General features: G+C 33.5%; 57 protein-coding genes, 5 tRNA genes and 1 pseudogene. 32 read left to right on the forward strand and 31 right to left on the reverse strand.

What is annotated here, in order from left to right:
* From ACW9W3_RS10340 to ACW9W3_RS10365, 6 genes and pseudogenes are all read right to left on the reverse strand, one after another.
* Nucleotides 1-230 (reverse strand): CxxC-x17-CxxC domain-containing protein (locus ACW9W3_RS10340; RefSeq protein WP_457766060.1); only part of this gene is annotated, 230 nt, incomplete at its 3' end.
* A gap of 75 nt (nucleotides 231-305) precedes the next feature.
* Nucleotides 306-635, reverse strand: coding sequence for a hypothetical protein (locus tag ACW9W3_RS10345; RefSeq protein WP_457766061.1), 330 nt, complete (start codon nucleotides 633-635; stop codon nucleotides 306-308).
* 52 nt (nucleotides 636-687) lie between these two features.
* Nucleotides 688-1,164: a phosphopantetheine adenylyltransferase gene (locus tag ACW9W3_RS10350; RefSeq protein ID WP_457766062.1), complete on the reverse strand. Its 477-nt coding sequence runs from the start codon at nucleotides 1,162-1,164 to the stop codon at nucleotides 688-690.
* A 75-nt stretch (nucleotides 1,165-1,239) separates the two neighbouring features.
* Nucleotides 1,240-1,515, reverse strand: a pseudogene (locus ACW9W3_RS10355) (hypothetical protein); the annotation flags it as partial.
* Between the two features lie 483 nt (nucleotides 1,516-1,998).
* On the reverse strand, nucleotides 1,999-3,066 hold the full coding sequence (locus ACW9W3_RS10360; RefSeq protein WP_457766063.1) for a hypothetical protein: 1,068 nt from the start codon (nucleotides 3,064-3,066) through the stop codon (nucleotides 1,999-2,001).
* 308 nt (nucleotides 3,067-3,374) lie between these two features.
* Nucleotides 3,375-3,448, reverse strand: a tRNA-Ala gene (locus ACW9W3_RS10365).
* A gap of 79 nt (nucleotides 3,449-3,527) precedes the next feature.
* Here ACW9W3_RS10365 and ACW9W3_RS10370 point away from each other — a divergent pair.
* Both ACW9W3_RS10370 and ACW9W3_RS10375 read left to right on the forward strand, forming a co-directional pair.
* Complete coding sequence (locus tag ACW9W3_RS10370; RefSeq protein WP_457766064.1) at nucleotides 3,528-4,082, forward strand: thioredoxin family protein; 555 nt, start codon at nucleotides 3,528-3,530, stop codon at nucleotides 4,080-4,082.
* Nucleotides 4,083-4,115: 33 nt separating this feature from the next.
* Nucleotides 4,116-4,190 (forward strand) — tRNA-Ile (locus ACW9W3_RS10375).
* Nucleotides 4,191-4,197: 7 nt separating this feature from the next.
* Here ACW9W3_RS10375 and ACW9W3_RS10380 read toward each other — a convergent pair.
* On the reverse strand, nucleotides 4,198-5,091 hold the full coding sequence (locus ACW9W3_RS10380) for a B12-binding domain-containing protein (RefSeq protein ID WP_457766065.1): 894 nt from the start codon (nucleotides 5,089-5,091) through the stop codon (nucleotides 4,198-4,200).
* A 148-nt stretch (nucleotides 5,092-5,239) separates the two neighbouring features.
* On the opposite strand from ACW9W3_RS10380, the gene ACW9W3_RS10385 reads away from it, so the two are divergent.
* A complete protein-coding gene (locus ACW9W3_RS10385; RefSeq protein ID WP_457766066.1) occupies nucleotides 5,240-5,692 on the forward strand; it encodes a response regulator in 453 nt (150 codons plus the stop codon).
* Between the two features lie 114 nt (nucleotides 5,693-5,806).
* Nucleotides 5,807-6,193, forward strand: a complete 387-nt coding sequence (locus ACW9W3_RS10390) for a hypothetical protein (RefSeq protein ID WP_048115112.1) — start codon at nucleotides 5,807-5,809, stop codon at nucleotides 6,191-6,193.
* A 5-nt stretch (nucleotides 6,194-6,198) separates the two neighbouring features.
* Here ACW9W3_RS10390 and ACW9W3_RS10395 read toward each other — a convergent pair.
* Nucleotides 6,199-6,320: transfer RNA gene (locus ACW9W3_RS10395), tRNA-Leu, on the reverse strand.
* 91 nt (nucleotides 6,321-6,411) lie between these two features.
* Between ACW9W3_RS10395 and ACW9W3_RS10400 the strand changes: the two genes are divergently transcribed.
* A tRNA-Thr gene (locus tag ACW9W3_RS10400) sits at nucleotides 6,412-6,485 on the forward strand.
* Nucleotides 6,486-6,652: 167 nt separating this feature from the next.
* Nucleotides 6,653-7,516: a DNA adenine methylase gene (locus tag ACW9W3_RS10405; protein ID WP_457766067.1), complete on the forward strand. Its 864-nt coding sequence runs from the start codon at nucleotides 6,653-6,655 to the stop codon at nucleotides 7,514-7,516.
* 90 nt (nucleotides 7,517-7,606) lie between these two features.
* Here ACW9W3_RS10405 and ACW9W3_RS10410 read toward each other — a convergent pair whose 3' ends face one another.
* The 3 genes from ACW9W3_RS10410 to ACW9W3_RS10420 all read right to left on the reverse strand — a co-directional run bounded on the left by ACW9W3_RS10410 (nucleotide 7,607) and on the right by ACW9W3_RS10420 (nucleotide 9,558).
* Complete coding sequence (locus ACW9W3_RS10410; protein ID WP_457766068.1) at nucleotides 7,607-8,257, reverse strand: ammonia monooxygenase; 651 nt, start codon at nucleotides 8,255-8,257, stop codon at nucleotides 7,607-7,609.
* A gap of 148 nt (nucleotides 8,258-8,405) precedes the next feature.
* Nucleotides 8,406-8,768, reverse strand: coding sequence for a hypothetical protein (locus tag ACW9W3_RS10415; protein WP_457766069.1), 363 nt, complete (start codon nucleotides 8,766-8,768; stop codon nucleotides 8,406-8,408).
* A gap of 115 nt (nucleotides 8,769-8,883) precedes the next feature.
* Nucleotides 8,884-9,558, reverse strand: coding sequence for a methane monooxygenase/ammonia monooxygenase subunit C (locus ACW9W3_RS10420; RefSeq protein ID WP_457766107.1), 675 nt, complete (start codon nucleotides 9,556-9,558; stop codon nucleotides 8,884-8,886).
* A 143-nt stretch (nucleotides 9,559-9,701) separates the two neighbouring features.
* On the opposite strand from ACW9W3_RS10420, the gene ACW9W3_RS10425 reads away from it, so the two are divergent.
* From ACW9W3_RS10425 to ACW9W3_RS10435, 3 genes are all read left to right on the forward strand, one after another.
* A complete protein-coding gene (locus ACW9W3_RS10425; protein ID WP_457766070.1) occupies nucleotides 9,702-10,271 on the forward strand; it encodes a methane monooxygenase/ammonia monooxygenase subunit B in 570 nt (189 codons plus the stop codon).
* A 96-nt stretch (nucleotides 10,272-10,367) separates the two neighbouring features.
* A complete protein-coding gene (locus tag ACW9W3_RS10430; RefSeq protein WP_457766071.1) occupies nucleotides 10,368-10,682 on the forward strand; it encodes a hypothetical protein in 315 nt (104 codons plus the stop codon).
* Between the two features lie 38 nt (nucleotides 10,683-10,720).
* Nucleotides 10,721-11,245, forward strand: a complete 525-nt coding sequence (locus ACW9W3_RS10435; RefSeq protein WP_457766072.1) for a hypothetical protein — start codon at nucleotides 10,721-10,723, stop codon at nucleotides 11,243-11,245.
* An 84-nt stretch (nucleotides 11,246-11,329) separates the two neighbouring features.
* On the opposite strand, the gene ACW9W3_RS10440 is transcribed toward ACW9W3_RS10435, so the two are convergent.
* Both ACW9W3_RS10440 and ACW9W3_RS10445 read right to left on the reverse strand, forming a co-directional pair.
* Nucleotides 11,330-11,599, reverse strand: a complete 270-nt coding sequence (locus ACW9W3_RS10440; RefSeq protein WP_012215889.1) for a hypothetical protein — start codon at nucleotides 11,597-11,599, stop codon at nucleotides 11,330-11,332.
* Between the two features lie 110 nt (nucleotides 11,600-11,709).
* Nucleotides 11,710-12,042 (reverse strand): hypothetical protein, encoded by a 333-nt coding sequence (locus ACW9W3_RS10445; RefSeq protein WP_457766073.1) that lies wholly within the window; start codon nucleotides 12,040-12,042, stop codon nucleotides 11,710-11,712.
* A 124-nt stretch (nucleotides 12,043-12,166) separates the two neighbouring features.
* Here ACW9W3_RS10445 and ACW9W3_RS10450 point away from each other — a divergent pair, with 124 nt between their 5' ends.
* The 14 genes from ACW9W3_RS10450 (at nucleotide 12,167) to ACW9W3_RS10515 (ending at nucleotide 24,283) form a co-directional block, all read left to right on the forward strand.
* The gene (locus tag ACW9W3_RS10450; protein ID WP_048115090.1) at nucleotides 12,167-12,616 is read left to right on the forward strand and encodes a 30S ribosomal protein S15; all 450 of its coding nucleotides are present in this window, start codon (nucleotides 12,167-12,169) and stop codon (nucleotides 12,614-12,616) included.
* Entirely contained in the window at nucleotides 12,616-14,037 is a 1,422-nt protein-coding gene (locus tag ACW9W3_RS10455; protein ID WP_457766074.1) for a DHHA1 domain-containing protein, read from the forward strand. Before ACW9W3_RS10450 ends, ACW9W3_RS10455 begins: the two co-directional genes overlap by 1 nt.
* Nucleotides 14,000-14,242: a KEOPS complex subunit Pcc1 gene (locus ACW9W3_RS10460; RefSeq protein WP_457766075.1), complete on the forward strand. Its 243-nt coding sequence runs from the start codon at nucleotides 14,000-14,002 to the stop codon at nucleotides 14,240-14,242. The genes ACW9W3_RS10455 and ACW9W3_RS10460 overlap by 38 nt, the downstream gene beginning before the upstream one ends.
* Complete coding sequence (gene serS, locus ACW9W3_RS10465; RefSeq protein WP_457766076.1) at nucleotides 14,242-15,507, forward strand: serine--tRNA ligase; 1,266 nt, start codon at nucleotides 14,242-14,244, stop codon at nucleotides 15,505-15,507. The genes ACW9W3_RS10460 and serS overlap by 1 nt, the downstream gene beginning before the upstream one ends.
* Nucleotides 15,508-15,547: 40 nt before the next feature.
* A complete protein-coding gene (locus tag ACW9W3_RS10470) occupies nucleotides 15,548-16,159 on the forward strand; it encodes a 30S ribosomal protein S3ae (RefSeq protein ID WP_457766077.1) in 612 nt (203 codons plus the stop codon).
* Nucleotides 16,160-16,185: 26 nt separating this feature from the next.
* Entirely contained in the window at nucleotides 16,186-16,614 is a 429-nt protein-coding gene (locus ACW9W3_RS10475; protein WP_457766078.1) for an RNA-binding domain-containing protein, read from the forward strand.
* Between the two features lie 186 nt (nucleotides 16,615-16,800).
* Nucleotides 16,801-18,258, forward strand: a complete 1,458-nt coding sequence (locus tag ACW9W3_RS10480) for an NAD(P)/FAD-dependent oxidoreductase (protein ID WP_457766079.1) — start codon at nucleotides 16,801-16,803, stop codon at nucleotides 18,256-18,258.
* Nucleotides 18,259-18,298: 40 nt separating this feature from the next.
* The gene (locus ACW9W3_RS10485; RefSeq protein WP_457766080.1) at nucleotides 18,299-19,093 is read left to right on the forward strand and encodes an AAA family ATPase; all 795 of its coding nucleotides are present in this window, start codon (nucleotides 18,299-18,301) and stop codon (nucleotides 19,091-19,093) included.
* On the forward strand, nucleotides 19,094-20,656 hold the full coding sequence (locus ACW9W3_RS10490) for a VWA domain-containing protein (RefSeq protein WP_457766081.1): 1,563 nt from the start codon (nucleotides 19,094-19,096) through the stop codon (nucleotides 20,654-20,656). It begins immediately after the preceding gene.
* Between the two features lie 87 nt (nucleotides 20,657-20,743).
* Entirely contained in the window at nucleotides 20,744-22,294 is a 1,551-nt protein-coding gene (locus ACW9W3_RS10495; RefSeq protein ID WP_457766082.1) for a pyridoxal-phosphate dependent enzyme, read from the forward strand.
* Between the two features lie 3 nt (nucleotides 22,295-22,297).
* Nucleotides 22,298-22,753, forward strand: coding sequence for an ASCH domain-containing protein (locus ACW9W3_RS10500; RefSeq protein ID WP_457766083.1), 456 nt, complete (start codon nucleotides 22,298-22,300; stop codon nucleotides 22,751-22,753).
* Nucleotides 22,754-22,817: 64 nt separating this feature from the next.
* Entirely contained in the window at nucleotides 22,818-23,381 is a 564-nt protein-coding gene (locus tag ACW9W3_RS10505; RefSeq protein ID WP_048115071.1) for a TATA-box-binding protein, read from the forward strand.
* A gap of 37 nt (nucleotides 23,382-23,418) precedes the next feature.
* The gene (locus ACW9W3_RS10510) at nucleotides 23,419-23,640 is read left to right on the forward strand and encodes a hypothetical protein (protein WP_457766084.1); all 222 of its coding nucleotides are present in this window, start codon (nucleotides 23,419-23,421) and stop codon (nucleotides 23,638-23,640) included.
* A gap of 61 nt (nucleotides 23,641-23,701) precedes the next feature.
* Entirely contained in the window at nucleotides 23,702-24,283 is a 582-nt protein-coding gene (locus ACW9W3_RS10515; RefSeq protein ID WP_457766085.1) for a hypothetical protein, read from the forward strand.
* Here ACW9W3_RS10515 and ACW9W3_RS10520 read toward each other — a convergent pair.
* Nucleotides 24,280-24,978: a hypothetical protein gene (locus tag ACW9W3_RS10520; protein ID WP_457766086.1), complete on the reverse strand. Its 699-nt coding sequence runs from the start codon at nucleotides 24,976-24,978 to the stop codon at nucleotides 24,280-24,282. The two genes, ACW9W3_RS10515 and ACW9W3_RS10520, sit on opposite strands and share 4 nt — an antisense overlap.
* 104 nt (nucleotides 24,979-25,082) lie before the next feature.
* On the reverse strand, nucleotides 25,083-25,259 hold the full coding sequence (locus tag ACW9W3_RS10525; RefSeq protein ID WP_457766087.1) for a hypothetical protein: 177 nt from the start codon (nucleotides 25,257-25,259) through the stop codon (nucleotides 25,083-25,085).
* 126 nt (nucleotides 25,260-25,385) lie between these two features.
* On the opposite strand from ACW9W3_RS10525, the gene ACW9W3_RS10530 reads away from it, so the two are divergent.
* Nucleotides 25,386-25,727: a P-II family nitrogen regulator gene (locus tag ACW9W3_RS10530; RefSeq protein WP_457766088.1), complete on the forward strand. Its 342-nt coding sequence runs from the start codon at nucleotides 25,386-25,388 to the stop codon at nucleotides 25,725-25,727.
* A 144-nt stretch (nucleotides 25,728-25,871) separates the two neighbouring features.
* Here the strand turns inward: ACW9W3_RS10530 and ACW9W3_RS10535 are convergent, their stop codons facing one another.
* The 5 genes from ACW9W3_RS10535 to ACW9W3_RS10555 all read right to left on the reverse strand — a co-directional run bounded on the left by ACW9W3_RS10535 (nucleotide 25,872) and on the right by ACW9W3_RS10555 (nucleotide 34,087).
* Nucleotides 25,872-26,111: an Lrp/AsnC family transcriptional regulator gene (locus ACW9W3_RS10535; protein ID WP_048071573.1), complete on the reverse strand. Its 240-nt coding sequence runs from the start codon at nucleotides 26,109-26,111 to the stop codon at nucleotides 25,872-25,874.
* A gap of 140 nt (nucleotides 26,112-26,251) precedes the next feature.
* The gene (dusB, locus tag ACW9W3_RS10540) at nucleotides 26,252-27,214 is read right to left on the reverse strand and encodes a tRNA dihydrouridine synthase DusB (RefSeq protein ID WP_457766089.1); all 963 of its coding nucleotides are present in this window, start codon (nucleotides 27,212-27,214) and stop codon (nucleotides 26,252-26,254) included.
* A 54-nt stretch (nucleotides 27,215-27,268) separates the two neighbouring features.
* Nucleotides 27,269-29,440, reverse strand: a complete 2,172-nt coding sequence (locus ACW9W3_RS10545) for a thrombospondin type 3 repeat-containing protein (RefSeq protein WP_457766090.1) — start codon at nucleotides 29,438-29,440, stop codon at nucleotides 27,269-27,271.
* A gap of 84 nt (nucleotides 29,441-29,524) precedes the next feature.
* Nucleotides 29,525-31,696, reverse strand: coding sequence for a thrombospondin type 3 repeat-containing protein (locus ACW9W3_RS10550; RefSeq protein ID WP_457766091.1), 2,172 nt, complete (start codon nucleotides 31,694-31,696; stop codon nucleotides 29,525-29,527).
* Between the two features lie 12 nt (nucleotides 31,697-31,708).
* Nucleotides 31,709-34,087 carry a thrombospondin type 3 repeat-containing protein gene (locus ACW9W3_RS10555; protein WP_457766108.1) on the reverse strand — a complete coding sequence of 793 codons (2,379 nt, stop codon included), beginning with the start codon at nucleotides 34,085-34,087 and terminating at the stop codon, nucleotides 31,709-31,711.
* 194 nt (nucleotides 34,088-34,281) lie between these two features.
* Here ACW9W3_RS10555 and twy1 point away from each other — a divergent pair, with 194 nt between their 5' ends.
* On the forward strand, nucleotides 34,282-35,310 hold the full coding sequence (twy1, locus tag ACW9W3_RS10560) for a 4-demethylwyosine synthase TYW1 (protein WP_457766092.1): 1,029 nt from the start codon (nucleotides 34,282-34,284) through the stop codon (nucleotides 35,308-35,310).
* Here the strand turns inward: twy1 and rdgB are convergent.
* The gene (gene rdgB / locus ACW9W3_RS10565; RefSeq protein WP_457766093.1) at nucleotides 35,288-35,836 is read right to left on the reverse strand and encodes an RdgB/HAM1 family non-canonical purine NTP pyrophosphatase; all 549 of its coding nucleotides are present in this window, start codon (nucleotides 35,834-35,836) and stop codon (nucleotides 35,288-35,290) included. The genes twy1 and rdgB overlap by 23 nt on opposite strands.
* Nucleotides 35,820-36,440, reverse strand: a complete 621-nt coding sequence (locus ACW9W3_RS10570) for a KEOPS complex kinase/ATPase Bud32 (protein WP_457766094.1) — start codon at nucleotides 36,438-36,440, stop codon at nucleotides 35,820-35,822. The genes rdgB and ACW9W3_RS10570 overlap by 17 nt, the downstream gene beginning before the upstream one ends.
* A gap of 37 nt (nucleotides 36,441-36,477) precedes the next feature.
* On the opposite strand from ACW9W3_RS10570, the gene ACW9W3_RS10575 reads away from it, so the two are divergent.
* Nucleotides 36,478-36,804, forward strand: coding sequence for a hypothetical protein (locus ACW9W3_RS10575; RefSeq protein ID WP_457766095.1), 327 nt, complete (start codon nucleotides 36,478-36,480; stop codon nucleotides 36,802-36,804).
* Here ACW9W3_RS10575 and kae1 read toward each other — a convergent pair.
* Entirely contained in the window at nucleotides 36,798-37,781 is a 984-nt protein-coding gene (gene kae1, locus ACW9W3_RS10580; RefSeq protein WP_457766096.1) for a KEOPS complex N(6)-L-threonylcarbamoyladenine synthase Kae1, read from the reverse strand. The genes ACW9W3_RS10575 and kae1 overlap by 7 nt on opposite strands.
* Before the next feature lies 1 nt (nucleotide 37,782).
* Nucleotides 37,783-38,970, reverse strand: a complete 1,188-nt coding sequence (locus ACW9W3_RS10585) for a redox-regulated ATPase YchF (protein ID WP_457766109.1) — start codon at nucleotides 38,968-38,970, stop codon at nucleotides 37,783-37,785.
* A 73-nt stretch (nucleotides 38,971-39,043) separates the two neighbouring features.
* Between ACW9W3_RS10585 and ACW9W3_RS10590 the strand changes: the two genes are divergently transcribed.
* Together ACW9W3_RS10590 and tgtA are read left to right on the forward strand one after the other, a co-directional pair.
* The gene (locus ACW9W3_RS10590; RefSeq protein WP_457766097.1) at nucleotides 39,044-39,592 is read left to right on the forward strand and encodes an adenylate kinase family protein; all 549 of its coding nucleotides are present in this window, start codon (nucleotides 39,044-39,046) and stop codon (nucleotides 39,590-39,592) included.
* Nucleotides 39,593-39,623: 31 nt separating this feature from the next.
* On the forward strand, nucleotides 39,624-41,135 hold the full coding sequence (gene tgtA, locus ACW9W3_RS10595; RefSeq protein ID WP_457766098.1) for a tRNA guanosine(15) transglycosylase TgtA: 1,512 nt from the start codon (nucleotides 39,624-39,626) through the stop codon (nucleotides 41,133-41,135).
* 38 nt (nucleotides 41,136-41,173) lie between these two features.
* On the opposite strand, the gene ACW9W3_RS10600 is transcribed toward tgtA, so the two are convergent.
* On the reverse strand, nucleotides 41,174-41,476 hold the full coding sequence (locus ACW9W3_RS10600) for an ATP-binding protein (protein WP_007403030.1): 303 nt from the start codon (nucleotides 41,474-41,476) through the stop codon (nucleotides 41,174-41,176).
* Between the two features lie 141 nt (nucleotides 41,477-41,617).
* On the reverse strand, nucleotides 41,618-41,830 hold the full coding sequence (locus ACW9W3_RS10605; protein ID WP_457760314.1) for a hypothetical protein: 213 nt from the start codon (nucleotides 41,828-41,830) through the stop codon (nucleotides 41,618-41,620).
* A 113-nt stretch (nucleotides 41,831-41,943) separates the two neighbouring features.
* On the opposite strand from ACW9W3_RS10605, the gene ACW9W3_RS10610 reads away from it, so the two are divergent.
* From ACW9W3_RS10610 to ACW9W3_RS10625, 4 genes are all read left to right on the forward strand, one after another.
* Nucleotides 41,944-43,209: an MBL fold metallo-hydrolase gene (locus ACW9W3_RS10610; RefSeq protein WP_457766099.1), complete on the forward strand. Its 1,266-nt coding sequence runs from the start codon at nucleotides 41,944-41,946 to the stop codon at nucleotides 43,207-43,209.
* Between the two features lies 1 nt (nucleotide 43,210).
* Nucleotides 43,211-44,053 (forward strand): DNA-3-methyladenine glycosylase 2, encoded by an 843-nt coding sequence (locus ACW9W3_RS10615; RefSeq protein ID WP_457766100.1) that lies wholly within the window; start codon nucleotides 43,211-43,213, stop codon nucleotides 44,051-44,053.
* A 33-nt stretch (nucleotides 44,054-44,086) separates the two neighbouring features.
* Nucleotides 44,087-44,161: transfer RNA gene (locus ACW9W3_RS10620), tRNA-Arg, on the forward strand.
* 40 nt (nucleotides 44,162-44,201) lie between these two features.
* On the forward strand, nucleotides 44,202-44,552 hold the full coding sequence (locus ACW9W3_RS10625; RefSeq protein WP_457766101.1) for a hypothetical protein: 351 nt from the start codon (nucleotides 44,202-44,204) through the stop codon (nucleotides 44,550-44,552).
* Here ACW9W3_RS10625 and ACW9W3_RS10630 read toward each other — a convergent pair.
* Genes ACW9W3_RS10630 through ACW9W3_RS10650 form a run of 5 tightly spaced genes read right to left on the reverse strand, consistent with a single transcriptional unit; the run spans nucleotide 44,549 to nucleotide 52,094 of the window.
* A complete protein-coding gene (locus tag ACW9W3_RS10630) occupies nucleotides 44,549-45,010 on the reverse strand; it encodes a cupredoxin domain-containing protein (RefSeq protein WP_457766102.1) in 462 nt (153 codons plus the stop codon). The two genes, ACW9W3_RS10625 and ACW9W3_RS10630, sit on opposite strands and share 4 nt — an antisense overlap.
* Before the next feature lie 52 nt (nucleotides 45,011-45,062).
* Nucleotides 45,063-46,649, reverse strand: a complete 1,587-nt coding sequence (locus ACW9W3_RS10635; RefSeq protein WP_457766103.1) for a cytochrome b — start codon at nucleotides 46,647-46,649, stop codon at nucleotides 45,063-45,065.
* Nucleotides 46,633-47,238, reverse strand: coding sequence for a Rieske 2Fe-2S domain-containing protein (locus ACW9W3_RS10640; RefSeq protein WP_457766104.1), 606 nt, complete (start codon nucleotides 47,236-47,238; stop codon nucleotides 46,633-46,635). The genes ACW9W3_RS10635 and ACW9W3_RS10640 overlap by 17 nt, the downstream gene beginning before the upstream one ends.
* 43 nt (nucleotides 47,239-47,281) lie before the next feature.
* Entirely contained in the window at nucleotides 47,282-51,091 is a 3,810-nt protein-coding gene (locus tag ACW9W3_RS10645; protein ID WP_457766105.1) for a S8 family serine peptidase, read from the reverse strand.
* A gap of 31 nt (nucleotides 51,092-51,122) precedes the next feature.
* Entirely contained in the window at nucleotides 51,123-52,094 is a 972-nt protein-coding gene (locus ACW9W3_RS10650) for a methyl-accepting chemotaxis protein (protein WP_457766106.1), read from the reverse strand.
* Nucleotides 52,095-52,244: the final 150 nt, after the last annotated feature.

A 52,244-nucleotide genomic window follows, 5' to 3' on the forward strand; every position in this document is an offset into this window, starting at 1 on the left:
CAGTAAACAGGTTTGTTAGTTCTGGGAACAAATGGAACTGTACATTCAGTGCCGCAATCAGAACAAGTTACAGTTGTAGATTCATCTCTACTGTCATTTCGTGAACCTCTATCATCTCGTGAATATCTATCTCGACTAGAATTTCTAAAAGAACGGGAAGGACCATTATCTCTATTGGAAGTTCTTTGCGAATTTTTTTTGTCAGAATACTTTGATTTGTAGAGTTCCATTGTATTTGGAGTTAAGATATTTGATTATAGATACTTACAGATTAAATTTGTGCCTAAAGTGAAAAAAATCGGATATTATACTAATGATTTATCCATTTCAGTAGACATTATTTCTTGGACTTTAAGAAAATATAGTTTTGTAGAATATGGCATTTCATCTAAATTATTGTCTACTGCTATCATGAAATATCTAACTGCACGTTTTGAAATATCTAAATTAAATTTCATTGAAAGTATAGGATCTTGATGGACTTTGATTTTATCCTGAAGCCAAGGGGGAGCCATCTCAATTGTTTCTTTGATGATTTTATCATACCAATATGAGAGATTCTCAGGGTGTAGTCCCTGTTTAAGATTTGATACGTCGGTATCAATTTTTTTCATCATGTGATTAATGATGGCCATGAGGCTCAATCAAATAATTTTGTTTTATTACGATTACTCAAAGTTAGACAAGCTACTTGTCAATTGAAAGCGAGTTTCCCTCAATGTCAATTTCAGAATTTTTAATTCGAGTAGTAGAAATTCTTTTTCCATCTTTTGCCAAAAACATTGGAACAGAAATAATTTCAACAGGGGGAAGTTTCTTTTCAGCACGTAATTTATTTAAGATATTTCCCTGATTGCTAGTTTCATCGCTTACTACAAGTGCTTGAATCCCTTTTTCTAAAACAGCAGGTCCAAAATCATTATTCAGTTTACTAATTTGAAAAGAAGTATCAGGGTATTTTTTTAAAAGTTCTACTGTCAAATTTTTAAGTCGTTTTTCATATTTGTGAATTGGGATTTTTCCCTTCTTTTCAGCTAGTTCATCACTAGTTAATCCAATTATGACTTTATCTGAAATATTAAATGCATTTGAAAGTAATGTCAAATGTCCTTTATGGATTATATCAAATGTCCCACCCATAGCAACAAGGGAAAATTTAGACATGCATATGTGTAAAATTCTTTGAAAATAAATCTACTTTTCTAATTCTGAAAATGTAAATTAAATCGAATTTTTATTTTAAGTAGATAACTTCATCAATCCTTCTTTAATCAAGAATTGAATGCCCTCAACAAATGAGCTGTCATCAATTTGACCATCAGCCCACCAACCAGCATTACTTTTAATCCAATCAGGGATTTTATTATCAGTATTTGCTGAACCCTGTTCAGTTACAGGGATTTTCATCAATCCTTCTTTAATCAAGAATTGAATGCCCTCAACAAATGAGCTGTCATCAATTTGACCATCAGCCCACCAACCAGCATTACTTTTAATCCAATCAGGGATTTTTGTATTGATAGATGAAGATGTATCCACATCAGAATTTATCATAAATGATATACTTTCTACAGTAGCCTTTGAATTTCCATATTGAGCTTTTACAATATATTTTCCTTCAAGAAATTTATCACTTAAAATAATAGTATATGAAAAAGCCCTATCAGAATTTACAGATGTTTTTTGAGTAGAGACTAAATTGTTACTAGAATCAAAAATAGAAATACGTAAATTTCTATCTTCATCAAATTTATTTACAGTTCCAGAAAAGATTATAGATTCTCCAAGATCATATGATTCCTTGTCAGTATTGACATCTACAGTGTAGTTATTTGCGCTGCTTTGTTCAGGTGGACCACCATATCCTAAAGCATTTTGTCCTGAAAAAGATACTACAAGTAAAGACATTGTAATAATTAAAAAGAGATTAAATTTCATAAGTACATTACAACCAATCTTGTTGCATTTAAACGGTAGAATTCCTTTGTAGTGATTAATCTAATTTACCAGAATTAGGACAAATGGACCCTGCTCAGATATAGGAATATTATTTCTATCCCAAACAAATGTTTCAATGAAAAATAATCCATTTTTTTCTGGAATCCAATCTACGGATTGTGACTGAGCTTCATTCCCAATAAATCTCCCATCAAATTTTCCAATAAACTCAACATATGGAGATTCCCCTGATTCTTTGATTTGTACATAGTATGTGTATGGAGTTTCAGCAGGGATTTGTTTGCTAGAAAACTCAACTAATGATTCACTTACTATGTTTACAGTTGAACCGACCTTAATTTCAGAGAGATTGTTTCCATTTGTATCCTCTACAGCAACATTAGAAATTGAAACTAATTTTGACATCGATTGAGGAGGTGGGATTTTTACATCAACAAAATCAGAATTAAAAATATTAGACTCTGCAAATAACAAAAACCCTACAGCTCGAGGATCAATGTCTTCATTTATTTCAAAAGATACTTCAGCGTTTGACTCTACATTTCCAAGTTCTATTGTAGAAATCCCAAGAATTCGTGATGGTTCAAAACCATCATAAAATGCAAGGTAAACATTAGTGTCAGTATTAGGTGCTCCCCCATTTTGCAAAACTCCTGAAACTCTTAAGGACGTATCATAAAATACATCAGTGGAATAAACAGACAATCCTTTTTGTTTAGATACTGAAGGATCAAATCCCAAAAGAAAAACAGATGCCTGAGTGATATTTGGATTAGGAGATTGAGAACGAATGGCATATGGGGATTTACCATTTGGAGGAATTACTTCAAGAGTTGTGATACCTTGATTGATTTCCAAAGGATTTGGATCCAAATCATCATAAAATTTCACTTGAATCACTACATTTGATACAGAAGATAACGAATCAGTATTTTCAACTACTCCGACAACAACAGTATAGCCTTCTGAATCCTGATAAACAAAAGGAGTTTCACTAGTAAGAGAGACTGAAAGAGTTGAAAGCGTATCAGTTTTTTCTTGAGAATAAGATTGTGAAAAAGGAATGAAAAGTAAAACCAAAAATACTCCTAAAACAAATTTCTGCATCAAATGAAGTTACTAAATGAGATTAATTTCATTGAGTATAACATATAGTCAACAAGAAAGGTAACATGAATTCACCTAGTTACCACTAAGATTAGAATAATAAAAAGAGATTAAAAAATAATGTATTCTTATTTTCTCTTTGCGGTAATTGCTAACCAGTAAATCAAACCGGGGGCTAAACCTACAATGAGTGGTATGAATACAGGCCATCCGTCTGCTGCGCTTGTCATGAAAAAAAACTCAAACTTATCCTATTTAAATCCATCCAGTAATCTGAAATTCAGCACAGATCGGTTTAATGAAAAAAGTGGACCGGACGGAATTTGAATCCGTGACCCCCCGCGTGCAAGGCGGGTATACTACCAGGCTATACTACCGGCCCACATGAAGTTTGGATTATCTGTGGATTTTAATTGTTGCTTCTTGGCAAGAATTTTATTTGAAAACAAGATGGTTTCTTCATGGTATTATTAGAGTCTCAAGTCAAACTAAAAACTGGAAGTATTGCACCAGATTTTGAATTATTGGGAATTGACGATAAAAAACATTCCTTAAATGATTACAGTAACTCCAAAGGGATTTTGGTAATTTTCATGTGCAATCATTGTCCATATGTTAAAGCTAAAGTAGACGCATTAAATGAGTTATATGAAAAATTTGGAAAGGAAATTGCAATTATAGGAATTAACAGTAATGACTCTACGGATTATCCTGAAGATAGTTTTGAAGCTATGAAAGAGACTGCAAAAGAAAAAGGATTCAAATTTGATTATCTAGTAGATGAAACACAAGAAATTGCAAAGAAATATGGAGCAATGTGTACACCTGATCCATTCCTATTCAATAGCCAAAAGCAATTGGTTTTTCATGGAAGAATAGATAATGCTATGAAACCAGATGATTCCCCAACTGAAAAGACAATGATCAATAATATGCAAAAATTATTGTCTGGTGAAAAAATTGAAAACGATTTTGATCCATCAATTGGTTGCTCAATCAAATGGAAGGAAAATTAAACTTAAATGAGTCCTGCCTAGAGATTTGTTCGTGGGCTCGTAGCTCAGCTTGGCTGGAGCGTTCGACTGATAATCGAAAGGTCATGTGTTCGAATCACATCGGGCCCATTTTTCATCATTTTAGATTTTCAGCAGTTGTTTTAGACCATTGTAAAATATCCTCAAGTTGATCAGAGAGTAAATCAGAATGAATTTTAGATTTTTTAGATGTTTTACCACATAGTACTAATTTCATTTTTTTCCCAGATTTTTCCTTAATCGGATTTATAGAATTGGCAAAAAAATTCAATCCTTCATTAGAATGAGAGAAAATTATCACTAGTAAAATTCCAGGTTTTTGCTTCCAGATTTTTCCCACTAATTTTTGAAAATCTAGATCAAACAAGACATCAATTGCAGATGTCATATCACCTAAATGAGAAACCTTCCATCCATCTGAATGATACGCTGCAGAAGCAGCTTCTGAAATCAAGATACTTTGTGAATCAGCTGCAATGACAACTACATTCTTTTTTAGATCAGTCACCATCTGAATTTGATTGAATATTTGAAATGATTTTGAAATGGTAGTTTTTAAGAGATTGAGCTCTGCCGTTCCAATTTTTCCTGCTTCAAATAGAGTTTGCACATGATCAACTGCAGGAAAAATTACCTCAAGAATTAAACGATTAGCATTTGCTCCAGAATGCAAACAATTTCGAATTAAAGATTGAGTTTGCTCATCAGTACCTTTAACCAGATATTCAAGGTAGGTAGATCCCACTTTGAAATAATCATCAGGAAAATTGAAAGATTCTTGACCTGGTTCTAAAAACCACAAAGTTATATTTCCAATATTTTTTTGTCGAAGCAATCCTTCAGCTGCAAAAACTTTGAGGTATTTTGACATTGTAATTCTATTAATTCCAATTTTTTTAGAAATTTCAACTCCTGACATTCCAGAATCAGAATTTTCTAAAGATAAAATCAGTTTTTCTCTAATTGATTCTGTTGAATATCCCCTGCCCATGATATTTTTGGATGATGGTATTGTATAAACACTAATTTTCAATATTCTGGGAGGCTATTTTTAAAATGGTTCACTCAAGCCTGTAGGAGTAAAATCATAGACAGAAAATTAGCTATGTTCATAGTTCATAAAGCAATACTCAATCCTATTGTCCGATCAAGAACAACATACAGATCTATGTATTATTTCATGGATTTATGAAATTATGCATTACGGTTCAAGAATTCTTGTAGTTGAAGATTCTGAGGCAATAGCAGAATTTTATAAAGATGTTTTAGAATCTGAAGGGTATAAAGTCAATATTGTCATTGATGGGAAAGAAGAGATTGAACTTTATGAGAAGGAAATTGAATTAAATAAATCTGGAAAGCCTCCTTTTGATCTAATTGTAAGTGATAATTCTATGCCTATATTAAATGGAATTGAAGCAGGTAGAAAAATACTAGAAATGATGCCCAATCAGAAAATATTTTTTGTTACTGCTGACAAGGATGCAGTTTTGAATAAATTCAGTCTTGATCAAAAGAATATTGATGTTGAACAAAAACCTATCAAAATCGAGTTGTTTTTGAAAAAAGTGAATTTACTTATTCAAAATTAATTTTTTAATTTAAGGTTAAAGGTAACATAGAAAAATCAACTGACAAGATGACAGCACCTTGAAAATAAAACATTAAATACTTGAGTACTTTATTGTACGGTAAGGAAAAGTAAATTGCCAAAAGCCGGATTTAAATCAATCACAGTTTCAGAAACAGTTTATGATAAATTCCATCAGGTTTATCAAAACAGTAAAGACGACCTTACAATGAAAGGCGTCAATAGTTTTTCAGGTTATGTAACTTACATGTTAGAGGAGATGATGCAAAAGGACAAAACTTTTGCAAGATATGCCCCCAAGATTGAAAAAATTTCTGTCGATGATGATCGTGTTATTCTAAAAGATAATATCAAAAATAGAATCGCAGAAGTTGCAGTTCAAAAAGGAGAATTGTTCTGTCAGCTATGTGACGAAAAAGATTGTGTACATGTTGGTTTTGTTTTCTCATTACCAGATGTCTATGAAGTCTTAAACTCTAGAGGAATAAAGCATCCAAAATAGAGTAATGGAGGAGGTGGGATTTGAACCCACGAACTCCTGAGAGACAGGATCACCCATTATTTGATCTTAAGTCCTGCATGTCCAAAAGCACATTGTGCTTACTTTGGCCAGGCTTGATTACTCCTCCAAAAATCTAGAAATCTGTGTGAAATTTAACAGTTTAGAAGAATATCGCTCAGAATGAAGAATTATAAGGATTTTCTACTGAGAATTTTCGTGCTTCGATAGCTCAGCCTGGTAGAGCGTTACATTGGTAATGTAAAGGTCGCGGGTTCAGATCCCGTTCGAAGCTTATTATTTTCTACAAAATTCTAATGTAATCCTTCAATTACGATATTATTCAAAATTTAACCAATTTACGAAATTTGTATTTAAGCTATTGTGAGACTAGGAAAAAGTTAGTTCAAGATCAAATTATTTTATCTAAAGCACAGTTAATGATTTTTGCAATCATAATCATTGAAACAAGTATACAGGCAGATTTCATCTGTAACTCCAAAGCCTTTCGTTAAATGGGCAGGTGGAAAACGTCAACTAATTCCAATTTTAAATGAAAATCTCCCTAAAACCTTTGGAACATATTTTGAGCCATTTTTGGGTGGTGGTGCATTACTCTTCCATATCCTTACTGAAAGAAAGGGTCAAAAATGCAGTATTTCGGATTTGAATTCTGATCTAGTTTTGACATATACTACAATTCGAGATAGAATTGATGAATTAATTTCATCGCTAAAAAACCACGAAAGAAATTATCATAAAGATTCTAAATCATATTATTATTCAGTTAGAGAATCCAATCCTAGAAGCGAAATTGAAAAAACATCAAGATTACTGTTTATGAATAGAACGTGTTTTAATGGATTGTATCGTGTAAATAGCAAAGGAAAATTCAATGTACCACTAGGAAAATACACAAATCCAAACATAGTAAATGAAGAAAATTTACGTGCAGTATGTTCTATTTTACAATCAAGTAGAGTTGCAATAAAATGTAGAGATTTTGAATCTGTTCTTCGAGATGCAAAAAAAGGTGATTTTGTATACTTTGACCCACCATATCAACCAGTTAGTGACACTGCCAACTTTACAAGTTACACTAACAAGAGTTTCACACATGAGGATCTCAACAGACTTGCAGAGATTTGTTTAGAATTAGATTCTAAAGGATGTAATGTTTTATTATCAAATTCAGATTCTAAAGAGGTAGCAGAATTGTTCTCAAGCAAATCTTGGAAAATTAAAAAAATCCATGCAAACCGTTCCATTAATTCAAATTCTAAAAAACGAACTGGACACTTTGAATTATTGATTAAAAATTATTAAACAAATTTGTAATATTTTATCTTTTTAGAATTTAGTCTAGAGAAACCTCTAAGAGAAAATAATAAAATGAAAAGGAAAAGGTTGGAGTTTTTAGTCCCACTTTGACCAAGCGGCCATCCATCTGTATGTCCAAGTGTTTAGTTTGACACCTAATGCTGCCATTGTACATCCCAATACTGCACCTGCACCTGCACCGAGAGCAACTGGGCTGTTATAGAATTTACCTACTTGCGGTTCGATTGGTGTCATATATGGTGGCAATGTTGGTCTTGGATATTTGAATGCCGTTTCTAGTGGGTCTGCTACTGTTATCAGGTTTACCATATTGAATAATGGTAATGACATTCCTACCAGTACGCCGCCAAACAGTATCAAGGAGTGCTTGTTCTTCTTTGTTGCCCAGTATACTAAGTCCAACAGCATCGCTGATGGTAACCAAACTGGAACTACAATGAAGTCATATGGGTAGCCAAGTGAAAACCATGCGGCTTTTGCTATCCATGTGTATACTGTCATAATTAGAGCGTAGTACGTTGCTGTGCCTGGAACGCCTGTAAATGTTAGATAATAACATGCACCTACAAGAAGCATCAACGTTTGCGATATTGAGAATACCGTATACGATGTCCAAGCCCAGTCAGTGTAGAAGATGTAGTCTCCTGCATTAATTGTTAACAGTGTTGAGTTAACTGCAACTACTACTATGAATAAGTAGTGTGTACATCGTCTTAACCAGACCATATGAAGTCAAAGAAACGGTCAGTATATAAAATTTTAGAGTATGCAGAAGATCGTCATTTTTGACTTTAATAAAATATGAAAAGACGACAAAGTCGTCTCTTAATTTAATGAAAATGAAAAAGAAATGTCTGAAGGGGTTTCCTTCGGATTACCAACCAACGTATAGTGATACGAATAGTACGAAAGCTACAGAAGCAGCAATACTGCCACCAACTATGCCATTACTATTTTTGTTGGAACCTTCTTCCATGACTTTAACACAGAAGATGTAACCTATTGCCTCAATGATTGCAAGTACGATGAATGCAAAGTGACCACTTGCTGTTGGATATGCCCATGGATAATAGAAGTATCCTGCTGCAGTACCACCAAAAGTTGCTAACAATGCTGCCCAATATGAGATTGTAATCATACCAGTCATATTTTCAACGCGTCGTCCAATCATTCGTTCTATATCAGCACTTGATGATCCACCAGTGCCGCCAGAACCAAATCCTTTAGGAAGAGTCATTCTGGAATTATTCTAAAGTAGAATCCTTTTAAATCTTTCTTAAACAGATGTGGATTGTACGATCTACGTCTTTAAAATAATAAAAGAGAAAAAAGTGTGCTTTTGCACAATTTGTCTATGGAATTGATCTGCTGTACAATTTGCCTTCTAAAGCCATCTTGTACATCTCTGCAACATATGGGTTCTCACCAGGAGTTTCTGCACCTAGTTCTACGAGTCGAGCATATACTCTAACTACGTATGCTAGTGCACCCATGAATGCAACTACTACACCCATGTTAAACATCCAGTGGTTTGGAACCGCAAATATTTCTTCTACAAACCAGAAGTGCCACATCTCATTGACCCCAATTGTAAACATAGTTGCAAGGTAACCAAGAATGGTCATCTTTAAACCAGTGTTCATTGAATTATTAGGACCTCTAAGAACTGGTACTTTTCTATCATAGATTGCTGCTGCTCCCCATCCAAGTGGTAATGTGATGAAGTGGGAATACAACCACCAGTGTGCTGGTGTGAATGCACTATCTCTGATAGAAGTCTGATGTAGAGAACCATCGACGAAGTTATCTACTTCGACTGATGCTGCAGTGGATCCCATAGCAATAACGATGAGCCAGATTTTTTTAAGTCTCTGAATCTCAACTTCTTTTGGGATTAATGCGGGCATCTGTGCCATGACAACATAGGTGTGAATTCGGAATATAAAGTAAGAGTTTGAAGATAAAGAGATTTTATCCAATTTTTTATATAAAAAATGAAAATTATAATGAAAATTATTCTTTATTATAAATTAAAATATAATAATCATATGATTTTTTTATCATTTTCATTGTATAACATTGATGATTGACATTGAAGAAAGGATCGATCCTCGTGATTAAGGTAAAACATATAACGATGTCCTTTATTTCCTCAATATTAGGGATAACTATGGTCGAAAAAAGAATTTTCGTATTTGGACTAGCTGTAGTACTTGCACTAGGAACATTAGGTTTCAACTGGGTTGAATCCATTCTTCCAACTGCAGATGCACACGGTGTCCAAGCACAACTCCAGAGTCGTTTCATCAGAATTGAAGATGAAACCTTTAACAGACAATCCCTACAAACTGGCGAAACCTTGACAGTTCAAGGAACACTAGTCAGCCTTGTAGAAAGAGACCTAAGAGGATGGCTCTCAATATTCACAGAGTCAACCAACGCAGGTAACAGATGGGAGATGTTAGCAAGAGATCCACCAGGAAACGTCTTTGACATTCCAGGTAATGCTATTGTTGATTATTCACTATCTGCAAAAGCACTTGAAGCAGGTGTATACCACGTACACACCCAACTCAATGTAGCCAAAGTTGGTCCAGGACTGGGTCCAGGTCAAACAGTTGTCGTTGAAGGGGAACCAATTATCAAACCAATCCCATATACCAACATCGCATATCAATCAATTATCATAGGTGTTGGATATGTCATTACGTTTGCAACAAGACCCTGGCAAGTAATCTAAACAACCCAACCTTTCCTTTTCATTTTCTAATCAATCATACGGATGACGTATTGATTTTAAACCAAGTTTTATCTTCTAGAAAATTGTATTGAAAATATGTTAAGTTTTAAAATAATCAAATTAGATATTTTTCAAAGTTATTTTTTTGGAGAAGTAGAATTTCGTTCGGACAAATTCAAAGTCAACATACAAAATCAGAGAAGAGGCAAAGTTCTAAAATTACCGTTTGAGATAAAGTCAAAAAGTGAGAAAGTAATTGTCAGAATGACAGGACCTAATGATTTGTTTGTAGAAGATTATCTTCCTTATCAGGGAGAATCAGAATGGTTAGAAATTGACTCTGACGAAATAACATATTCTTTGGCAGATCACCAAGACAAATTTGATACAATTGAGATAATGCTAGAATAAGAGAAAGGACTTTAAGGAATCTGCTCAAAGTCATCACGATGAAATATCCTGGAATGGGGGATCCTTACAAAAGAAACAAGACAATAAAATTTCTTGTGATAAGTGGCATCATAGGTGCTATTGCAGTTTTACTTACTAGTTTAGTAGTAAACCCCTTGATAGGTGAGCAAGCGCATAATGCTTGTATTGACGATTTGGATACTGATTGGAAAATTTCATTTACATTTGAAATGATTATGGATGGTCAAAAAGCAGAAGTTCAGCCAAATATTGGAATAACAGAAGACTGTCAAAGAGCAATTTACACACTTTCTAATGACGGTACAGTATATGCGGAATGGACAGAAGACCCCAATTTTGAAATCGGGCATTTCTTATACATTTCTAAGTTCAAAATTAGAGATATGGAAGAATCAAAAACAGAAATTTATGTAAATGATAGATTATCAGATAATGGTCTAAAAACACCATTACAGGACAAGTATCACTACAAAGCAGTATTTACTTCAAAGGATTATGATTCATCTAAAGACAAAGACTTCTTACCAGAATTAGAAAAATAGGTTTCTGACTTTAACAGAATTAGAAAACAAGATAGTTTTCACTACAAGATATTAAAAATAATGAAAAGAAGAAAGGAAGTAATTTTACCAGTATTTACCGTTGTCTGGAATCAGACCAATGCCTTCTCTTTCAAAGTGTCTGTCCAACTCATCGACCCATCTCTCACGGTTGTCTTTGTAAGCCCATCCGTGTACACGTAACCAGAATGAAATAATTCCAAGAAGGAATACTGTGAACATCATGGTTCCGAAGATGTAAATCATTACATCATAGAATAATGGATCATAGTTTGGTCCCAGTTGTCCTGTAAGTGAAGACAGGATGCTTAGGAAAGTTCCTACGATAGGAGTCATGATAATTTGGCTCAATTTGTGCGATATATACATTTCTTTTATTATCAGAAAGTACGAGATCAGTATTCACTAGGATACAGATAATAAAATAAGAGAAAAGTGAGGTTTGATTATCCTCTGCCCATTGCTGCGTATTTGCCAGATCTTCCTCTAATGAAGAATGCTCCTGCAATACCACCGAACACTGCACCTGCAATTACTGAGGCACCAACTACACCACTTGCATCAAGATATGGAGTTCCTGAACCAGAGGCTGGATTTGCTTCAGCAGATTCAATTCTTCTTCTTTGAATTTCAAGTGCTTCTTCTAATGTGTATGATCCGGTTTCACCTTCACTACCAACGTTTCCCATGTATTGTGCAAATGCTATTGCATCTTCTGCATAGAATCCCATAGTGAAGACAGCAACTAAGGATGCTGCTAATAGTATTTTTGTATTCATACCGTTTACCTGCTCGTTTTGAACCTGGTGAGTTATTTAACTTTTCTTCTAAACCCCAATTTTTGATATAATGTACGAGATCAGTATAAGTAACGTTTAATTCTGTATTTTATTGAGCCAAATCATGGGACGAATGCACACACATAGACATGGAAAGTCACATTCTATTAGACCAGCTACATTACGTGCACCTTCATGGATAACTCAAAGTCCTAAAGAAATTGAAGAATTAGTTGTAAAATACTCAAAGGATGGTTTAACCCCAAGTCAGATTGGAATTAAATTGAGAGATCAGCATTCTATTCCACTAATCAAACCAATTACTAAAAAAAGTATGGGTGAAATTCTTGAAGAAAATGATTTGAAACCAGATATGCCAGAAGACTTGGAAAATATGGTAAACAAGGCAGTTGGTCTTCAAAAACACCTAAAGGAAAACAAAGGAGACAACAGAAATGTTAGATCTTTGGAATTAATAGAAGCCAAAGTTCACAGATTATCTGTATACTATAAAAGAATTGAAAGAATTCCTAAAACCTGGAAATATAAATCCGTGGTTGCTCAATTAGAGTAATGACAAAATCACTTGATGAGTCACTATCATATTTCAAAGATAAAATTTCAGATTGCATTAAATCAAAAAAATCAATTTCAGTTACAACCCACATTGATTGTGATGGACTTACATCTGGTAGTATTATTACAAAAGCCCTAATCAGAGCAGGTGCAAATTGCACAGTTAGAACATCAAAAGAATTTAGTAAAAATGTAGTAGAGTCCTTCAAAACAGATTCTAGGGATTTTCATATTGTTACAGATTTAGGAGGAGGTTTTGCAAGTGAACTTGATTCAACTCTTGGGGACAATTGGATTGTATTGGATCATCATCAAATTCCAGATAAAGAAATAGACAATCAAAATGTGATTAACGCATGGAAATATGGAATTGATGGAGGAGTTGAGATCTGTGCAGGAGGCATGGCATATCTTGCATCCATGTCACTTGATGAAAAAAATTCAGATTTGTCTGCCATTGCAATAGTTTCAGCATTAGGAGACAGACAAGATCAGGGGGAAAGAAAATCATTTACGGGTAAAAATTTTGAGATTGCAAATACTGCAAAAGAACAAGGTTTGGTAGATATTGATTTAGATTTATTACTCGTAGGCAGAGAAACTAGACCTCTTCCAGATGCACTTGCATTTACATCACAGCCATTTATTGAAGGCCTTACCTGGAATAGAGATGCATGTCTTTCTCTTCTAAATTCATCAGGAATTAAGCTAAAGGATGGAGGAAGGTGGAGGGTTCCAGCAGAATTAACCGAAGAAGAAAAAAGACAAGTAATTGAATCAATTTCAAAATTTACAGCAGGCAAAAATGCTACAGAGATAATGTCTGAACTTATTGGATATACCTATACATTTCCAAGAGAGGATAACAGGGGTTTCCTCCGAGACGGGAGAGAGTTTTCAACCATGTTAAATTCCTGTGGAAGGATTAATCGCTCAGGTGTTGGAATGGCAATATGCATGGGAGACAGAAACAAGATACTCAGAGAAGGAGAATCAATACTAACAGATTATAGAAAAATGATAAGAGAATACATGAATATTCTATCAAATGAGAAATGGCGAATTTCAGAAAGTGAAACATGCATTATGGTAAATGGTGAAGACATAGTACCAGAAACAATGACTGGAACTATATCATCATTAATTGCAGGTTCTCCGAAAAATTCAGGAAAAATTGTTATTTTGAGAACAAAGGGGGAAGAAAATACAATAAAATTCTCATCAAGAAAATCTTTTGGTTGTAATTCAGATATCAATCTCAGTGAAATTATGAGGACCGGTGCTGAAAAATTTGATGGAATTGGTGGTGGACATAACGCAGCAGCTGGGGCAAAAATAACTAAAGACAAATTGGACGAATTTCTCAATTATTTGGAAGTAAATGTCGTTAACGTGTCAAGTCAAAGTAGTTCTCAATAACATATCACAAGAAAAAGCCAAAACTGTCAAAAAAGCACTAGAACCTGACAATGTAAATTTTCCAGAAGGATTGAGTCTTTATGTTGAAAATATTGATAACAAACTAGTTTTTAATTTTGAGAGTAAGAAGAACATGAAGCATCTTATTGGAACAATTGATGAAGTATTGGAACATATCCAAGTGGCATTAAAGGTGATAGAGTAATGCTAGATCCAAAATTAATCAAAGAGAATCCTCAGGTTATTCAAGATATGCTAAAAGCAAGGGCAGTAAAATTTGATTTGGATGGATTAATAGAGTATGATCAAAAAAGACGTGAATTTATCATCAAAACAGATGAATTGAGAAAGAAGAAAAATCAAGTAGCATTAGAAATTTCACAGAAAAAAAAGAAAGGAGAAGACGCATCGTCGATTTTAGAAGAGATGCGGGATGTTTCAGGAAAACTTTCAGAATTAGAATTAGAACAAGAAAACATTGAAAAATTATATTCAAAACTAGCTCTAACAATTCCAAATCTTGTTGATAAATCAGTTCCAGTTGGGGCAGATGAAAATGCAAATAAAGAAATCAGAACATGGGGTAAAATTCCAGAATTTGATTTTAAGATAAATGATCATATCGATATTTCAGAAAATTTAGACTTGGTGGATTTAGAAAGAGCTGCCAAAGTAGCAGGTGCAAGATTTTATTATCTAAAAAATGATCTTGTAAGACTCAATCAATCATTAATCCATTACGGATTAGATTTTCTGGCAAAAAAAGAATATTCACTAATTCAACCACCCTACATGATTAATCGAGAATCAATGGAGGGGGCAGTAATAGCAGATGATTTTGAAGAAGTAATTTACAAAGTTGAAGAAGAGGATCTCTACATGATTGGTACATCTGAGCATGCTATGGCTGCAATGCATTCTAAAGAAATCATTGAGGGAAAAGATTTGCCCTTGAGATATGCAGGGGTTAGTCCATGTTTTAGAAAGGAAGCAGGTGCACATGGAAGAGATCAGAAAGGGATTTTCAGGGTACATCAATTTGATAAAATTGAACAATTTGTTTTTTCAAGACCAGAAGATTCCTGGAAAGAGCATGAAAAAATGATTTCAGTTGCTGAAGAATTTTACCAAAGTTTAGAAATTCCATACAGAGTAATGCTACTCTCAACTGGAGACATGGGAAAAGTTTCAGCTAAAACATATGATATCGAAGCATGGATGTCAGGACAAAAGGCCTACAGAGAGATAGTATCGTGCTCAAATTGTTTGGATTACCAAGCAAGAAGATTGAAGATAAGATTTAGAGATAAAACAAATGAAGATACACAATACCTACACACTCTCAACAGTACACTAATTGCTACAACAAGAATTATGGTGGCATTAATGGAGAATGGTCAAACAAAAGATGGGCATATCAAAATCCCTCATGTTTTACAGAGTTACATGGGAAATCAGAAAGAGATCTAGTGACATACCCTTATATTTTGGGTTCAAAGGTCGATAATAATTGGCACGTAGAAAAGGTCGAGTAAAGGACAAGTGGAGAGAAAAACGCTGGGTTACAGTATATGCACCAGATTCATTTAACAACGTACCAATAGCTTATGTTCCAATTACTGATGATGAGAACGCAATAGGTAGAGTTTTAGAAGTTACATTATATGACATTCTAAAAGGAGATCCTTCACAGCATCAATACAAAATATATTTCCAAATTAACAAAGTAGATGGCGACAAGGCAACAACAATTTTTAAGAGATATGAATATTCAAAAGAATTTTTACGTAGTTTAGTTAGACGTGGTTCATCAAAAATTAACTTTAGCATAGATATCAAAACTAAAGATGGCTACATCTTTAGAATCAAATTACTTGCTCTAACACATAGACAACTTAACACATCTAGACAGCATGCTCTTAGATTAATTGCTCAAGATATAATCAGAAAAACAATTCCAGAAATGACAATAGATCAATTTGTTCAAGCAACATGTTATAGTAAAATTAATTCAGATGTTATGGCAGCGTTTAAGAAAGTTATTAGAGTTAGACATGTTGGTCTTGAGAAAGTAAAACTCATCAGAACAGCAGATAAAGAAACAGTGTTACTTGAAGCATAAGTAACCAAAGTTATTCTTTTACAATAATGATTGGTAAGATTGAAGTAACAATTGATGTTATTGTTCATGCAACAGAAGATATCTCAAAAATATTTCAATCATTTGGGGATTTACTCGAAATAGAAAAAGAAGAATTTACAGTTCATGAGACTACTGGATATTTTGAAAATCCAATAATTATGTTAAATACAAAAATTGTAAAAAAACAGGCTCAAAAGTTCATCAAGAAACTTTTAGAATTACTCTCAGAACAACAAATCACAGAGTTAATTGAGCAGGTTGAAGAAAGAACAGTTGACTCTAGGTTCCATATGAGATTAGATAAACAAGAATTAATCAATGGGAATGTCATAGTTAGCGAAAAAGATACAATAAAAATAAAAATTCATACACCAATTTACAACAAAAAAGATACAATCAAAACATTTGCAGAAATTTTTCAGATTGACAACTAGATTAAATAGGAATAACTAAGCAATTCAGCTTGGGAATGAGGAAATAACAGCCGCTCCAGTCTGAGTTAAAGCTATGAAGAGGCCGCGACGAACCGACCCCATTTTAATCGATATAAACCAAGTATGAAAGATCGACACAGATCATCATGGTATTATTTTAAATACGGATAGACGGACCGAATTATCGTGGTAGATTACGACGTTATAGTTGCAGGCGGAGGTCTTGCAGGTACAATTACAGCACAAGCAATTTCTCACTATTCCAACCAAAATGCAAAAATTTTGGTTGTTGATAGAAATACAGAATTTTTGCCAGGTAGAAAATCATTAGCTGGATGGGTATGTGGAGACGCATGTTCAAAAGAAGCAGTTGATTTTATGTCCAAAAGAATCAAAGTTGAATGGACCAGACCTGAAATCGAACATGATGTTAAAGGAGTAATGGCATTATCACCAGATAGAGAAACTGCAATTCCTTTTGATGGTGATGGATTTATGTTGAATCGTCAAAAATTACCGGAAATTCAAAATGAAAGATGTAAAAAAATAGGTATTGAGTTTGAATATGAAATCAATCTAACAGGTCTAATTTATGATGGACAGCAAGCAGTTGGAATTCAAGGTGTAGATAACAAAACAAAACTACCATTCAAGAAAACATCGAAAATTGTAATTGATGCAACAGGAGTTACATCTATGCTTAGAAATGGACTTCAAAACTCTACCAAAGTGGAAAAGAGGATAGATAGACGAGATTTAGAATCAACCGGAAGATACATCATGTATTTCGAACCTGGAAAAAAGGATCTTACTGAATTTGATCCAGATTATTGTATTATTCATTTAGATCAAGATATTGCACCTGGTGGATATGGATGGGTATTCCCAAAAGGAGATACTAAAGTTAACATTGGTTTAGGTGTAGAAAAATCTCTGTTAGATAAAAGAAACAAACGACTTGGAAAGAAAGATAATGTTGAATCATTAATGAAAGAATATCTTGCAAGAAATATAGCTATCAAAAATGCAAAGTTATCAGAAGATCCGCAAGACATGAACAATAATTCCGGGGTTTTCCAAGTATCAGTTAGAAGACAAAATGATTGCATGGTTTCAGGAGGATACATGATGGTTGGAGACTCTGCATGGATGCCAAAACCAATTGATGCAGGAGGTATAGGACCAGCATTAATTGCAGGTACAATTTTAGGAAATAATGTAGCTCAAGCATTAGAAGCAAATGATGTTTCTGAAGCTAGTCTTTGGCAATACAATCTTGATTATATCAAAGAATATGGATACAAAACTGCAGGTCTTGAACTCTTTAGACGATTAATTCAACAAATGTCTAATGAACAAATCAGTTATGGAATGAAACATTTTTTGGGTAAACTTGATGCTGAATCAATTAGTAAAGGTGAACATCCAGACTTTTCAGGATTAGGAAAGATTGGAATGATAATTAGAGGTGCAATGAACAAGACAGTTGCAGATGGACTCAGATATACTTCTAAAGAAAATCAATGGTTAGTTGAACATTACAATAATTATCCAAAAGATCCATCAGGATTTGATGAATGGAATAAAACATTGCATCAAAGACTAGATGAAGCTTTTACAAAAGTAGAAGCATTTGGAAAATAGATCTAATATTAAATATTGTTTAAATCAACGAAAACATACTTTGGGAGAAATTCAATATCTTGATTGGAATAATTCCACTCAGATACTAAACAAAGCATTTGAAGCAGGTCTTTTTGTTCTAATTATTGGACCAAAAGGTACTGGAAAAACATCCTTGGTCAGAGATTTTGCAAAGAGTAAAAATGTGAATCTACAATCAATTAATTTTAGCCTCAGAACAAGAGAAAGTCATCTGGTGGGATCAAAAACTCTTACTAATGGAACTGTCACCTTTGACGAAGGGGTTTTGATCAAATCAATGAAAGAAGGAAACATGTTATACTTGGATGAAATTAACGCAGCAGAAGCTGATGTATTACTTAGACTGGATGAAGCATTAGATGATAGACGCCAAATCGTACTAAAAGAATCTACAGGAGAATTAATCAAAGCAAAAGAAAATTGGTTTGTAGTTGCAACAATAAATCCATTAACTCATAGTGGAACAAAAGAATTACCACCTCAAATACTAAGTAGATTCCCAGTACGAATTAGATTAGAATACCCTCCAGAAGATATTGAATTAGAAATTGTAAAAAAACATATTTCTGGAGAACATGAATCAGAAATTATTCAAGCGATAAAATTAGCAAATACATTAAGACAAGCAGCTGCTGTTGAAGAATTATTTTACTCACCTAGCTTGCGAGAAACTATTGCATTTGCAAAATTATTAGATAAAGGCATGTCTGCAAAAGAAGCAGCAAAATTTGTTTTTGGAAATGTTTACACACAATGGGGAAGTATAGAGTATCAAAAGGTAAGTGACATCATTACATCAATGTTTGGTAATTAAATGCAAGCAATTCAACTACAAACAGAATCTATTGTAGAGATTGCCACTTTTCTCGTAAGAAGATGGGCTGAAAAAGAAAAAATGATTGTAGAAATTTCAGATAAAGTTGAAACAAGAACAAGATTAAATGAAAGTAAAGTAATCTTAACTCCTCTAGAAAAAAGAATTGGGAATGATTTTCAAAAATATCGTCAATTTAGAACGTCATTATGGTATGAAGCAATGAGGGTTAAATTCTGCAAAAAAATTCTTAGTAATGATCATGCATTTGGGTTTATTCTCAACACATTGGAAACACAAAGAGTAGAAAAACTAGGTAGGGAAATTTGGAAAGGTATGGATGATGAGATTATCTTTAATTATACTTACATGCTTGTTGCACGACCACAACTGCATTCAGTTTATGGAAAAGCAAGGATAGTGGAAGCATTCTATCAATATTTCATGTTTGGAGCAATAAAAGGAGAAATCCAATCTAGTCAATTTGAGCAAATAAAAAAAGCATCAGCATTTGCAAATAAAATAGTCAACAAAGCAATTGATGAAAATTATGATACTGAATGGCTTGAAGAAAACGTGAGTCAAATAATTAAAATTCTAGATATTGATTCACTTCTAACAATTCCGATATCTTTGCCTTTTATGAAAGCAGGAATGGCATTATCCGAAGAAGAATTACTAAAAGTTCTAAAGGTAATTTCAAAGAATAAAGAAGGAGATTTTGGATCAATAGATCCAGCATCTATAATGAGAGGAGAAAATATTTTTGACGAATACAAAGTATTACTGGATGAAAATAAAAAAACAGAAAACAAGGGATTTAGTCCAGAAGCAATTGGAGTTCAAATTCCTTCTACAAAAAATGTTGATGAAACAGCAATTTATGATATGAGTTTGATTAATGGATTAAAAATAAAATTTAAAGAATGGAATACAGGTTGGAAAGAACAACATCTAAGAACTGGAGATGAGTTTGATGAAGAAAATTACATTGAAGGAAATGAGCCATTCTTTACAGATGTAAAAAAATCAATTAAAACTAAAATTGTAATATTGTTAGATCATTCTTCAAGTATTGCATCAGATGCAATAGAATACAAAAAAGCAACATTGGCGTTATGTGAAGTTTTGTCTTATCTTAAAGTAAAATTTGCAGTATACGCATTTAGCACAGAAAATAGAGCAGTTGTATGCTGGTCAGTTAAACCAGATAATGTAAAATGGAATAGCATTACTGCAAAAAGATTAGCTCAAATTGTAGCCAATGGGTCTACACCACTGGCAGAGGTATACGATAAGATGTTTCCAATTTTACAATCAAAAAGACCAGATATTTTTTTGACATTAACAGATGGAGAACCTTCAGATCCTGATGCAGTAAGAATAATGACCAAATCATTCAAAGGATTAGGCATCAATATGGTATCTTTAGGCCTCGGTCCAAACACCGTAAGAGCAACCACAATTGCAAATAATCTAAAACATTTAGGTTATGAAAAAACTATGGCCGTTAGTAGGTTAAAAGATATTCCCAGTAAGGTGATTAGTATTTTAGATGTGTAAATAAAAATCAAAAATTTATTTCATACTATTTTTCTTATGAGATATTTTATATGAGATTAGAAATGAAGCAAATTTAGAGAGATAGAAATGACTGAAAATCAAGATAACGATATGGATAATGCTCTATTGCAAAAATTTGAAGAGCAAATATGGAATAAAATTCCCCATCTAGAAGATAACAAAGTAGTAAACCCAACACCATTAGTTGACTTGACAACAGATTTGAAGGAATGCGCCAAAAAAGTCTACAAGTTAGATCTTGATAATAAAAATTTAAAAATTTATGGAAAATTTGATTCTACATTACTTAGCGGTTCAATCAAAGTTAGAGCTGCTGCTCATATTATTCATAATGCAATTGTTTCAGGAAAATTAAAAGAAAATCAAACTGTTATAGAAGCTACTTCAGGAAACTTTGGAATTGCACTTGGACAATTATCAAAAATTGGAGTAAATGTTGTGGCACTTGTATCTAGAAAATTACAAGAAGGAGTGTTTAAAGAATTAAGAGACGAGAATATTCGAATTATGGATTTGGATATGGATATTTGTCCAGCACCAGGAATGGAAAATAAAGCTGATGAATTAGCTGCAAAAGCAACTGCAGGGAATATTCGTTCACAGTTATCAGAGCTTGGGTTTAATCCTGAAATTTTTGACATAAATATTCAAGAGATTGAAAAATTATTGGCCAAACAAGATATCATAAATTTAGCAAGATTATTAGCAAAAATTTATGGTTTATTCTGTCCAAAACAATACGATAATGAATTGAATACAGAAATTCATAGAACTGTAACAGGTGTAGAAATTGACCAGCAATTACATGAAAGTGGAGACTCGTTAGAAGATTATCAGATTGTTTGCTCATTTGGTACTGGAGGAACTTCTGGAGGTTTGAGTCAATATGTTGCTGAAAAATATGATAAAAAATCAGTTCATGTTGTTTTTCCTAGTCCAGGCCAAGATGTTGCAGGGATTAGAACTAAAGCCAAGGCTATGGGATTAACACTCTACAAACCTGAAACATTTGCTGCAGAACACGAAATAGATTACGAAAAGGCAAAATTTCTTTTAAAGTTCTTTGTTGACAAAGGTCATGACATAGGAGAAAGTACAGCCCTAGCATTATTTTCTGTAATACAGATGGCAAGCTCAGGAAATCACAGTAAATTTGTAGTGATTGTAGCTGATGGGATTGGAAAGTATAAGAAGAATTTTGAACAAATATCAAAAAATCAAATTCCAATTACAATTTCCTTACAAGATGCAGCATCAATTGCAGATGATTATGATAAAATAATTTGGGTTCACACTCAGTATACTCCAAAAGAGGAGGGTATAGAAATGATTGCAAGGTCATTAGGGGTTAATAAAGCAAAAATATCCATACCTAAAGCAAGTACGATTAATGACTTGTTATCCACACAGCAAATTCCAGAAGAGCTAAATAATGAACTAAATGGGACAAAAGGAAAATCATTGTTAGTATGTATGGCAGGAAATACGTCACTTATGACAGCACAAGTTTTGGCTAGTAAAGGAATAATCACTCAAAGTTTAACTGGCGGAATTACAAATTTGCCTGAAGGAAGAGGTAAAAATCCAGGGCAATTCATCAAAGCAGCTACTGAATAAAATTTGAAATGTCTTTCAGTTTCACAACCATTTGCCAATTTAATAATTTCAGGAAAAAAAACTATAGAATTACGAAAATGGAACACTAATTTTCGTGGAGATTTTTTAATTCATGCACCAATTAAAATCAGGACAGATGATTGCAAGAGATTAAAAATGAATATGAAATTTGTGACAGGGGCAATTATTGGAAAAGCTGAGATTTATGATGTTAAAAAATACAATTCAATTAAGGAAGTAAAAATAGATCAAAAATTTCATTTAGCATCAAAAAAATTTCATGACAAAGTTTTTGGATTTAAATTAAAAAATGCAAAATCATTGAGAATTCCAATTCCATGGAAAGGTCAGTTAGGATTTTTTGAGGTTAATTTACCAAAAATGAAAATCAAAAATACAGAAATTGTCTCAGACATAATTGATGAAGAATATCGCTATCAGTGGATAGGACATCATTAAGACTCATAAAGATCCAAAAAAATATGACTAGTATATATAAAGGCGCTATTTAAAGTCCCTCGTTATGCCTCAAACAAAGCCAATTGTTAGTGTTGAAAACGTAGTTGCCTCAGCATCAGTAGACCAAAAAATTGATCTTAATGACATAACAGAAAAATTTCCAGATACAGAATATCATCCAGAGCAATTTCCCGGACTTGTTTTTAGATTAAAAAGTCCTAGAACTGCAACGTTGATTTTTAGAACAGGAAAAATGGTTTGTACTGGTGCTAAATCTGAAGAGATGGCAATTAAAGCTGTAAACACAGTTGTTCAAAAATTAAGAAAAGGGAAAATTAAGATTAAAAAAGATGCAGTTATCACAGTTCAAAATATTGTTGCAGCAATTAATCTTGGTGGAAAAATTCACTTAGAAAAAGCTGCAAGGACTTTACCAAGAAGCATGTATGAGCCAGAACAATTTCCCGGACTTATTCACAGAATGTTAGATCCAAAGACAGTAATTTTGTTATTTGCTTCTGGAAAATTGGTTTGTACTGGTGCTAAAAAAGAATCAGATGTATATCGTTCTGTTCATAATTTACACGCACTATTAGAAGAAAAGAATCTAATGATTTATGATCAATGATTATTTTATAATTAGTATATTTTAAAAAAATAAAAAATTGACAGACGATAAATTTAAAGATGAAAAAATAAAGTTAACTCCTAAAACTGGGTTTAACTTAGTTGGGATTGATTATTTTGCAGATTCGGGTGAACAGCTGTATCTAGTAGAGCATTTTGATATGTATCAAGACGCTCTAAATGCTAAAATAGATAAAAAGAATCCTGAAGAATATTTTGTTTTGTATATGGGGACAGGAGAAGAATTTTTCTGCAGATAAATCATAAACTGTACTAATTTTTACAAACTCTCTTATCATTCAGTTTAAAACTTTCAAATTTATGGCCAATGAGACCAGTGATTTGATTGATACATTATATGAAAAGAATAATTCAATTCAATCTGAAAATCTTCCAGAACGAATAATTCGTAAAAGTCCAAAGGCCAAATATCAGATTTTTGATGAGGCAGAATTTACTCGTGGAAGAGAGGTTTTAGGCGATCTTATTGTTCATGGCATGATTGCATCAGGTGGAACAGATATTGATTGGTTAATTGAGCACAAAGGGGGTTTTGTAATCTTGGAATTCAAGGGATTTCACAACGATAAAATCAACATTGCTAAAGGTCAAATGATTGCATATGAAAAATTGCATGAGAAATTAAATCAGTCTACAAAATGTTATCTTTATGTCATAGGATGTGATGATATTGATTTTTCAGATCCGGATTCCACGGTATGGATTTTTGAAATGGGTCAATGGAAAACAGGAGTAATTCCTAAAAATACAAGTGATATTTACAGTGAAGAATCAAGTAAAAAAAATAAATTCATTGTTTATCGGGAATATATGCACGAAGTAAGTGTAGAAAAACTAAGAGATTTAGTTGATTCTCATTGGAAAGAGTTTGAAAAAAATTAGCCTTTAAATGAAAAAGTAATAGATTTTGTTTCTTTTCCATTGTCTACTTTAATTGTATAAGTTCCAGAATATTCCCATCCTTCACCACCAGCAATAGCTAATGTAGAATATTTCCCATTATTTTTTATTGATACTTGTTCTGCCCATACTAGTTCGTTCTTTGAATTTTCAATTGACAAGTTTACAGTTCCAGAGGTATTTGATGTTCCACTAATTGAAATTAAATCTTTTTTGTTGTATGATGTCAAATCAGATTGTATTGATAATGTAACTGGTACAAGAGTTTTTGGGGTTTCTACTTTTTGAGTTACATCAGAAGTTCCACTAAAACTTACAGCAACTGCAATAATTATTACCAAGGCAATACCTGCTATCCCCATAATTGCTTTAGAGTTTTTTGAATTGGAATGAGAAATTTTTGGTATTGTTGATTGAAATGTTTGCGTTTTTTGAAAAGGTAAGGTTTCAGGAAATACAACATCAGGAATTGCTGGTTGTTTTTCAATAGAAGGAGTTTGAATTATTTCAGGTCTTTTTCCCAGATGTTTTTGGGCAAGTTTTTCAACATATGTTCTTTCAAAATTACTAATTACTTCATTATTTTCACAAGCTCGACAAATTTGTTTTAGAATTCTATCATCCCCAAAGTCTTTATCTAAAAGTGCTTTGACATCATCTAGCAAAGAATCATTCATGTATTTTTCTCTCCTATTGATTATTTATGAATACCTTGTTTAAGATTTCGATTGAGTTCTTCTTGAAGATATGAGAATTTAAAATTTCAAAATATTTTTGGAGTTTATCGTGAATAGATTTTTTGGGCTTGAATAATTACTGTTCTAATGTAATCCTTGGCAGTAGAATCAGAAATACCCATCTGTTTTGCTCTAAGATATAGATCATTTTCTTTAGGATTTGTCAAATAGTATTTTAAAAGATAATTCAGCCTATGAGATCTTCGTTCATCACTTTTCATATTCTTACTTTTTTCTAATACTAAAAAGCTCAGTGGATAATGGAATAACCAAGAATCATAATGTATCATAAAATAGGAATAAAAACATATGATCGTTTTTAAACAATACTAAAAAAACAAATGAAAATGAAACGAATTGAGGCAACTATTCAAGCAACCAAAATGGGAGCTGTCACTGAGGCAATTAATGACCTTGTTGGTGGATTTACCATTCTGGAAGGAAAAGGCAGAGGATCTGGAATTCGACAACAAGTCAGATCCGGTAGAGGAACAGGTTCAATAACTAAAGACTACAACTCGGTTGCAACTGTTAGTACAATTGTTGATGACTCAGATGTAGAAAAAATTTCAAACGCAATTGCTGATGCAGCTTTTACAGGAAAAGGTGGAGATGGAATTATCGTTGTAGAAAATGTAGAAAGTGTTTTGAACATTGCATCTAAAAAGAGCGGTTCTGAAGCCCTCTAATTATTTTCTTTTAAAAAATTCTATTTGAAATGTGCTACTGAGAGGTTAACTACTCCTCTCAGTGTGTTATCCCTTTGGGGGACATGTTTTTTGAAGGGATGTTTAGTATTACAATCTAAGTATAAAAGCAAAAGAGATTGAGAATTACTGTTGGCCTTCAATACCCATCAAGGTCAGAGTAGAACGGATTTTTGGAATTTTTCTAATTTTCCAAGTAATAGTTTCACGTAATGCTTCAACTTGACCTGATTCAACTTTGGCAAGTATATCATATGCACCAAACGTACCATGTACTTCAACTACACCTTCAATGGATTTTAATTCTGAGATTACTGCTTCTTCAGAACCAAGCTCACAGTTTATGAGAACATAAGCTGTTGCCAATTATGATTCAACTCCAATTTTCATACATAAAATGTCATTATGAAATATATAAGATTAATCCAAATTGTTTAAAAATTCAATACTAATTATCGATATAATATAAACAAATGTAAAGTAAAATAGAGTAATTTTATAAATTTCTAAGATATAGAATATCCAGCATTCATAATTTTTTCTAATTCAGCAATATTTTGTGATATTGTAATTTTGGAACGAAGTTTTGAACCCCCTTTCATGCCTTTAGTAAACCTCATTGCCTGACTCTTAATATTTGCAAATTTGATTTTATATTTTGTAGTTAGGTGTAGATAATCAAAAAAAGAATCCAATCTATCATTGAAAGAATATTCATGATAAGAGTTTGTTGTAAGATAGTCATTGATTTGTTCAAATAAAAATGGATTGCCCATGGCTCCACGACCAATCATAACATAATCACATCCAGTGTAATCCAACATTTCTTTTGCGTCTTCAGGAGTAGTGATATCCCCATTTCCAACAATTGGAATGCTAGAAATTTCTTTGAGCTCTTTGATCATTTTCCAATCTGCATTTCCAGAATATCCTTGACTAACAGTTCTTGGATGAAGTGTAATCATTTGAATCCCTTCATCTTCTGCAATTTCAGCAATATCTCGAAAAAGAAATTGACTTGCATTAGTAACGCCTGAACGAATCTTCAGAGTTACAGGTTTTTTTACAGCATTAACAAGAGTACTGAAAATTTGTTGAGTTAGGTTGACTTCTTGCAAAAGAGCACCTCCTGCCATTTGTTGAGTAATATGAGGTGCAGGGCAACCCATATTGTAATCAATTATATCAAAATAGGGTTCTACAATCTTTGCAGCTTTTTCTAATGCCATAAGATCAGAACCAAATAATTGAACAGACAGAGGACGTTCTTCTTCAGAATATTCAATGAATTTTTGAATTGTTTGCATATTTTCTTTGAGTTGCTTTTCTTTTGCTATTATACTATGAATGTTAGTAAATTCAGTAACAACAAGCCCAGCTCCCATTTGCTTACACTGTAATCTTAATGCAGGATCACTTACTCCTGCCATAGGAGCTAGAAATGCTTTGGCTAAGAATTTTGGGAGCATAAAATTACTTTACATGATGAATATATTTACCATTTTAAGAAATTTTGATTAATTTTAGTTATCTGGGCAGCCGTCTTCATCTCTGTCACCATCATAATCCTCAGGATCTAGAGGACACAGATCTAGATCGTTAATTATTCCATCAAGATCATCATCATGTACAAATCTCTGTTGCTCAGGTGCAATGTCTGGGCAACCGTCCCAATCTTGATATTTATTCCATGTTTCAGGTTGGTTAGGGCAAGAATCAATTCCATCATGATATCCATCACCATCTGAATCTATTTTTGTCGGAGTTGTTGATTGAGCAGCTAAAACATCAGGACATCCATCCCAATCCAAATATCCATTAAAGTTCTCCTGCTCATCAATACATGCATCTTTTCTATCATCTATTCCATCACCGTCAGTATCTGGGAAAGCAAATGATGAAACACTTGAACCAGTAGCATCAGGACATCCATCCTCATCTTGATAATGGTTGTAAGTTTCAGGCTCTAACGGACATGCATCAGATAAATCAATTATTCCATCTCGGTCAGAATCAAGAGTTGAATGATGATTATCAGGACAACCGTCTTTGTCTTGGAATCCATTGAAAGTTTCAGGTTGGTTTGGACAAGAATCTATGTTGTCAACAATTCCATCACCATCTGAATCAGCTGTTGGTTTATTATCTGAAATTAGATCAGGGCAGCCATCACTATCTTGGAAGTGATTGTAAGTTTCTCTGGATTGAGGACACTGATCAATATTATCTGGAATTCCATCTCGGTCAGAATCTCCAAAAGAGTCATATGCTAAAGTATCTGGACAACCATCTTCATCTTGGAATTGATTATATCTTTCGCCAATTGTTGGACATAAATCAAACATGTCAGGTATTCCATCATAATCAAGATCAGATAATGCTGATTTTGATATTCCAGGAACATCTGGACAACCATCTTTGTCTAGATAATCATTATAGTTTTCAGGTTCATCAATACATGCATCCCATCGATCATCTATTCCATCACCATCAGTATCTGGGAAAATATAAGATGAAACAATAGAAGTGGTTGTGTCAGGACATCCATCTCCATCTTTGAAAAAATTATACGTTTCAGGTTCTAGCGGACATGCATCTAAAGTATTTGGAATGCCATCCATATCAGAATCAAGTGTAGAGTTTAGGTTATCGGGACATCCATCAGAATCCAAAACTCCATTGTAAGTTTCAGGTTGGTTTGGACAATGATCTAAATTATCAACAATTCCATCACCGTCAGAATCATAAGTAGGAGTATTATCGCCAATAAAATCTGGGCAGCCGTCTTCATCTTGGAATTTATTGTATGTTTCTTTGTTGTATGGACAAACATCAAACTGATTTAAAATTCCATCACCGTCAGTATCACCAGATACAGCATATTCAACTTCATCAGGACAACCGTCTTCATCTTGGAAGTTATTAAAATTTTCACGATCTAATGGACACATATCTACTGAATCAAGAATGCTATCATAATCAGAATCAATTAATCCATTAGCTGATGCACCAAGAACATCAAAACAGCCGTCCCAATCTAAATAACCATTATAGTTTTCAGGTTGGTTTAAGCATTGATCCCATCTATCATCGATTCCATCACCGTCAGTATCTGGAAAATTATATGGTGAATACACATCATCTACAGTATCAGGACAGCCGTCTTTGTCTAAGTAAAAATTATAAGTTTCAGATTCTAGTGGGCATTCATCAATTGAATCAGAAATACCGTCTCTATCAGAATCCCTCAAACTAGAAGCATCATCAGGACAGCCGTCCTTATCATCAAGGCCATTGAAAGTTTCTGGTTGGTTTGGACAAGAATCCATGTAATCAGGATAACCGTCATTATCAGTATCAGCTATTACTTTTCCAGAATCTGGAGATAAATCTGGGCAGCCGTCTTCATCTTGGAATTTATTGTAAGTTTCTTTGACAGTTGGACAGCCATCTATATGATCTTGAATTCCATCATAATCAACGTCATACCATGGAACAAAGTCAGCAGGACAACCATCTATGTTATTTCCATATTGTGGATCATAATCCTCTTTAAGATTAGGACAAAAATCAATCGAGTTTGGAACCCCATCACCGTCAGTATCAATTTGTTCATTTCCATAAACACTACCCGGTAACATACCAATCGTAGAAGTAAGTAAAAGTAAAAATCCTAAAATAAACTGTTTTTCCATTCTATGACTCCGCTATTATCAAGTATTTATTAAGTCTCGCGTTAAATACATTCTTTTTAGAAATTAAAAATCAAAGAATAGATTCTATGGATCTGGGCAGCCGTCTTCATCTCTGTCACCATCATAATCCTCAGGATCTTTAGGACACAAATCTAGATCATTAATTATTCCATCAAGATCATCATCATGGACAAATCTCTGTTGTTCAGGTGCAATATCTGGACAACCGTCCCAATCTAGATACTTGTTCCATGTTTCAGGTTTGTTTGGACAAGAATCAAGTACATCAGGGTAGCCATCACGATCTGAATCAGCATATACTGGTGTTGTTGATTCAGCACCAAGAATGTCTGGGCAGCCGTCTTTGTCTAAATAACCATTATAGTTTTCTGGTTCATCAATACATGAATCCCATCTGTCTTCGATTCCATCACCGTCAGTATCTGGGAATTGATATTGTAAGGTAGTTGAATCAGCAGTATCTGGACAACCGTCCCAATCTTGGAATTTGTTGTAAGTTTCAGGTTGCAATGGACAATCATCGAAGATATTTGGAATTCCATCCATATCAGAATCTAATGAAGAGTTAAGTCTGTCTGGACAACCATCTTTGTCTTGGAATCCATTGTAAATTTCGGGTTGGTTTGGACAAGAATCTAAGTTATCAATAATTCCATCACCGTCAGTATCAAATGCAAATTTGTTGTCTGCTACATAATCAGGACAGCCATCAGAGTCTTGGAATTTATTGTAAGTTTCTTTAGCAAATGGACATTGATCTAAATCATCATAGATCCCATCAAAATCAGCGTCAGCTACTGTTTGGAAATCAACACTGTCTGGGCAGCCGTCTTCATCTTGGAATTTATTATATCTCTCAGCAATTGTAGGACATTCATCTAGATGATCTGCTATTCCGTCATAGTCAGCATCAAGCATATCACCAGCAGTTGTTCCTTTAATGTCTGGACAACCATCCCAATCTAAATAATCATTATAGTTTTCTGGTTCATCAATACATGAATCCCATCTGTCTTCGATTCCATCACCGTCAGTATCTGGGAATTGATATTGTAAGGTAGTTGAATTAGCAATATCTGGGCAGCCGTCTAAGTCTTGGTATCTATTGTAGGTTTCAGGTTGCAATGGACAATCATCGTCTACATCTAGTATTCCATCCCTATCAGTATCCAATTTAGAATCAAAACTGTCTGGACAACCATCTTTGTCTTGGAATCCATTGTAAATTTCGGGTTGGTTTGGACAAGAATCTAAGTTATCAATAATTCCATCACCGTCAGTATCAAATGCAAATTTGTTGTCTGCTACATAATCAGGACAGCCATCAGAGTCTTGGAATTTATTGTAAGTTTCAGGACTAAATGGACATAAATCATTTTGATCTAAAATCCCGTCACCGTCAACATCACCAACTGTTTTGTAAATAATACTGTCAGGACAACCGTCTGAATCTTGGAATTTGTTGTAATTTTCACGATCTAATGGACATTCATCTTTATCATCTGGAATACCATCATAATCAGCGTCAGGTGCTTCCAAAGAATTGACACCAGGGATGTCGGGACAACCATCCCAATCTAAATAATCATTATAGTTTTCGGGTTCATCAATACATGAATCCCACCTATCAATAATTCCATCACCGTCAGTATCTGGGAATTGATATTGTAAAATTGTAGAATCAGTGGTATCAGGGCAACCGTCTAAGTCTTGGTATCTATTATAAGTTTCAGGTTCTAATGGACACTCGTCTAAAGTATCAGAAATACCATCTCTATCAGTATCCCTTATTGTTTTATAATTATCAGGGCAGCCGTCTTTATCATCAATTCCATTGAATGTTTCAGGTTGGTTTGGACAAGAATCCATGTAATCAGGATAACCGTCATTATCAGTATCAGCTATTTGTTGGGAAGCATAAATTGATAAATCAGGGCAACCATCTTCATCCAAGATTTTATTGTAAGTTTCTTTAACTGTAGGACAATCATCGATATGATCTTCTACACCATCATAATCAGCATCATACCATGGAACAAAGTCAGCAGGGCAACCGTCTATGTTATTTCCATATTGTGGATCATAATCCTCTTTAAGATTAGGGCATTGATCGATATTATTTGGGACACCGTCTCCATCAGTATCAATTCCCGGAGCAGCAGAAATACTACTTGGCAACATACCAATGGTTGAAGTAAGTAAAATCAAAAATCCTAAAAGAAATTGTTTATTCATGTTCAGACACTCCTAATTGTCAGGGCATCCATCAGAATCAGTATCTCCATCATAATCTTCAGGTTCTAGAGGACAGAAATCATAGTCGTTAGGAATACCATCCAAATCAGAATCATGCTTGAATCTTGATTGTTCAGGAGCAATATCTGGGCAACCGTCACTATCTAGATACTTGTTCCAAGTTTCTTTGTCAGTAGGACACATATCATTATCATCAAATATTCCATCACCATCAGTATCTATTCTAAGATTTCCAATTGGTAATGTGTCAGGACAACCATCATAATCAACATAATTGTTCCAAACTTCATTTTGTTTTGGACACAAATCCATTACATCAGGTACACCATCTCCATCAGTATCAGGTTGTGTATCATCAACATCAGGACATCCATCTTCATCTTGGAATCCATTATAGTTTTCAGCTACTAGTGGACAGTCATCATAGACATCATTTATGCCATCATTATCAGTATCAACTACAAATGATTTTGAGACAGTGTCTGGACAACCGTCATCATCTTGGAATTTATTATAAGTTTCTTTAGCTGTTGGACATGCATCAATTGCGTCTGGAATACCATCTAGATCACGATCGTTCTTTCCAATGTAATTGTCTGGACAACCGTCTCTATCAAGAATTCCATTATAGGTTTCTGGTTGGTTTGGACAATGATCATTGTAATCATTAATTCCATCACCGTCTGTATCTGGAATTCCTTTGTTATCTGCAACAGAGTCAGGGCAGCCGTCTTCATCTTGGAATTTATTGTAAGTTTCTGGAGCTAATGGACATTGATCTTTTGAATCAACGATTCCATCATAATCAGAATCTAAGCTTGTAATATAATCAGGGTAATCAGGGCAACCGTCTTCATCTTGGAATCCGTTGTATCGTTCTCTATCAAGTGGGCATTGATCTACTGAATCTAAAATACTATCAAAGTCAGAATCAAATTCTGATGGATTATCAGGACAACCATCATGATCTTGATATCTATTCCAAGTTTCAGGAGATGTAGGACATTGATCTAAATCATCTCTAATTCCATCACCATCTGAATCTAATACTGCAACATCAGGACAACCGTCTAAATCTTGATATCCATTTACAGTTTCAGGTTGAAGTGGACATTTATCTCTCAAATCAGGAATTCCATCTCTATCAAAGTCAAAGTTTCCTAATCCAGAAACACTATCAGGACAACCGTCTTCATCTTGGAATCCATTGTAAGTCTCTTTAGCAGTTGGACATTTGTCTATACCATCTGGAACTCCATCTCTATCTCTGTCTTGTGTAGATAATGTATCAGGACAACCGTCTCTATCAAATACACCATTGAAAGTTTCTGGTTGGTTTGGACAAAGATCAACATAATCATTAATTCCGTCACCGTCAGTGTCGGGCATTCCTTTGTCAACACCAACAAAGTCAGGACAACCATCATTGTCTTGGAATCTATTGTAAGTTTCCTTTACGTCAGGACATTGATCAATACTATTTGGAATTCCATCAAGATCAGAATCAAGATCACTTGAATAAGGAGGAATATCTGGACAACCATCTTCATCTTGGAATCCATTGTATCGTTCTGGTTCTAATGGACAAACATCATCAATATCTTTTATTCTATCACCATCTGCATCATTTAGAACTCCATCTAATACAGGAGCTGAATCAGGACAACCATCATAATCTGCAAATCTATTGAAAGTTTCTGGTTGGTTTGGACAAATATCAAACTTGTCTGCAATTCCGTCACCATCTTTATCATTAAAGGTAGTATCTAAAACAACATCAGGACAGCCATCTGTGTCTCTGTACCCGTTATACACTTCAGGTTCTTTTGGACATAAATCAATTTTATCGGCAATACCATCATTATCTGAATCAATAAAAGCTGAACCTGTTACAGTGTCAGGACAACCATCTTCATCTTGGAATCTATTGTAAGTCTCAGCACTTAGTGGACATTTATCAACAGCATCTGGAACTCCATCTCTATCTCTATCACCAGAACCAAAATCATCAGGACAACCGTCTGTGTCTAAGACACCATTGAAAGTTTCTGGTTGGTTTGGACAATTATCAACCAAGTCAACAATTCCATCTCCATCTGTATCAGCTAATCCACCTGGTCCTCCATCAGGAGAGTAATCTGGGCAACCATCTTCATCTTGGAATTTATTGTATCTCTCTTTAAGAGTCGGACATTGATCAAGATGATCTTCTATTCCATCAAAGTCTTCATCATACCATGGGACAAAGTTTGATGGACAACCATCAATTGCACCTTCATAATCTTCTCGCAGATTAGGACAAGCATCAATTGAATCATCAACACCATCTTTATCCAAGTCATCATCAGCAAAAGCTGGGCTGATAGGCATGCTGGTTAATGTAGTGATAAGCAACAATAGGAACGGTAAAATGTGTATTTTTTTCAATGCCTAAAATTACCCAGAGGATCCAGTAATTAAACCTCACTCTGAAATCGGCTCAGATTTTTAATAATTCTGGAAATATTTTCCATCTTGGAGAAAAACTCGATCAATTTAAGTAAACCAGAACAAGAATTGGAATAATGAGTTGTTCAGGCGAAGTAGTTGAAGCAGATGATCCATTAATTCAGATCAAGCCTGCAATCTCTGCGCAATTAAAAAAAGCAAAGTACGGTGTTGCAGATCATTCCACAGTAGAATTATGTCATTGGACAAAAAAATCATTCAAGCATGAAGGAAGCTGTTACAAACACAAATTTTATGGAATTTCAACTCACAGATGTATGGAATTTTCTCCAGCTGGAATGCATTGTGAGAATCGTTGTGTATATTGTTGGAGACCCATGGAATTTTATGATTCAATGAAAATGGAACCAGAACAAGTTGCAGAACCAAAAGAGATTTTGACAAAACTAATGGCTGAAAGAAAAAAACTGATCAACGGATACTATGGAGATTCTAGAAATGATAAACAGAGATTAGATGAATCATTGCTTCCAAGTCATTACGCAATTTCTTTATCGGGTGAACCAACAATGTATCCAAAATTACCTGAATTAATCAAATATCTAAATTCACTAGAGGCAACAAAATCAATTTTCCTTGTAACAAATGGGCAAGAACCAGACATGATTCAAAAATTACAAGATGAAGACGCATTACCGACTCAATTGTATTTGTCAACAAACGCTGCAGATTATGAATCATTTATCAGTATTAACAAGCCAAAATACGATGACTCTTGGGAGAGATGGAATAGAACTTTAGATATGTTAAAGGATCTGAATACAAGAACAGTACTAAGGATTACATTAATCAGAAATTATAATGACCAAAAAGAAACGATTCCAGCATTTGCTGAAATGTTTAGAAAAGCTAGCCCTCACTTTATTGAATTAAAATCATATATGCATATTGGACGTTCTACCAACAGATTAGAACATGAAAATATGTTAGAAATGGAAGAAGTAAAAAAATTTAGTGAAGAAATTGCAAAACAAAGTAAGATATTTTCAATAATGGATGAAAGTATAGTATCAAGAATTTCAATCTTACAAAATAATGAACGATATATTGATCGTTTTATTCCTACTTATGCAAATACCAATTAGAAAATTTTTTCAAAGCTTTGTATCTATGAGATAATTTATTTTTTTCATTAATTTCAGCAAACGTTTTTTGTGAATTTTTTGGAATAAAAATTGGATCATATCCCCAACCTTTTCCTTTTATGGATTTAGATATAGTGCCATCTAGTTTTGCATTAAAGGATTGTAAATTTGTTTTATCACAATATGTAATGATTGAAACAAATTTTGCTTTTCTGTTATTTTTTAACAGATTAAGAATTCCATCATTACCAATAGTTTTGAAAACATATGATGAATAAGGTCCAGGAAATCCAGACAATGAATTAATGAATAACCCATCATCTTCAATAATTACAGGTTTTTTAAATTTTGAAAATGCATCTTTTGCTTTTCGAAGTGCTATGTCATCAAGTGAATTTGATTGAAGTTCTTCCAACTCTGATTTTAGAAAACCAAGTTTGATTCCAAAAGTTTCTAAAATGCTTTTAGCTTCTGAATATTTGTGATCATTTGAAGATACAAAGAATAGATCAAACGACTTCTGCATATCTACCACGACTTTCAATCTCTGCTACCAATTTAGTGATTTTTGTATGATATGAATTACCCACTACAGATTTGTAACCTAGAAGAAATTTCTTCCAAGCATTTTTCATAATTTTAGCATGAGCGCTGTTAAGAATTTCCTTGATTAGTCTCAAATCAACTGCATGATCTTCAGGTTTTATTGTATTTTGAGATAATCCAAAATCAATGACATAAACTAGATTTTCGAATAGAATAAAGTTTGAGGTGGTTAAATCACCATGCATGATTCCGTTTTGATGTAATTTCCCAACTAGCTTACCAATTTCTTTTGATAGTTTAATAATTTTAGATTCAGATAAATCATGAACAGGAGTTCCAGGAATTTCTTGCATTATGATATATGATTTTTCTAAATTAACAAAATAAACTAAGGGTGTTGGTATTTGAAAGGTTCTAGCATGAGATATCATTTGCGATTCTTTAATTGTTCTTTGTTTACGAATTTTTGCATCAAGTGAAGAATTACGATAATTTTTTACTTTTCGAATTTTTAAAATTGCTTTAGAGTTTTGCCACATAGTTTGATAGATATCAGCTTCTGCACCTTTTTTGATTAATTTCATTAACGTTATATCCTGAGGGATTCAATAAAAATTAATCATGGAAAAAGGGGAAAATAAAATAAAACAAGAGGATTGTGCTGAAGACAATTTAGGAGCTGGAATTCTAACATTAACAAATAAGAGATTAGCATTTGACAAAACTAATGCAAGAATTATGGATTTTTCAAAACATTTTGGAGACACCATATTAGATATCAAATTAGATGATGTCATTAAAGTATGGAAAGAAGGATTACTAATGAAAAAAGTATGTTTTAGTGCAAAAACAAATGATGGTGAACAAACTTTCAAGTTCGGAGTTTTTAATACAAAAGATTGGAATAAAACTATTGAAAAACAGATAGAAGAATACAAAAATCAATAATTAACTTTGACAGTATCCAATCTCCAAGATTGAGTTACAAAAGTATCTTGTAAAGAAGAGCCTGATTTTACTTGAGATTCTAAAAGACCAGTCCAACAAATTTGACTACCGCAATCTCCCGCATAACGTAATGGGACTACAAAAAACTTGGAATTATGACGTTTACAAACATCTTTGAGCATTTCAGACAATCTTTTGTTAGCTGCAACTCCTCCCACTATCATTAATTCTCTTTTCTGAGTAAATGACAATGCACGTTCAACAGCTTCACTAATCATTGCAAAAGCAGTTTCTTGTAACGAATAACACGCATCGATTTTACTTTTTTTTGCAACAGATTTTGTTGCAGATAATAAACCTGAAAAGGAGACATCATTTCCTTTTACAGAATATGGTAGAGTAACATAGTTTGATGATGTAGATGCCAGTTCTTCAATATTTTTTCCACAAGGCGAAGGAAATCCAATTGATCTTCCAAATTGATCAAGTAATTGTCCAAGTGTAATATCAAGAGTTTCACCGAAAACCCTCCATTGTTTATTTAAAAATGCCAAAAGCATTGTATGTCCTCCAGATACCAAAAGCACCAGTGGGTTTGATGCACCAGTAAGTAATTTTCCTAATTCAATGTGTCCTATTGCATGATTTACAGGATAAATTGGAATTTTATAAAAAGAAGACAAAGACCTTGCAACAACAGCACCTACACGTAAACATGGACCCAATCCAGGTCCTGCAGCATACGAAATGATATCTAAATCTTTAATGGATAAATTTGCTTCTTTTAGACATTCAGACAATATAGATGAGCTGTGTTCAATGTGATGGCGTGATGCCTCACGTGGGTGAATTCCCTCCCCATCTGCAGGACGGTAAATTTTTCTAACATCTGAAAGAATTTTACCCTTTTTTCCTTTTTTTTCAATTATTGCGCAAGAAAAAGTGTGAGCAGTGCTTTCAATTCCTAAACCTAACATATTATCCACGACTTAGTGTTGATACAATTTTGATGACATCGCCATTTTTTAGTTTTTGATCACCGCTGATTCTTTGCTTTGTTTTACAATCAATTGCATGTAAAAATCCTTTTGCAATATCCGCATGAATTAAACTTGCTAAATCTTTTGCAGTCGAATCCAGAGGAAGTAATTTAGTATCAGGCAAAACTACACCATCTTTGTTAGTTAGTTTGGTTTCATCTTCAACTGGATATACTACAATGAATTTTAATGAATCAAAAACTGCAGTATTTAGAATTTTTTGTATTCCAGTTGATTGGATTTTAGAAAAAATTGACTTTACTAAATCCAGTGCTTTTTGTTGCGGAGGTGGAATTTCTTTTCCATCAGGAATGGTAAAACTTGTGTCACCTGAAGAATAATTTACAATTCCAGCTTTTGATGCTTTTCGTAATAATAATTCGGTCTCAGCACTACATGGAATTACACAATCAGATATTTTATCAATGATGCTAAGATCAGTACATAAATCCGCTTTATTTGCGGCAATAATCATCGGTTTTGTATTTTTTCTCAACTCTTTGACAAAGGTTTGGATATCAGAATCTTGCCATTCCTTTGGATTTTTAGCCATAAACCCAAGTTTTTGCAATACTTCTTGTACTTGAAAATCTTTAATTCCTAAACCAGTAAATCGTTTTGCAATGCCGTCAGTAAGTTTTGCTCTTTTTTGATCTATTTCGCGAGTAATCTTATCCCATTCTCTTTTTAGAATATCTGCAAACCATTGATCAAATTCATCTTGAACAAATGCTACATCTTCTAAAGGATCATGAGTTCCAACTGGAACTGGTTGTCCTTGAATGTCAGTAGTACCTGCAATGTCAACTACGTGAATCAAGACTTCAGCTTGTCTTGCATCATCAAGGAATTGATTTCCCAATCCTTTTCCTTCATGAGCCCCTGGAACTAATCCTGCAACATCAATTAGCTTGACAGGAATAAGACGTGTTCCATTTATACAATAATCATTTTCATGTTTAATCCCAAAATGTTTGCATGCACAATCAGATTTAACATATGCCACACCAATATTTGGCTCAATAGTTGTAAAGGGGAAATTGCCTGATGCTACAGGAGTTTGAGTTGCTGCAGAGAAAAATGTAGATTTTCCAACATTTGCTTTACCTAATAAACCAATTTGCAATATTGTCAAAAACACAATTCTACTTATTAGTATTGCAGAAATCGTTTAATCTGGTTCATGATGATTTTATATCATGTCAATAGTAATAACTGGAAATCCAGGTGTAGGAAAACATACAGTTGCAGAAAAAATTGCCAAGAGATTAGAATTACCCATTATCGATATTAATAAAATCGCAAAAGAGTCAGGATTATTTGAAGAAAATGAGGATGTAAATGATGTTGATACTGATAAGCTAAAAAAAATACTAGGACAAAAGATTTCTGATTGTAATTTGATTGTTGGACATTTAGCACCATATGTGTTAGATAAAAACCAAGTAAAAATAATGATTGTTTTAAGAAGGAGCCCATATGATTTGATTACAGTATACAAAAATCGAAAATATTCTGATAAAAAAATTAAAGATAATACAGGGAGCGAAATATTGGGAATTATTGCACATGATGCAATTAATAGATTCGAAGAAAAGACAGTTCAAATGAACATCACAGGTAAAACCATTGAAGAAAGTGAAGAAATTGTCATATCTATAATTTCCACCAACAAAGGAAATGAAGATGTAGATTGGCTTGATTTAGTTACAAAAAATAATGATTTGAAAAAATTTTTTGCTGATTGATTAAATAACGCCTTTAAAACTATAAAATTACTTGTTTGAAATATCAAAAACGGATTTAGCTGGAAGAATTGGAACGCTATACACAAATCATGGTAAAATTGAGACGCCAGCATATGTTCCAGTAATTCATCCAGTTAAACAGACTATTCCATCAAAAAAAATCCGTGAAATTGGTTTTGATTTAGTTATTACAAATGCATACATTACAAGAAACAATTATGGTAATGATGCCATTAAGAAAGGAATACACAAGATAATAGATTTTGATGGTGCAATAATGACGGATTCTGGAGGATATCAGGTTTTAGAATATGGCGATGTTAAAGTCACACCTCCAGAAATGGCAAAATTTGAAAAGGGGATCTTGACTGACTTTGCCATTCCACTTGATAAGCCAACTGGATATGGAATGCCAATTAAAAAAGCAGAAGCATATGTCAAACACACACTCGAAGTCTCAAAACAAACACTTGAGAGCAGTGAAAAAAATGGTCAAATTTGGATTGGTCCAATTCAAGGAGGGGAACATTTTGAACTTGTTGCAAAATCTACAAAGAGTTTAGTCAAGATTGGTTTTCAAATGCTGGCATTAGGTAGTCCTGTTGAGTTTATGGAATCATACGAATATAGATTATTAGCCCAGATGATTGTTGCTGCAAAAAAACAGATGCCTCATTCAATACCTTTGCATCTTTTTGGTGCAGGTCATCCTCTAACAATCCCATTTGCAATAGCATTGGGTTGCGATACGTTTGATTCAGCCTCATACATGCTGTATGCTAAAAAATCAAGATACATTACTGATGATGGAACCAGATATTTGTCAGATATTACAGTATTTCCTTGCAATTGTGAAATCTGTTCAAAGTATTCACCAGATGAACTACGTAATCTCGATGAAGTTCAGAGAACAAATGAATTAGCAATACACAACCTGCATGCAATCAAGCTAGAAGTTGATAGAGTAAAACAGGCAATTCATGAGGGTAGATTATGGGAATATGTAATCAAGAAAGCAAGAGCTCATCCCAAATTATTTGAGATGATTGAGGTAATGATTGAAAACTCTGAATTTCTTGGATTGGGAACACCAAAATTTAAAGAAAAAGCCATTTTCTTATTCTCTAAAGAGGATCAACATCGGCCAGAAGTTCAATCATATCATGAAATAGTTAGAAAATTCAAATCAAAGAAAAAGAAGCTGATCATTACAAAAGAATCAAGTACAAAACCAGGTTATTTATCAAATCAATATTTGGGATTAAAAAGAAAATTCAAAGAATTTGATTCATTCCAAGTATGTCAATACAACGCCATTTTGGGATTAATTCCAATTGAGATTTCAGATATATTTCCTGCAGCACATCATGAAACTGCTAGAATTGATTTTGAACCAAAAGAATTCCCAATTTTTGAAAAAACATGGAATGAATTTTTTGCAAACAACAAGTTTTCAGAAATTCATTATGACAAAAAAGATAATTTTCTAAAATATTTTGTAAAAACAATTCCAAAAGAAATCAAGCGAAAATCATTTGCTTAATTAAAAATAAGAAAAAAGAATGTGCTAAAAGATTCAGCTTATAGTGCTGCGTCTTCTGCCCAACCTTTGATGAAGATACCGTTTTTGTGAAGAGGTACTGGTTGTCCAGCAGTGTAATTCATTGGTCTCATCCAAAAGATTGATTTTGTTGGGCATACACCGATGCATGCACCATCAGAAATACATCTTTCTGGATAAAATACAAATGCTTTACCTCTCTTCCAGCCTTCAACAGGTTTTACTCTAAGGACATCAGGACCAAGAGTTGTACAGATTTCTACACATAGTGCACATCCGATACATCTTTGTTCATCAATGTCTGGAAGTATTGCTATTGGCATTACAATGATTAGATTGCTTGGTAGCTATTTAAACCATGATCGAAATTCATAACCCTGTTATGAAAATGATCGATTCAAAATGTATGCGCAGTATCTATATTAAGAAATTTAAAAAACAAAAAGACAACGTGATGTGCACGTTTATTTTCTCATTGCATCTATTTGACCAGAGGTTACCCAGTCAAGTAGTTCTGCTGAAGAAGGATTAAGGTCTGCTTTCTGATTCATAAGATTGTTTACCCAAATCCAGTTGAGTTGGTTTAAGAGTGGTTTGTTTGCTTCATCACCAGCACGTGTCTTTGCGACTACGGCTTGGTCTTGCTGTGCTAACCAATCTGCGAAACTTCTTCCCATGAGGATCGGATCTTAGCTTACACTAATTAAAGCTTTTGTAGATTCTATGATAGACATAATGATCGGGCAATCTCTAAGAAGGTTTTAACGTAGATTGAAATTCATTTTAATTCTTGGATGTTAAAGTTTTGGGAGCTGCAAACGAAGTAGGCAGATCGGGCTTTTTGGTCAATTGTAATGGTACTAAATTACTACTTGATTATGGGGTAATGTTTGGAAAAAGAGGTTCCCCTCCACAATATCCACTTCATGTAAAACCAAAGGATTTGGATGCTATTATTATAACACATGCACATTTAGATCATTCAGGAAATGTCCCATCATTGTTTGTTAGTGGGAATACAGATGTTTATGCCACTCCACCAACATTTGACCTTTCAAAATTATTGATTAATGATATGTTAAAAATTGAAAAAAATTCACACCCATTTGATCTTCCAGAGTTAAAGAATATGATGAAAAATGCTAAAGAAATAGGATTCAAACAAAAAATTACCAAAGGAAATGCAACTTTTGAGTTAAGAGAGTCAGGACATGTTATTGGTGGCAGTACAGTTTTAGTAGAATCAGAGAAAAAACGACTATTCTACACAGGGGATATCAAGACTCACGGTTCAAGAATGCTTCGAGAGATGGATTTAGACATTGGGGAAATTGATTTATTGATTACTGAGAGCACATATGCAAAAAATGAACAAAAACCTAGAAAAGAATCAGAAGATGAATTAATTGAATTTGCAAATGAAGTAATGGATAGAAAAGGAATATGTTTTATCCCATCATTTTCAGTTGAACGTTCTCAAGAGATTGCATGTGTTTTAAGAAGTGCAAATTTTAAACATAAAATCATAATGGATGGAATGGCATTAAAGGTAAATGAGATAATGTTTAGACATCCAGAATATCTGAGAGATCCAAAAATATTTTCAGAGGCAATAAAGAGTGCAACAGCAATTACAGAACATTCAGAGAGAAAACTAGCAATGGAAGAGCCATGTGTTGTAATATCACCAGCAGGAATGTTAGTTGGAGGAAATGCAGTATATTATTTACAACAATTATCTTTTGATAGTAAAAATGGAATAGCTCTTGTTTCTTATCAAGGAGAAGGAACCCCAGGGAAAAAATTACTAGATACTGGAAAGGTTTCTACTAGAGGAAAAGATCTTAACGTAAAAGCAGAAGTAAAACAGTTTGAGTTTTCAGGACATGCAGATAAAAAAGAATTATTTGATATGATCAAAAAAATCAAGGGAAATCCCAAAGTTTGGACTGTACATGGAGATTCTGAATCATGCGAAATGTTTGCACAAGAGATTCATGAGAAATTCGGATTAGAGGCATATTCACCTTCAGTTAATGATGAAATAACTGTCTAAAATGCAAAAAAAATGTGCAATAAATGTTGAAAATTCAATAAATAGTGGTCAAGTATTTCTTTGGAAAAAAAATGGTAATTTTTGGTATGGAGTAAATGGTGAAGATATTCTTCGAATTGATAAAAATGGACAGATTAATTCTTTTCAAAATTCAAAAATAGATTTTTTCAGAAAAAATGACAATTTAGAGTGCATTATAAAGTCTATTTCAAAAGATAAAACAGTAAAAAAAGCTGTAAAACAATATTCAGGGTTAAGAATTCTCAGGCAAGACCCTTTCCAATGTTTGATTTCATTTATTATCTCTTCAAACTCTAACATACAAAAAATCAAAATCAGTTTAGAAAAATTATCAAAAAAGTTTGGAAATAAAATAGAATATAAAAATCAAGAATTTTTTTTATTCCCAAAAGCAGAGAAACTCGCTAGAGCATCAATAGATGGAATTGTTAGTTGTGGGGTAGGATATAGAGCTAAATTCATCAAAGAAGCATCAAAGATGATTCTATCCAAAAAGATTGATTTTGAATACTTGAAAAATTGCAATTATCAAGAAACCAAAGAAATTATTCGTATAATTCCTGGAGTGGGAAATAAAGTTGCAGATTGTGTAATGTTGTTTTCATTAGAAAAATTAGAAGCATTTCCATTAGATAGATGGATGATTAGAATTTTAGAAAAATATTATTCAAATGAATTTCAGATTAACACTAAAACAATTACAGAAAAACAGTATGAGTATTTGCATGAAAAAATTGTTAATCATTTTGGACCATATGCAGGTTATTCACAACAATTTCTCTTTAAAATGGAAAGAGAAAATTATCAAAAAAAGTGGCTGTAAACCCTTAAAATGGCAATTAATTTCTAGGTTTTTGGGCCTATAGCTCAGCATGGATAGAGTGTTGGACTTCTAATCCAATGGTCAAGGGATCGAAGCCCTTTGGGCCCATTTAACAAAATTATTTATTCTAATTCCCATGTGATGTTGTGTGAAAGATATAGAATTCAAACTTGACTCAACTGACATTCATCCTGATTCAGAAATTAAAGGTACAATTTTGGTTTCATATCCTGGAAGATATGACGGAGTTGTAATTAATACGCAGATTTTGGATTCAAATGAACACATAGTTTACAAATCATACAATGGAAAAAACATATCACAAAATGTTTCAAGATTATTTATCAACAAAGATGTAATGCCAGAGAATAAAGCAGAGTTTACAGCACTAATAAAATTTGAACCAAAACAAGAACATGAAATAAAATTTAGAGCATCAATTATCGAGCAACATAAAGAGATTGAAAGTCAGATAATATTTGCGAAATATTCTATCTAGAATCTACTTACTTCTACTTTGATTTTACCTGTCATCCATGGATGTGGTTGACAGTGATATGGAACTTCTTGTGGTTCTGTAAATAGAAATTCATAGGTTTCACCAGGCTTAATCACACCGATAGAACCAAAGTCTCCACTATATCCATCAGATTGTCTGTGATCAGGGGTTACTGTATGTGCAGTATCGTCATTATTTTCCCAAATTACTTTATTGTTTATTCCCAACAATACATCTGCTTGATTGGGAACATAATTTTGATTTCCTTCAATTACTGCACCAGGTACAATTTTAATAAGTAATTCTTTTTCAGGTTCTAAAATATGTTCATCTACTGATGGTTTAGCTAGAGATTCGGGAAGATAAAATGAAGTGTAAAAGACAAAAGTTCCTGTCATGCCAATGAGGAGTGCAATCAATCCAATTCCATATGCATGGCTTGATGTAGGAGAACTCATAATTTTTTTACGCCTCTCAAGTTCTTATAAAGTTTCTTTAGAATTATTGTGATCATGGTTTTGGAATGTCTCCAGAACCAAGATTCGGATTGTTATTTGCACCGACTCCTAAATCTGCTTGAGTCTTGGGTGTTGGAACCTCTGGTGCTAATTCTTTGGGTTCAGGTTTACCTTCAGGTAATGAATCACTTTCAGGAAGTTTGCTTTGTTCAACAGATACTTCAGGTTCTGCAAGTTTTGGTTTTTCGTCTTGAACTGGAGTAGGTGCTGGTGGCGGTGCGTTCTTTTCTTGACTTAGTGCATATCTGTAGATATGGAAGAATGCTGCAAATACTAACAGAATAATTCCAACAAAGAATAGCGAAATATTCTTCATACCAATCAATGCTGCATTATAAGCTGCAATATTGAGGAATACTTGGAATGCCAAAAGTGCAACTAGTAACCAGTTAATCCATTTTTCTGAAAGATTGATAGTTGCAACCTTCTTTGGGCCAGTATTTTTTGCAAGTTTTGATTTTCTTTCAGCTTCATTTGCAAGTTTTATCATCATGTAAGTAAATCCAAATCCTAGTGGTACCATCAAAATCATGGTAGAATAGAAGAATATTGGATCAATTACCAAACGCTCTACTAAGGGAATTGATACATCAGGTGAGATATAGAATCCCCAGTATGTGGTAACCATGATTTGAGCAAGGCTGGTAATTCCAAAGGCAGTAACAAGTGGTCTGTCTCTCCATGAGAATTTCTTGTATCTATCTATGAATGGTATTAACACAAGCGATATGATAAACAACAACGGCCACAATAATCCTGTGACAAACTTGTCATATTGAGTCCTCATAAATGCATAGATCCCTGTAAGATACCATTCAGGTACAGTTACACCAGGCGGTACAGTGGGTTCAAACTTGAAACCCATATCAATTGGGAATACACCACCAGTGATTAGAATTGCACCGCCGATTGCCATTACCATTGGTACATCAAATACCAAGAACCTTGGGAAGTGAACTGCCATTAGTCCTAGCATTACAATAGGTAACAAGAATACATGCTGTGCATAGAATCTTAATACAAAGTCTGAAAAGCCACTACCCAATGCCGCATCACGAATTGTCGGCCCTGCAACAGGAATTGATGTTGTAAGCGATGCTGCAATACTAATTGCTAGTTCTGCTCTTTCACTAAATATAACATCATACCCAGTAAATGCTTCAAGAATTGTAACGACACCAAGTATTACTCCTGTCATCCACAATACTTCGTTTCTGATTTTGTATCTTCCACTAAAATATTGATAATACATGTGAAGAACAGCCAAGAGTACCATTGCATTGGAACCATGATAGTGTATGTTTCTAATGTGAAAACCAAATGGAACTTCATCGTTAATGAATTGAACACTATCCCATGCTCTATCCAAAATCGGTTGATAGTAAAACATGAGAAGCGCTCCTGAAACTCCCAGAATAATAAACACAGTAAATGTTAGCATTCCCAGAAATCCAAACGGACTTACAAATCTTGCAGGAAATGAAAATTTAATTGCAGTAAAGATAGTTCTATCTACGCCATCCCAAAGCCAGTAAAGGAAGCCAACAGCTCCTGTTCTTCTCTCAAGCGAAACGGCCATATCCAATTACTCCATTATCATTTGCATTAAACTTTGGTGGTAAAATATATACAAATCCATCTGAATCAATTTCAAGAGTCAGTTGAGCTAATGTATTTGATGGTGCAGCTTGCACTGATGCAGGACCAACAAAAGCTGTTCCAGTTACAGGATCATACATACTTCCATGACAAGGACATTCGCCTCTCTTTCTTCCCTCATCAGGCCAATATTTCCATAGACACCAGAGATGCAAACAAATCATACTATAAGCTCTAATTGAAGTGGAATCTTTTTTGTCTCCACCTAATTCTTCAGGAAGTCTAATGAATTGCCACTTACGAAAAGCTTCTGCATCAAGTGCAGCATCACCAGTAGATGGATATGTAATTACTTCGGCGTGATTAATCGGATAAGTATTGATATTTGCTTGAGTGCCATCAGGTAAAATTACTGGAACTTTTTCAAGAGTTGCCTGATTAGGATTTGGCATAAAATTACCAAATGGGACAAATGGAGCAAATGCTAATCCTGTCCCTGCGGCACCCATTAACTTTAGAAAGTCTCTTCGGGATAATCCGCCAGACTTTTTTGTCCCAAGCTCTGACATTCAAGCTGACGTACTCGCCAAATTGCTTATAAACCTTGTTCAATTATTTGGGAGGTTTTTGTCTAATGATAAAAATAAACATGATTCCGATCGCAATTCCAACAACAACACCAATTGCAATACCTATACTAAAAGATGAATCAGATTCTAATGATATGTCAGATTTAGTTTGAAGGGGCGGTTTAGTTTCAGAGATTTTCTGAGATAAGGCATTATTTTCATCTTTCAAATCAGTTACCAAAGATTCAGCATTGATTTGTTGATTGTTTGTTAACATTTCTGGAGAAATATTTGTAAATTTAGCTGATAGAGTAATTGGCTCAGTTGTTGAATTTCCACCAAACAATGTTGAATGAGTCAAAAGTGTGTAAGTACCTGTTTGATTAATTGGAACATAGATTACTGTAGAAGTATTGTCTTTATTTTTTACAGGGAAAAAGCCACCGCCTTGACTGAAAAGAGAATTACCCAACCAATCAAGTGAAGGCCATTTAAGAAAATGACCAAATACGCCAGAAGGAACATTTGTTTGTATTATTTTTCCTGATGGATCCATTACAAATACTGCAAGATTAGTATCATCATCAATCCAAGATAATTCAATTGCACCAGAATTAATTGATTCATTTTGAATATCAAAATAATATTGTCGCCAGTCACCTGCCATGTAACGATTAACCATATCAAATGCACCTTTGGTGTATCCATTTCCATAAAGTATGTTATCAGTTTGTTTTCCTTTAATCAATATTGTTGTCTCATTTTCAATTACTGGTTGTTTAATCACAAAAGATACTGGTGCATTTACAGTATGTCTATTACTTTCAAATGTTAAAAATCCCTGATAAACACCTGTTTGCAAATCATTTGGAGTAATCAAGGTTACATTAATTGTAGCAGTATATTTTGCAGGAACAGATATTGTTTTAGATTCTGGCCATAACATAGACCAATTATCTTTTTTATAATAACTTGTAGAGATTGTATAATCCATAGAGGTAGAGTTTTGTTTTGTATCACCTAACCAATATGAATATCTGGTAGGGACTGGATAAACTCCAACTAATGGAACGCCTTCAAATTTTTTGTTGGGTTCTGAAACTCTTAATTCTTGAACGGTTCCCCAAGAACCAGCTCTGTTCACCATAGATAATTCATCACTAGTAATTTTTGTATCATTGTTACTATCAATCCAATCATAAAGATATAACGAAGAAATTTTGAGATCATCGGCATATACTTTAGATGTACTGTTCATAAAATCTGAAAAAGGAAAATTAACATTCACAATCATCAGGGATGAATCATCAGGGATAGGGTTTTGCTCATCAAAAAAATCACTAACCATTTCATGATTTGTTACATCAGATAGTTTAACATAATTTGGAATGAATGTGTCAGTCTTATTCAAAATAGAATCTTGTTGTCGTACAATGGTTTTCCCATCAAATTGTTTTTTTGTGATTAATGACAAAGTTTCAGATTTTACATTAATAGAAAGTGTTTCATTAGTGGGATTTTTGATTGTAAAAGTAGTAGTTGTTCTATCACCAGGATTCAATTGACCTCCAAACCAACTAGTCATAGGAAAAGAATTTGAGGGAAGTTGAAATTGTTCAAATCCAATTGCAGATGAATTAATATTATCAATTCCAGGTTCAAGAATTTTTTTGATATTATCATATGATTTATCATTATACACTATGAAAATGCCATCATTTCCATGAACATAATCCAGAGCAGATTCAACATTTACCAATCCCGAACCCTGAGTGAAGGCATCATTTTGAAGATCAGTAGCAGTAGACATCAGAATATTTTTAATAATAAATGGATCATAATCCTGAGATTGTTTTCTCATTTCTTCCATCAAGATCGCAGCACTTCCAGATACTATTGGCGCTGCCATACTAGTTCCTCCAAATAATGAAAAAGATTCATCTTTGGAATCTTTTTTAATTTTAATTACGTTTGATGGTGTAAAACCATGAGCACCAATACTCATAATGTCGGGCTTTGGGTCTCCTATAGAGCTAGGGCCTCTACTTGAAAAATCAACAATATGATTTTGGTGAGTTATGGTATTTCCAAATCTCGGTTGATCTTTGAATGGACCATAGCCAACAAATACATTGTTTGTTGTTGCACCAACTGAAATTCCAAATGGTGATGCGTTAGGTAATCCAATTGTGCCATACCCATGTCCAGAATTGCCAGCACTAGAAATTATTGTGATACCGGGATAATCATCATCTAATGATTGTGGAGTAACAAGTATACTCAGAATTAATGACAACACATCCATACCCGGTGATGCATTAATAGAAGGAAAATTAGATACACCCCAACTGTTTGAAATTATATCTACTTTAGGTTTACCTGAAAATTTCCAAGAATGATCTTCATTTTCAAACCCTGCAGACCACAACCAACCATAAACGGTATCACCAAACCATAATGCTTTCACGGGTACAATCTTTGCATCAGGTGCCACTCCAATAATAGAATGTTTTTCTGTATTGTTGTAAATGTCATAGATTTGCTGACCTCGTGAAGTAATTGATGCAGCACTAGATGTTCCATGGCCCATAAAGTCAGTCATCATACCAAAAAAGTTTCCATCAGGATCTAATGAGGGCAATAATGTTCCATTAATTGCTTGTAATGAATCATCTATGTCAGTTACATTATTTCGAATTACACCATAAACATCAAGAACTTTTGCTCCAAATGTTCCTGCACTGTAATCATTTTTTCCATCATTGTTTGAATCATAAACTAAAAATTCTTTACCACTTCCCAACACTATTGGTTTTTCATCAGTGAAATCAAAATCATAATTTGGTTTCTGACCAGGTTTTAGATCAAATCTAGTATAATCATTCCATGAAGTACTAAGATCAGGAATCATTGTATCATAAACTCCAGGAATAAATGAATCAACCATAAGAACTGGAACAACTTGTATTCTAGCTAATGGTCCCTGCAATCCACCTTGATAAATTACTCCTAGATGATATACTCCACTTTTTGATTTGATATAGTTTCTATTATCTTTTCCAATTTTCATGTCTTTATCTAAAATACCTTCAAAAATTGGCGATGAACCTATTTGAGGAAAAAATGAATTGTAAATTGGGATTTTTGTGCCTTTCCCACCTTGAGATAAATCTAGGAAAACCCCATCTTTAGTAACATATACTGATGAAGTCATGTCTGTTGGAATTGGTTTGCTGTAATTTCTAATGATGTTATTTTTATCAACATACGCAAAAAAAGTTGCATTTGTTAAAATTATTCCTTGTCCATCTGGATCAATCATTATAGGATGATTAAGGTTATCTCTTGCAACAGAATGTTGAATGTCAGGATTTGAAAAATCAACTCCAGTATCTACAATTGCAATAATCGTACCATTTCCTGATGCATCATATTTTTTTTTAACAGCACTTGAACCTGTTATCTCACCAATTCTAGAAGAATCCAAAATGACATCATCAGATAAATGAAAATCTAATTTAGAATCCTCAATCACATAGAAACCTTGAGAAATAAGATTAGAAGCTGATTTCTCAGAAAGAACAGAGACATAAAAAAATCCAGCGTCAGACTGAATTCCATACAATGAATTATTTTTTAAAAAATCAATATCTTGTGTATTTGTTCCAAAAATTAGATATCGTTTAAAATCATTTTCAGTAAAAAAATCATAATCGATATTTAATATTTCAGAGTCAAAAACAATTTTAGTTTCAGCATTATCTAAAATTAAATCTCCCTGAGTTATCGCATAAGAATTTGTTAATACAGAAGAGAAAAGAATTATTGAAAAGAAAATAGCCGCTTTGGGCATCAGTTAATTTATTTTTCTTGGATTATTATAACTATCTTCGTCTAGTAAGAATAGCTACTTGTAATGCAACAATTAATCCAATTGATGCTATTATTGGCAACATTAATGCATTAAGCTGAGATGAGGCTTCAGTAATAAATTCAACAGAAGTTGAAATTGTTCCAATATTTTCATCAATCTGAACACTTGCACGATCTAATGTGGTATCAAATCCTGCAATTTCTGATTTGAGCACATTTAGCTCCTCTGATGTCTCATCTAAAATAGAATTTAGTGTAATAATTTGTTCTGAAATTCCACCAAGATCTTGTCTTAATACATTGGTAGCTGCAGAGCCATGGGACGTTGTTCCTTGACTAAAAGCAACTACATGAAACACATGAGTTCCTTCTTCTCTTGGAACATAATCAACAAAGTATAATCCTTGATGAAGTGTTTTAAATGAATTTGATAGTGGGGTTGAGATCCCTGAAGGTAAATGCACATGTGTAGTTCCTAATAATTTTGAAGGTTCATTTCCAATTAAAAGGCCATCACTGGTTGTTTGTACAAAGACCCGGATTGGGTGATTTATTGCTGCAGTTTCAGGTGCAAAGACTAGAGTGTTTATAATTCTTTCAACAGGCACATCAAGTAGTTCGGTTGTCGATGAAAACTTTACATCAATTTTTTGAGAAATGCCATTTTGTTGTGTACTAATTACTTCTACAGTATATGTCCCATATGGAAAATTTGTTGATGGTTGCGGCCATGTTAACAAACCATAATTGAAAGAGCCATCCAAATTTGTCGTTAGTTGATCAAATTTTGCAATAGATTCATCTGGAGCAAAGATTCGTATGATTAAATTTTCTTCAGGTAAACCTTTCCCATAAACTTGTAGAGTATGTGAAGGTGCATACACCTTACTATTTGTGAATAGTTCCAGTTCTTCTGAAAATGAGTTTGGAATATTAATTATCAATAAAACAATCAAAACAGAAAAGATAATTTGAAATTTCATTTTAATTAATTGTTAATTCTCTCCTAGATATTACTTCTGGAAAAATTGTCTACAACTTACGTTAAAGAGGATTCAAAAAAAAGAAAAAAAGGATAATGTGAACTAGTTTTCTTACTGTACAGTTATTGTTGTACTAACTGGTGGTGATAA

The organism is Candidatus Nitrosopumilus sp. bin_68KS (assembly GCF_054095825.1).

Excerpts from the sequence above, each read along its gene's own strand:
- ACW9W3_RS10590 (WP_457766097.1), top strand. The coding sequence starts at position 39,044 with ATGTCAATAGTAATAACTGGAAATCCAGGTGTAGGAAAACATACAGTT.
- ACW9W3_RS10460 (WP_457766075.1), top strand. The coding sequence starts at position 14,000 with ATGTCGTTAACGTGTCAAGTCAAAGTAGTTCTCAATAACATATCACAA.
- ACW9W3_RS10635 (WP_457766103.1), bottom strand. The coding sequence starts at position 46,649 with ATGGCCGTTTCGCTTGAGAGAAGAACAGGAGCTGTTGGCTTCCTTTAC.
- ACW9W3_RS10440 (WP_012215889.1), bottom strand. The coding sequence starts at position 11,599 with ATGACTCCTATCGTAGGAACTTTCCTAAGCATCCTGTCTTCACTTACA.
- ACW9W3_RS10530 (WP_457766088.1), top strand. The coding sequence starts at position 25,386 with ATGAAACGAATTGAGGCAACTATTCAAGCAACCAAAATGGGAGCTGTC.
- ACW9W3_RS10505 (WP_048115071.1), top strand. The coding sequence starts at position 22,818 with ATGCCTCAAACAAAGCCAATTGTTAGTGTTGAAAACGTAGTTGCCTCA.
- ACW9W3_RS10525 (WP_457766087.1), bottom strand. The coding sequence starts at position 25,259 with ATGAAAAGTGATGAACGAAGATCTCATAGGCTGAATTATCTTTTAAAA.
- ACW9W3_RS10490 (WP_457766081.1), top strand. The coding sequence starts at position 19,094 with ATGCAAGCAATTCAACTACAAACAGAATCTATTGTAGAGATTGCCACT.
- ACW9W3_RS10520 (WP_457766086.1), bottom strand. The coding sequence starts at position 24,978 with ATGAATGATTCTTTGCTAGATGATGTCAAAGCACTTTTAGATAAAGAC.
- ACW9W3_RS10435 (WP_457766072.1), top strand. The coding sequence starts at position 10,721 with ATGAAATATCCTGGAATGGGGGATCCTTACAAAAGAAACAAGACAATA.
- kae1 (WP_457766096.1), bottom strand. The coding sequence starts at position 37,781 with ATGTTAGGTTTAGGAATTGAAAGCACTGCTCACACTTTTTCTTGCGCA.
- ACW9W3_RS10545 (WP_457766090.1), bottom strand. The coding sequence starts at position 29,440 with ATGGAAAAACAGTTTATTTTAGGATTTTTACTTTTACTTACTTCTACG.
- ACW9W3_RS10605 (WP_457760314.1), bottom strand. The coding sequence starts at position 41,830 with ATGGGAAGAAGTTTCGCAGATTGGTTAGCACAGCAAGACCAAGCCGTA.
- ACW9W3_RS10370 (WP_457766064.1), top strand. The coding sequence starts at position 3,528 with ATGGTATTATTAGAGTCTCAAGTCAAACTAAAAACTGGAAGTATTGCA.
- ACW9W3_RS10475 (WP_457766078.1), top strand. The coding sequence starts at position 16,186 with ATGATTGGTAAGATTGAAGTAACAATTGATGTTATTGTTCATGCAACA.
- ACW9W3_RS10615 (WP_457766100.1), top strand. The coding sequence starts at position 43,211 with ATGCAAAAAAAATGTGCAATAAATGTTGAAAATTCAATAAATAGTGGT.
- serS (WP_457766076.1), top strand. The coding sequence starts at position 14,242 with ATGCTAGATCCAAAATTAATCAAAGAGAATCCTCAGGTTATTCAAGAT.
- ACW9W3_RS10640 (WP_457766104.1), bottom strand. The coding sequence starts at position 47,238 with ATGTCAGAGCTTGGGACAAAAAAGTCTGGCGGATTATCCCGAAGAGAC.
- ACW9W3_RS10645 (WP_457766105.1), bottom strand. The coding sequence starts at position 51,091 with ATGCCCAAAGCGGCTATTTTCTTTTCAATAATTCTTTTCTCTTCTGTA.
- ACW9W3_RS10380 (WP_457766065.1), bottom strand. The coding sequence starts at position 5,091 with ATGGGCAGGGGATATTCAACAGAATCAATTAGAGAAAAACTGATTTTA.
- twy1 (WP_457766092.1), top strand. The coding sequence starts at position 34,282 with ATGAGTTGTTCAGGCGAAGTAGTTGAAGCAGATGATCCATTAATTCAG.
- ACW9W3_RS10345 (WP_457766061.1), bottom strand. The coding sequence starts at position 635 with ATGGCCATCATTAATCACATGATGAAAAAAATTGATACCGACGTATCA.
- ACW9W3_RS10360 (WP_457766063.1), bottom strand. The coding sequence starts at position 3,066 with ATGCAGAAATTTGTTTTAGGAGTATTTTTGGTTTTACTTTTCATTCCT.
- ACW9W3_RS10495 (WP_457766082.1), top strand. The coding sequence starts at position 20,744 with ATGACTGAAAATCAAGATAACGATATGGATAATGCTCTATTGCAAAAA.
- ACW9W3_RS10515 (WP_457766085.1), top strand. The coding sequence starts at position 23,702 with ATGGCCAATGAGACCAGTGATTTGATTGATACATTATATGAAAAGAAT.
- ACW9W3_RS10630 (WP_457766102.1), bottom strand. The coding sequence starts at position 45,010 with ATGAGTTCTCCTACATCAAGCCATGCATATGGAATTGGATTGATTGCA.
- rdgB (WP_457766093.1), bottom strand. The coding sequence starts at position 35,836 with ATGCAGAAGTCGTTTGATCTATTCTTTGTATCTTCAAATGATCACAAA.
- ACW9W3_RS10575 (WP_457766095.1), top strand. The coding sequence starts at position 36,478 with ATGGAAAAAGGGGAAAATAAAATAAAACAAGAGGATTGTGCTGAAGAC.
- ACW9W3_RS10600 (WP_007403030.1), bottom strand. The coding sequence starts at position 41,476 with ATGCCAATAGCAATACTTCCAGACATTGATGAACAAAGATGTATCGGA.
- ACW9W3_RS10410 (WP_457766068.1), bottom strand. The coding sequence starts at position 8,257 with ATGGTCTGGTTAAGACGATGTACACACTACTTATTCATAGTAGTAGTT.
- ACW9W3_RS10455 (WP_457766074.1), top strand. The coding sequence starts at position 12,616 with ATGACAAAATCACTTGATGAGTCACTATCATATTTCAAAGATAAAATT.
- ACW9W3_RS10415 (WP_457766069.1), bottom strand. The coding sequence starts at position 8,768 with ATGACTCTTCCTAAAGGATTTGGTTCTGGCGGCACTGGTGGATCATCA.
- ACW9W3_RS10425 (WP_457766070.1), top strand. The coding sequence starts at position 9,702 with ATGGTCGAAAAAAGAATTTTCGTATTTGGACTAGCTGTAGTACTTGCA.
- ACW9W3_RS10445 (WP_457766073.1), bottom strand. The coding sequence starts at position 12,042 with ATGAATACAAAAATACTATTAGCAGCATCCTTAGTTGCTGTCTTCACT.
- ACW9W3_RS10550 (WP_457766091.1), bottom strand. The coding sequence starts at position 31,696 with ATGAATAAACAATTTCTTTTAGGATTTTTGATTTTACTTACTTCAACC.
- ACW9W3_RS10430 (WP_457766071.1), top strand. The coding sequence starts at position 10,368 with ATGTTAAGTTTTAAAATAATCAAATTAGATATTTTTCAAAGTTATTTT.
- ACW9W3_RS10650 (WP_457766106.1), bottom strand. The coding sequence starts at position 52,094 with ATGAAATTTCAAATTATCTTTTCTGTTTTGATTGTTTTATTGATAATT.
- ACW9W3_RS10350 (WP_457766062.1), bottom strand. The coding sequence starts at position 1,164 with ATGTCTAAATTTTCCCTTGTTGCTATGGGTGGGACATTTGATATAATC.
- ACW9W3_RS10555 (WP_457766108.1), bottom strand. The coding sequence starts at position 34,087 with ATGCCTATCAGCCCAGCTTTTGCTGATGATGACTTGGATAAAGATGGT.
- ACW9W3_RS10450 (WP_048115090.1), top strand. The coding sequence starts at position 12,167 with ATGGGACGAATGCACACACATAGACATGGAAAGTCACATTCTATTAGA.
- dusB (WP_457766089.1), bottom strand. The coding sequence starts at position 27,214 with ATGCTCCCAAAATTCTTAGCCAAAGCATTTCTAGCTCCTATGGCAGGA.
- ACW9W3_RS10570 (WP_457766094.1), bottom strand. The coding sequence starts at position 36,440 with ATGAAATTAATCAAAAAAGGTGCAGAAGCTGATATCTATCAAACTATG.